Origin of the sequence: Seminibacterium arietis (assembly GCF_042675725.1) — a bacterium.
Classification (GTDB): domain Bacteria; phylum Pseudomonadota; class Gammaproteobacteria; order Enterobacterales; family Pasteurellaceae; genus Seminibacterium; species Seminibacterium arietis.
Genome location: NZ_JBHTJN010000027.1, coordinates 1 through 57,671, shown reverse-complemented (window position 1 = coordinate 57,671; position 57,671 = coordinate 1). Strand labels below are relative to the sequence as shown.

The window sequence follows — 57,671 nt, the reverse complement described above, 5'->3', positions numbered from 1 at the left end:
AGCTAAGTCGGCCCGTCGTAAACAAGTGAGGTGTATTATATGGAATTTTTTATCGGTGACAAGTTTTTTTTTGAAAAAAAACATTTTTTCTTTTCATTCGTCTATTTATCAAGCAAAAAGAAACAACATTTTAAAATAAGTGTCAAAATATATGCAAATTTACTAATCAAATTGTGATTTATCATGTATATTGCTGCTCATTATCTATAAATAGCGAAGGATTTACTGTGGAACTTTCAAATACTAATTTTTTTTCTGATCACATTACTCCATTTTTGAGTTTTAATCGAGATCAATGGGCCTCGTTGCGTAAATCTATTCCATTAAAGCTAACTGAACAGGATCTGAAACCATTATTAGGATTTAATGAAGAATTGTCTTTAGATGAAGTAAGAACGATTTATTTACCACTTACTCGATTAATTCATTGCTATATTGAAGAAAATTTGCGACGGCAAACTGCACTTAATCGTTTTTTGGGGGGATGCAATGCAAAAGTTCCTTATATTATAAGTATTGCTGGCAGTGTTGCTGCAGGAAAAAGTACTTCTGCACGGATTCTACAATCCTTGCTTTCTAACTGGCCGACTAGTCGCAAAGTTGATTTAATTACTACAGATGGTTTTTTACATACGTTGGAAAAGCTCAAAAAAGACAATATATTAGATAAAAAAGGTTTTCCAGTTTCTTACAATACGCCTAAACTGATTCGTTTTTTAGCTGATGTGAAATCTGGTCGTCCAAAAGTAAAAGCCCCTGTTTATTCCCATTTAACTTATGATATTGTTCCTGAGCAGTTTGATATTGTTGACCAACCTGACATTTTAATTTTAGAAGGACTAAATGTATTGCAAACAAGCAAAGATCATCAAGTTTTTGTCTCTGATTTTGTTGATTTTTCTATTTTCGTTGATGCGGAAGAAACTTTATTAAAACAATGGTATATCCATCGATTTTTAAAATTTCGTCTAAGTGCATTTACTGATCCACATTCCTATTTTAATCATTATGCTTCCTTATCAGAAAAAGAGGCTATCGAGGTCGCTAGTAAGATTTGGGATAATATCAATGGATTAAATTTAAGACAAAATATTTTACCTACCCGCGAGCGAGCAAACCTAATTTTAAAAAAAGGTTCAGATCATGCTGTTGAATTAGTAGTTCTAAGAAAATAAAAATACAACCGCACTTTTAAGATTAATAGTCCCTGTTTCTTCGGGGATTATTAAAAAATGATGATTTACTTAATTCCATTTTATCTAGTGGTAGCGTTATCATATTGTGAGACTTTATTATCACGATCAAAGAATCAATATTCTGTCTAATAGTTGTAAAAATGCAACAAATATTGACCGCACTCAAAAAACAAGGATCATTAAGAATGAAATTAAATACCCAACAATTACAAGCGGTAAAAAATGTCAAAGGTCCATGCTTAGTTCTAGCTGGAGCTGGGTCAGGTAAAACAAGGGTAATTATCAATAAAATTGCATATTTGATCGAAAAGTGCGGTTATTCACCAAAACAAATTGCTGCAGTTACGTTCACCAATAAAGCAGCGCGTGAAATGATCGAAAGAGTATCTCATTCCATTGGAAAAGAAAAAAGTCGAGGTTTAACAATTTCAACTTTTCACACTTTAGGATTCAATATTATCAAGCATGAATATAAAAAACTGGGGTTCAAAGAAAATATAACTTTGCTTGACGATCATGATCAATTTTCTCTATTAAAAGAATTAACTTCCGATTTATTGAAAGAAGATAAGGAAGTTTTACGAGAATTAATCTCAAAAATTTCGAACTGGAAAAGTGATTTAGTAATGCCGTCAAAGGCATTAATATTAGCAAAAGATAATAAAAGCCAACTCTTTGCAACATGCTATGAACGCTACGCTAATCAGATTCGTGCTTATAATGCTTTAGATTTTGATGATCTTATTATGCTTCCAACGTTACTGTTGAAACAAAATGCTGAAGTACAATTAAAATGGCAAGAAAAAATTCGTTACTTACTAGTGGACGAATATCAAGATACCAATACTAGTCAATATGAATTGATTAAATTATTAGTTGGTAAAAGAGCATGTTTTACTGTAGTAGGTGATGATGATCAATCTATTTATTCTTGGAGAGGAGCAAAACCACAAAATATGATAAGGTTGAAAAATGATTTTCCCCAGCTACAATTAATTAAGCTAGAGCAAAATTATCGTTCAACTCAACGCATCTTACATTGTGCAAATATCTTAATCGCTAATAATGAACACGTATTTGAGAAGAGTCTATTTTCTACTTTAAATGAAGGAGAGAAATTACAAATTATTGAAGCAAAGAATGAAGAAGATGAGGCCGAAAAAGTAGTTGGAGAATTAATTGCTCATCGTTTTATAAAAAAAACTAAATATCGTGACTATGCAATTTTATATCGAAATAACCACCAATCTCGCTTATTTGAAAAAGTATTAATGCAAAATCGCATTCCTTATAAAATTTCAGGGGGAACATCGTTTTTTTCTCGAATAGAAATTAAAGATATGATGGCATATTTAAGATTGCTAGTTAATCAAAATGATGACTCTGCATTGCTACGTATTATCAATATACCTAAACGAGAAATTGGTCCTGTGACACTAGAGAAGTTGGGTACTCTCGCTAAAGAAAAACAAATTAGTTTATTTGAAGCTATTTTTGACTTTGACTTAATTCATAGAGTTAATCCTAAGTCTTATAATTCATTACAAAAATTTGCTCATTGGATTGAAGAATTGAATAGAGAATTATTACATAGTAAAGCTGAAAATGCAGTAAGACGAATGTTAGCACAATTATACTATGAAGAATATTTATATGAACATGCTAACACTCCTAAAGTTGCTGAAATGCAAAGCAAAAATGTAGCAACTTTATTTCAATGGGTAAGTGAAATGCTAAAAGGCAACGAACTAAACGAACCAATGAGTTTAAATCAAGTCGTAACGCAATTAACATTACGAGATATGTTAGAGCGTGCCGAAAATGATGATGACAATGATCAAGTACAATTGATGACATTACATGCTTCTAAAGGATTAGAATTCCCTCACGTATTTTTAGTGGGAATGGAAGAGAATATATTACCCCACCAAACTAGCATTGATGAAGATAATGTAGAAGAAGAAAGAAGATTGGCTTACGTAGGAATCACTCGTGCCCAACAGAGTTTAACATTTTCTTTATGCAAAGAGCGGCGACAATTCGGTGAAATTTTCAAACCAGAACCAAGTCGTTTTTTACAAGAACTACCTGCCGATGATATTCAATGGGAAAAAGATATTCTTCCAATAACAAAAGAACAACAACAAAAAATAACTCAAGATCACATTGCCAATTTGAGAGCTATACTCAATAGAGGTTAAATTTTATTGCATTTTTGTAGATAAATCATTCAATTGATAAATGATTTCAGTGTTATTTAAAAAAATAAATTGACTTATGATGGGGCAATTCGTATCATACCGCCCACAAACCAATTATGGTGAGATGGCCGAGTCGGCTGAAGGCGCTCCCCTGCTAAGGGAGTATGGGGTCAAAAACTCCATCGAGGGTTCGAATCCCTCTCTCACCGCCATTTACTCACAGCACCCGTAGCTCAGCTGGATAGAGTACCCGGCTACGAACCGGGCGGTCAAAGGTTCGAATCCTTTCGGGTGCGCCATTTTATTGAACTCTACACTAAAATAGTGAGTGAATAAAAAAGTTTGTTAAAATTTCAAAAGCGCACCCGTAGCTCAGCTGGATAGAGTACTCGGCTACGAACCGAGCGGTCAAAGGTTCGAATCCTTTCGGGTGCGCCATTCCACTAATTCACATTAAATTAATTAATTTTTTTATAAAAAAATATCATTTTCTTTTGTGATCAAATTACAACTCCTTTAAAATAATTGAAATTTGGTGTAAAAGAGAACGATATGAAAAAAACAACAAAATTTACCGCACTTCTACTCAGTAGTATTATTTTAACAGGCTGTGCCACTGTTGATCCTAAAACAGGTGAACGTAAAGATCCGTTAGAGGGATTTAATCGTGCTATGTGGCACTTTAACTATGAGATTGCTGATCCTTATGTATTAAAACCCGTGGCTAAGGGATGGAAGAACTATGTACCAAAACCAATTAAAACGGGCTTGACTAACGTAGCAAATAACCTTGATGAACCTGCTAGTTTTGTTAATCGTCTCGTTCAAGGCAATTTCCAACAAGCTATGGTGCACTTTAATCGATTTTGGATTAATAGCATTTTTGGACTAGGTGGCTTAATTGATTGGGCAAGTTATAGCCCTTCTCTTTCTGTAGAAAATTACCGACGCTTTGGTGATACGCTTGGCTACTATGGAATAGAGACTGGTAGCTACATTATGTTACCGTTTTACGGTGCAGCTACACCACGCCAAGATCTTGGTAATTTAGTAGACAATGCCTATCCAGTTTATTCTTTATTAGGACCTTGGTCGATTTTAAAATGGGCAGTACAAAGCGTTGACCGCCGTGCAAGTGTATTAGATAAAGAAGCTTTATTGCATCAAGCTCAAGATCCTTATGTCACTTTCCGTGAGAGCTATTTTCAAAATTTAAATTACCGAATTAACAACGGCAAATTACAAGCTCCAGCACCCACACTTTCACAAGATATTTTAAACGAAATTGATTAAAAAGGACAAAAAACATGGAAATGACTGCTACTCAGCGATTAATTTTAGTGAATCAGTACAAATTAATGAGTTTATTAGATTCTAAAAATGCCCCTAAATACCAACGTCTTGAAGCTATTGTAAGAGGGGGATTTAGCTTGGAATTAAATGAACTTGATAAAGAATACTCAAATTTATCAGAACAAGAATGTCGCACTATTTTAGATACTTTAGAAATGTATCGTGCTTTGCAAGTTTCGTATCAAAAACTAGAAGATAAATCCACTGTCACGCCACACCGTTTACAATTTTCAGGCTATTGTGCAATTCGTGAAAAAAAATATCTAAATTACTTGCGTTTTATCACCACAGTTGAGGGGAAATATACTGAATTTATGCAGTGTGAACATGGATGTGATTCACAGGTCCCTATGTGGGATAAATATCTCAAAATGTTAAAAGAATGGCGATCTTGCCCACATGAATTTCACTTAAGCATGACGGAAATTAAAAAAATTCTAAATGCTTAAAATAAAATTAACCGCACTTAATGTAAAAAGTGCGGTTATAAAATCAAAAATTTAGTTAATCACCTAAAGTAGCTACCATAACAGCTTTGATCGTATGCATGCGATTCTCTGCTTCATCAAACACAATTGAAGCCTCAGATTCAAAAACTTCATCTGTTACTTCTAATCCATTCATACCGTATTTTCTTGCCATTTCCTTACCGACAGTAGTATTTTCATCATGGAATGCTGGTAAGCAGTGCATAAATTTAACATTTGGATTACTTGTTAATGCCAATAATTCAGTATTAACTTGATATGGTTTCATTAATTCAATCCGCTGTTCCCATGCCGATTCTGGCTCACCCATAGATACCCAAATATCCGTATAAATAAAATCCACATCTTTCACACCTTCAGTAACATTTTCGGTACAAGTAATTTTAGCACCGCTCTTTTTAGCAACTTCAGCAACTTCATCCAATAACTTTTGTTCAGGAAAAAACGCTTTAGGTCCAACTAAACGCAAGTCAAGTCCCATTAAAGCCGCACCTTCTACAAAAGAGTTACCCATATTGTTACGAGCATCTCCTAAGTACGCCATTTTGATCTGATTTAGTGGTTTATCACAATGTTCTAACATAGTTAAAAAATCAGCTAGAATTTGCGTTGGGTGAAATTCATCTGTTAATCCATTCCATACAGGTACACCTGAATACTGTGCTAAGGTTTCCACTAAATGTTGTCCATAACCACGATATTGAATACCGTCATACATACGCCCCAAAACTCTTGCCGTATCTTTCATTGATTCTTTATGCCCAATTTGAGAGCCTGAAGGACCTATATAAGTTACATTAGCACCTTGATCATAAGCTGCTACTTCAAAGGAACATCGAGTACGAGTAGAGGTTTTTTCAAAAATCAATGCAATATTTTTACCTTTTAATCTTGGTTGTTCAGTACCACAATATTTTGCCTTTTTTAATTCAGCAGCAAGCTGAATTAAATAAGTTATTTCTTTTGCAGTAAAATCCATTAAGCGTAAAAAATGGCGATTGCGTAAATTCAACGGCATAGTAAACCCCTCATATAATACTTAGTTAAACGTTTGCGGAGTGCTAATTCTACTCAACCTGATATTAAAAGGCAAATTTTGTGCAACAAGTCTCTTTGATGAATTCACGTTGAATACGATAAACTAATTTTAGTAAATGATTATCGGACAAATTGCTTAATACGCACATCAAAAACTTGCATACCTGCTGCAAGTCCTGCTTGTACGCCAAGATCTGCATCTTCAAACACAAGGCAATTTTTAGGATTTACTCCTATTAATTCCGCACATCGTAAGAATGTATCAGGTTCAGGTTTGTGATTTATAACATCTTCAGCGGTGACTACAGCATTGAGGTAGGAATTTAAATTAAATTTTTCTAATAATTTTAAAGTAATATCACGATGAGAGCCTGTCCCTAATGCTATTGGCTTTTTACCAGAAAAAGATTTAAGCACTTCTGCTGCAGGTAAAAGAGTAGCTTGTTCCATAATGATCTCTAGACCCAATTTTCTTTTTAAACGTAGTACTTGATCCAATAATTCTAAAGGCATACTACATTCTTTCATCATTTCCAATGCAATAGTCCGAACAGTAGCACCTCCGAGTTTATACATAATGTCTCCATTAAGGGAATACCCCATTGCTTCCCCTACTCTATCCCATGCTTTTCTGTGACAAGGCATTGTGTCAATTACTGTGCCATCCATATCAAAAATCAATCCATCGTATGATGAAAAATTACTACAATCCAATTTATTCCCCTTAATTTGTTTTAAAATTTATATATCAAAAACTAGCTATAAGCATAACATATCTTTCAATTACACTGTACTTTGTGAAAAAGTTCAGATTTTGCATTCTATACTCTATTTTTGCTAAAACTAAAAGTGCGGTGATTTTTACTCAAGTTTTACAGTATCATCATAAACTATTTATGACTTATTTCAGTTTCATTTCTTACAGCAAACAAACACCTTTCATTGTAAACATCTATGCCTTATCCCTTAGCTAACTAATTAGTTTAGAAAAAATATAATCAATATAGTAATAAAAAAGAAAACTGCCACTAAAAAGTGGCAGCATATTTAAGGTAATGGTCGATTAAGCTTTTTTATTTTTAAGATCAAATCGATCTGAAACAAAACCATATAATGTCCAACCAATAAAGGTAGCTATTGCACCGTAAGTCATCGCTTGTTCCCCTGCTGCATATAATGCATAAATACAGTAAACAGATCCGACAAATGCGACAACAGTTGTTACTTTCGCTTTATTGTATGGTACATTTTCCATTTTTTGTAACACGGCTAACGCTGCCATTGAAAGCAAATAAGGAATAATATTAGTAACAACAGCTAAATCAACCAAAACATTAAATTGTTTATTTAATGATGGACTAATTGTCATTAAAGATAATAGCGTTTGAATTGCTGTAATTGTTACCATACCAACGATAGGAGCTTCTTTACTTGTAACTTTCTTGAAGAATGCAGGGAAATAGCCTTCTTGAGCAGAAGAACGGAAAACCTGAGCAATGGTAAACTGCCAACCTAATAATGAACCAAAACAAGATAATACCATCAATCCCATCACTACTTTACCTGTTGTTTCATTAAACATATGAGCAAAAGCTAAACCAAAAGGAGCTGTTGAATTAGCTAAATCCATATTAGGAACAATACCTGCAATAACATTTGTAGATACAATATAAATTACTGCTGCACCTAACGTACCGCCTAGAACAGCAATAGGAACATTTTTCTCTGGATTTTCTACTACGTCAGTATTAGCACAAGCAGATTCCAGCCCTAAAAATGACCACAAAGTCATTGAAATAGACACACCAATAGCTTCAAATGTTGGCACATTATGTGGGTTCCATGAACTTACATACATATCGCCATCAAACCATTTCCAACCAATAAGACATATACCAACTACTGGAATGATCACGCCCCAAATAGTAAATGAACTAATATTTCCCGTAATTCTTGCCCCACCAAAATTTAATACCGTAGCAAGCCATAAAGTAAAGATTGTCCATAATGCAATCGATACTGGAGATAAAACTACACCTAGCAACTCAGAGCCATACCCTACTGCAGAAATCGCAATTGCCGTATTAGCTATTACTAATGACACACCATAAGTATAATTTGCCATGAAGTTCCCTGCTTTACCAAAGGAATATTCTGCATATCCTCCCATACCTCCTGATTTTTTACTAAACATACCGCATTGAGCGAAAGCATAAGCTAGAGCGGTAGAACCACCTGCTGTAACTAACCAAGAAATAATTGAAATGGTTCCGATCTCCGCCAATTTAGTTGGCAGCATAATGATTCCAGATCCCATCATATTAACCATAGTTAAAATGGTGAGTTGAAGTACACCTATTTTATTTGTTTTATTTGCACTCATTTTCATTACCTCACAAGTGCGGTATAAATCAACCGCACTTTTTTATATTATTGATAGAAACATGACTCTTAAGCCAATTCACGCCTAATACTCTGTTAATACATAACCGTAAGCACGGGTTCGACCATCAGGATCTTTTTGTAAATAAACCCCTTGAATTTCTGGTGCAAACCCAGGCAATAAGTTAATTCCTTCTTCTAACGCAAGGAAGTATTGTTGAGCAGTGACACTCCATTTCTCACCTGGTACTACACATAACACACCTGGTGGATACGGTAACGCACCTTCTGCTGCTACTCTGCCTAAAATTTCTGTCAAAGGCACAAGCTCTACGTTATTACGGATCAATTCAATATTTGCGTCATGTGGATTCATTGCGTATTCAGGTAATGTGGCTTTACGGAATAAATCTCCCTGTAATTTTTTGACATTACGACTGACATAAAGATCATGCATTTCTTGACACAATTGGCGAATACGATAACCACGATAACGATCTATATTATTTTGATAGACTGTAGGCAATACATCTTTGAGTAGCGAATTTTGTTTTATATGCTGTTCAAATAATGCAATTTGAGCAACTAGAGTTTGCATTTTCGTTAATGTTTCAGCAGGAGTTAACAAGAACAATATAGAATTCAAATCACATTTTTCTGGAATTATTCCATTCTCACGTAAATAGTTAGCGAGAATAGTTGCTGGAACACCAAAGTCTTCATATTCACCTGTTTCCAAATTAATACCTGGCGTAGTCAACATAAACTTACAAGGATCAACAAAGTACTGATTATCAACATAACCATCAAATTTATGCCATTTATCACTTGCATGGAATTTAAAGAACTCTAAATTATTAGCGATTTCTTCTGTATCATATTCTTGCCATTTTTTACCTTTTACATAAGGTGGAATAAACGGTTTAATTAGTTCACAGGAATTTAAAACTAATTTTCTAGCTTCAACCCCAACTTTCACACAATCATGCCATAAACGGCGTCCTGCGGCACTACCTTGAATTTTAGCATTCACATCAAGTGTAGCGAACATTGGATAAAATGGACTAGTTGATGCATGTAGCATAAAGGCATTATTAAAGCGTTTATGATTACAATATCTTGCCTGACCTTTAATGTGTTTATCTTTTTTATGGATTTGAGAAGTTTGTGAAAAACCTGCTTGTTGTTTATGTACAGATTGAGTCACAATAATTCCTGGGTCATTTTCATTTAACTCTAACAACAATGGTGAACAGTCTCGCATCATTGGAATAAATTGTTCATAACCAACCCAAGCAGAATCGAATAAAATGTAATCACAAAGATGACCAATCTTATCAACAACTTGACGAGCATTATAAATCGTTCCGTCATATGTACCCAATTGAATTACAGCTAAACGGAAAGGACGTTCAACATTTAACTTCTCAGGAGCAACTTCTTTAATTAAACTTTTCAAGTAGTTTTCATCGAAACAATGACTATCAATACCACCGATAAAACCAAAAGGATTACGAGCTGTTTCTAAATAAATTGGTGTTGCTCCAGCTTGAACTAAAGCACCATGATGAATAGATTTATGGTTATTACGGTCAAATAAAACTAGGTCACCAGGAGCCAATAATGCATTAGTAACTACTTTGTTTGATGAAGAAGTGCCATTTAACACAAAGTAAGTTTTATCTGCATTGAAAACTTGTGCAGCGTGTTTTTGTCCATCACAAGCAGCCCCTTCATGAATTAACAAGTCACCTAATTTCACATCCGCATTACAAATATCTGAACGGAAAATATTCTCTCCATAAAAATCATATAAGAAACGACCTGCTGGATGCTTACGGAAATATTGACCACCTTGATGCCCTGGACAATCAAAAGCAGAGTTTCCCATCTCAACGTATTCACTCAGCATTTTGAAAAATGGAGGTAACGTTTTTTCTTCGTAGCTACGAGCTGCCGTTTCAATTTGTCTGCTTAATAAGTTCACATCAAAATCGTTTAAATCTTGAATATGATAGACTTGAGAATAATGTTGAGGGTCTAATTTTTCACCTTCTTTTAATACTACAAAAACAGGAATATTAAATTCAGTGTTATTAATTTGCTCAATATATTCCACAACTTCTGGTACACTTAATACAATAGCCGCCACATCAGTAAAATCAGTTTTATTTAATAAAACCAATTTTCTTGTTGTGTGAAAATATTGTTGCACTAATGGACTACATGCAATTTTAAAGTTTAACATAATAAACTCCTTCTATAAAAAATAAGTTAAAAAGACACGTCCTATAGCGTAGATAATAAAATCATCGCCACATTAAAAATAACAAAAATTATCTTATTAAAATTAATACAATTCTAAAATTTTAAATATGAAAAACCTATTTTCTTAGAAAGAAAATAAATAACATCACAAACTAAATAAATTAGAATTAAATAAGACAAACTACCACAGTAAAAAACTGTGATAATTATTTATACTTGAAGATATTACGAATTAAAAGTTGAATAGGAAAAGCAGTCTCTACAACGAAGCATCATAATATGTCTTGTTCGACGGATATGAGCCATCAATGAGCGACCTTTTATAGGATTCAATTCCATGAGGATATTTTTTACTAGCTTCCATTCTATAAGAATATTATCACTAGACATAATTAACTACTCCAATCGTTGTCTTATAGACTACGGTTGAAAATTTACTCCTAGATATAAATTAAGTAAAGATAAATTTATTAAAAATGTGATCCATATCAAATAATTTTTATAGTAATAATAAATTTAAACTTGAATTAATATTTTATTATCATTTCTCTGCTTTTTATAATTTTAATATGTTTAAAAATTAACAATCCTTATTTATATAACACCCATCTTAATTCACAATTAAAAAATATTTACTTACAAAAATATAAATAAAAATCGCCTATTCCAATCAAGATAATCCAATATCTATTTCTAAATAAATGAAAATCTTCTTTACAAAATGATTATTTATGCTAAAAATATGAATAAATAATCATTTTGTGATGATTTGAATAATTACTTTAAGTTCATTATAATGGGAGTGTCCAGACACAATTTGATGTGAGTTAGTTTTTTTAGCTCAATAGTTAAATTGTGGTTAATGAACATTTGTAAGTGTTCAACCAATTACATTTTAAGGAGTAATCTATGTCTGAACCAGCAATTTTAATATTAGCTGACAGCAGCATTTTTCACGGCACTTCAATTGGTGTCAGTGGTTGCACTACTGGTGAAGTAGTATTCAACACATCTATGACAGGGTATCAAGAGATTCTAACTGATCCGTCTTATTTTCAACAAATTGTCACTTTAACTTATCCTCACGTTGGTAATACTGGTACAAATCCCGAAGATGCCGAAAGTGATGGTGTTTATGCGGCAGGGCTAATTATTCGTGATTTGCCATTATTACACAGTAATTTTCGGTCTAATCAAAGTTTGAGTGATTATTTAAAATCTAACAATATAGTCGCAATTACAGATATTGACACTCGTCGCTTAACTCGCCTCTTGCGTGATAAAGGATCATTAGCAGGTTGTATAATGTGTGGCGAAATTGATGAAAAAAAAGCCCTTGAATTGGCATTAAATTTTGGCTCAATGACTGGTAAAGATTTAGCTCAACAAGTAACTCACAAAGAAATTTATGCTTGGCTAGAAGGAGAATGGCAATTAGGGAAAGGCTATGAACAAATTCGAAACCCTGAATTCCATGTCGTTGCTTATGATTTTGGAATAAAACAAAATATTTTACGAATGCTAGCTCAGCGTGGTTGCCGACTAACTGTTGTACCTGCAAAAACTAGTGCTGATGTAGTCAAAGCACTGAATCCCGATGGTATTTTTCTTTCTAATGGACCTGGCGACCCCCAACCTTGTGATTACGCAATTAAATCGATCCGCACTTTGCTTGAAGATAAAAAACCTATTTTTGGGATTTGTTTAGGTCATCAATTATTGGGGCTAGCTGCAGGAGCAAAAACTAAAAAAATGCCTTTTGGTCACCATGGTGCCAATCACCCTGTGCAAGATTTAGACTCAGAAAAAGTGTTTATTAGTAGTCAAAATCATGGCTTTGAAATAGATGAAAAAAATTTACCACAAAATATTCGAATAACTCACCGCTCTTTATTTGATCGATCTGTGCAAGGTATAGAGTTTACTGATCGTCCTGCATTTTCTTTCCAAGGGCATCCTGAAGCCAGCCCAGGACCAAATGATATCGCTTACTTATTCGATAAATTCATTAATGAAATGCGTAAAAGTAAGCAGTCTATAGATTAAAGTAGCGTAATTTTAAACAAATTTAAGAGAATGTAAGATGCCAAAACGTAATGATATAAATACAATTCTAATTATCGGTGCTGGTCCAATTGTAATTGGGCAAGCGTGTGAATTCGACTATTCTGGTGTTCAAGCGTGCAAAGCCTTGCGAGAGGAAGGTTACAAAGTAGTGTTAGTAAACTCTAATCCAGCAACTATCATGACTGATCCTGAAATGGCAGATGTAACTTATATTGAACCAATTACTTGGCAAGCAGTAGAAAAAATTATCGAAAGAGAAAGACCTGATGCAATTTTACCTACAATGGGTGGCCAAACTGCACTTAATTGTGCTTTGGATTTGTCCAAACAGGGAATCTTGAAAAAATATAGCGTAGAATTAATTGGAGCAACAGAAGAGGCTATTGATAAAGCAGAAGATCGTGGACGCTTTAAACAAGCCATGGCTAAAATTGGATTAAATACACCAAAATCCTTTGTTTGTCATAGTATTGAAGAGGCATGGGTAGCACAAGCTAAAGTTGGCTTTCCAACGCTCATTCGTCCATCTTTTACAATGGGAGGCTCTGGTGGTGGTATCGCTTATAACCGTGAAGAGTTTCATGCTATCTGTGAACGTGGTTTTGATGCTTCTCCAACCCATGAATTATTAATTGAGCAATCAGTTCTCGGTTGGAAAGAATATGAAATGGAAGTGGTACGTGACAAAAATGATAACTGCATCATCGTTTGTTCTATTGAAAACTTTGATCCAATGGGAGTGCATACTGGAGATTCTATTACCGTTGCTCCAGCTCAAACGTTGACTGATAAAGAATATCAAATAATGCGTAATGCTTCGCTAGCCGTTTTACGTGAAATTGGTGTTGATACTGGCGGCTCAAATGTACAGTTTGCAATCAATCCTGAAAATGGAGAAATGATTGTAATTGAGATGAATCCACGAGTCAGTCGCTCTTCCGCTCTTGCGTCAAAAGCTACAGGATTCCCTATTGCTAAGGTAGCAGCTAAATTAGCTGTGGGCTACACTTTAAATGAGTTACATAATGACATTACAGGAGGAATAATCCCAGCCTCATTTGAACCTTCTATTGATTACGTCGTTACTAAAGTACCTCGTTTTACGTTTGAAAAATTTCCTCAAGCTGACGATCGCTTAACTACACAAATGAAATCAGTGGGTGAAGTAATGGCAATGGGACGGACTTTCCAAGAAAGTTTGCAAAAAGCATTGCGAGGATTAGAAACGGGTATTTGTGGCTTTAATTTGCTATCGGAAGAACCTGAAAAAATTCGTACTGAATTAGGTAACCCAGGACCTAATCGTATTTTATATGTTGCCGATGCATTTGGTGCGGGTTTTAGCATAGAGGAAGTGCATTACTATTCCAAAATAGACCCTTGGTTCTTAGTTCAAATTCAAGATTTAGTACAAGAAGAATTAGCATTAGAGAAACGCTCTCTTGATGAACTGAGTTTTTATGATTTACGACGTTTAAAACGCAAAGGTTTTTCCGATAAACGTATTAGTCAATTAACTAAAACAAATGAAAGTGCGGTCAGAAATAGAAGAAATGAGTTAAATCTCCATCCCGTCTATAAACGTGTTGATACTTGTGCTGGAGAATTTAAATCAAATACAGATTATTTATATTCAAGTTATGAAGAAGAATGTGAAAGCTGTCCAACTAATAATAAAAAAATTATCATCTTAGGTGGTGGTCCAAATCGAATTGGGCAAGGAATTGAATTTGATTACTGCTGTGTTCATGCGGCTCTCGCACTGCGTGAAAGTGGATTTGAAACAATCATGGTAAACTGCAACCCTGAAACAGTTTCTACAGATTTTGATACTTCAGATCGTTTATATTTTGAACCACTTACTTTAGAAGATGTATTAGAAATTATTCATGTAGAAAAACCCTATGGCGTAATTGTACATTATGGTGGACAAACGCCATTAAAGTTAGCAAATGCTTTACACGAGAATGGAGTAAACATTATAGGTACTTCTGCTGACAGTATTGATGCCGCCGAAGACCGTGAACGTTTCCAAAAAATTCTACAACAGCTTAATTTAAAGCAACCTAACAATCGTATAGCACGTAATGCAATAGAAGCCATCCAATTAGCCAAAGAAGTAGGATATCCATTAGTAGTACGTCCTTCTTATGTGCTGGGTGGTAGAGCCATGCAAATTGTTTATAATGTTGATGAACTTAACAAGTATATGCGTGAGGCTGTGCAAGTTTCTGAAGACACTCCAATTCTACTCGACCACTTTTTGAATAATGCTATTGAAGTGGACGTTGATTGCATTTGCGATGGAGAACAAGTGATTATCGGTGGCATCATGCAACATATCGAACAGGCTGGTATTCATAGTGGAGACTCTGCTTGCTCAATCCCACCTTACTCTCTCAGTCAAGAAATTCAAGATGAAATTCGCCGTCAAACTATCGCTATGGCAAAATCTCTAAATGTTATTGGTTTAATGAATGTACAATTTGCTGTGCAAGAAAATGTCATTTATGTGCTTGAAGTCAATCCACGTGCAAGCCGTACTGTGCCATTTGTAAGCAAAGCAACTAGTCGTCCTTTAGCAAAAATTGCTGCTCGTGTTATGGCTGGAATTAGTCTAAAACAGCAAGGAATTCAGACTGAAATTATACCGCACTTTTATTCAGTAAAAGAGGCTGTGTTCCCATTCATTAAATTCTCTGGAGTAGATACTATTTTAGGACCTGAAATGCGTTCTACTGGGGAGGTAATGGGCATAGGAAAAACATTTTCCGAAGCATTTTTAAAATCCCAACTTGCAACAAATGAAAAAATCCCTAAAACAGGAAAAATTTTCTTGTCTGTTGATAATAAAGATAAACCTCGCTTGCTAAATGTAGCTCGACGTTTACAAGAGCTAGGATATGGACTATGTGCCACTATGGGAACTGCAAGATTCCTACGTGAACATGGTCTGTTTGCTCAAGTGATCAACAAAGTAAGAGAAGGGAGACCGCACATTGTTGATGCAATCAAAAATGGTGAAATTGCAATAGTGATTAATACTGTCAGCAATTTAGCAGAAAGTGTTGCAGATAGTCACTCGATTCGTAGTAGTGCATTGCGACACAAAGTTCTCATTCAAACAACCATCGCGGGAGCCGAAGCACTTACTTCAGGTATAGAAAGTTTAGATAGTTGCCATGTTTATGAAATTCAGAATTTACATCAACAATTAACTCAATCATAATAGATAAAAAAAGCCCCAAAAATATTGGGGCAAATAACCAAAGGAACCAATTTGATTAAACAACTGCAGGTTGCTTGTACATAGTAAGACTATAGTCAATTTAAAAAGTTCATAAAAATTTAAATTTATTTCGAGAGAGAATTATGCCATTACTTGATAGCTTTAAAGTAGATCATACTAGAATGACCGCTCCCGCTGTAAGGATTGCCAAAATTATGCAAACGCCTAAAGGCGATACTATCACTGTTTTTGATTTACGTTTTTGCATTCCTAATAAAGAAATTTTATCTCCGAAAGGTATTCATACCTTAGAACACCTTTTTGCTGGTTTTATGCGGGATCACTTAAATAGAGATGATGTAGAAATTATTGATATTTCACCTATGGGATGTCGTACTGGGTTTTACATGTCATTGATTGGTTGCCCAAACGAACAGCAAGTCGCTACAGCTTGGCTTAGTTCAATGCAAAATATTTTAAATGTAAAAGAGCAGCATGACATCCCAGAATTAAATGAATACCAATGTGGAACTTATACTGAGCATTCTTTAACTGAAGCTCATCAAATTGCTCAAAACGTTATTGAGCGTGGAGTCAGTATTAATAAAAATGATGAACTTTTATTAGACGAGAGTTTTATTAGCTAAAAATAGGAATATTTTATGACAACAATTGGAACTGCTCTAACTTCTAGTGCAACTAAAGTAATGATGCTTGGCAGTGGAGAGCTAGGCAAAGAAGTCGTAATTGAATTGCAACGTCTTGGCGTAGAAGTAATCGCAGTTGACCGTTATGAAAACGCACCAGCACATCAGGTTGCTCATCGTGCTTATTGCATATCGATGCTTGATGGGAAAGCTCTTAGGGATTTAATTGAGAAAGAAAAACCAGACTATATCGTACCTGAGGTAGAAGCTATCTCCACTGACACATTGCTTGAGTTAGAACGAGATGGTTTTAATGTTGTTCCTACTGCCAAAGCAACTAAACTTACAATGAATAGAGAGGGTATTAGATGTTTAGCGGCAGAAGAATTAAAATTACCCACATCACCATTTTGTTTTGCCGATAACTTTAACCAGTTCAAAAGTGCGGTAGAAAAAATCGGTATTCCTTGTGTTGTTAAACCCATTATGTCCTCGTCTGGACACGGACAAAGTGTTCTGAAATCAATAACAGACTTAACGCAAGTTTGGGAGCACGCTCAACAAGGTGGCAGAGCAGGTAGCGGACGTGTAATTGTAGAAGGGTTTATTGAATTTGATTATGAAATTACTCTGCTTACAGTACGTCACATTAATGGTACAACCTTTTTACCTCCAATTGGGCATCATCAAAAAAATGGAGACTATCAAGAATCTTGGCAACCGCAGTCTATGTCCACGCAAGCATTAGAAAAAGCCCAAAAAATCGCAGAAAAAATTACTACTGCACTTGGTGGCTATGGAGTTTTCGGAGTCGAAATGTTCATTCATGGAGATGATGTCATTTTCAATGAAGTCTCACCTCGTCCACATGACACAGGAATGGTTACTTTAATTTCACAAGAGTTGTCTGAATTTGCATTGCATGCTAGAGCTATTTTAGGGTTGCCAATTCCTGATATAGGTTTTATTAGTCCTTCAGCCTCAAAAGCGATTGTAGTAGAGGGGAAATCTAATCAAGTTAAATTTGGTAATCTTGAGCAAGTTCTTGCAGAACCACAAACGTCTATTCGTTTATTCGGCAAAGCAGAAGTTAATGGTCATCGACGATTAGGCGTTATTTTAGCAAGAGATGATGATACAGAAAAAGCACTTGCTAAAGCCGAACGAGCTTATAAAAAATTAGAAATTTCTTTGTAGTCAAATGTACACTAAAAAAGTGCGGTGAAAATAACCGCACTTTTTATTTCAAATGAACCCTCAATATAACTTAAAAAGTTTATTAATTAAACGCAACAATAACGCTATTCTCGTTGAAGTGTTTTCTGTAAGTTACCTTGATTTTCTTTTAATAAATCTACCGCTCTTTGATACGTTTCTCCTGTTAAAAGCATTAAAATTGCAGTTTTTGCATGATAATTTGCTTGTTCTAAAGCTAATTCAGCTACTTTTTCAGTACAATCAGTTGCTTGCATAACAATGCTTATCGCTCGTGCAACTAACTTTTGATTTGATGCTTGAACATCGACCATAAGATTTTGGTAGCACTTCCCTATCAACACCATTGAAGCCGTCGTCAACATATTTAATACTAATTTTTGTGCTGTCCCTGATTTTAACCGACTCGAGCCAGTCAACACCTCAGCTCCAACTAAAGTAGTAATTTCTACATCTGCAATTTTAGCCATAGCCGACTCAGGGTTACTACTGATCGCAACTGTGAATGCACCGCACTTTTTAGCATATTTTAACCCACTTAACACATAAGGAGTTCGTCCACTAGCTGCAATACCTACCAGTACATCTGAATCACTCAAACTAATACGTTGCAAATCATCAATGGCAGCTTGCTGATTATCCTCTGCACCTTCCACAGGAGAACAAATTGCTTGCTTGCCACCTGCAATGATTCCCCTCACTATATCTGATGATACACCAAATGTCGGCGGGCATTCTGATGCATCTAATACGCCAAGTCTACCGCTTGTACCCGCACCAATATAAATTAATCTGCCACCATTCTGAAAAGCTATCGCAATTTTTTCCACCGCTAAAGCAATTTGAGGCAAACAACGTTCAATTGCTAGAGGGACTTTCTTATCTTCATCATTCATTAGACGTACAATTTGTAATGATGACATCTGATCTAAACTCATCGAGTCTAAATTACGTGATTCACTGACTAAATTTGATAATGTCAAAGTTAAATTTTCTTGTTTCATACATTTACTCTGCTGGATAAATAACCCCCAAACTGACCGCACTTTTAGCCCCTGTCACTGCTGGCATATTAGAAGGCAACTTGTGGACACGGCAGTAAGCTAACCAAGCAAATGCGGCTGCCTCTACATAGTCACTATGCAAACCATAATCAGTAGTAGTTGCAACTTGCCAGTCAGGCAAGTGAAATACCAATTTTTCCATTAATAATCTGTTTTTTGCACCTCCACCACAAACGAGCAACAAACTAGTCATTTCTCTTTTAATTAAATGCAACTGTTTAACTGTGCAAAGTACAGTAAACTCTGCCAAAGTTGCTTGAACGTCTTGTGGCAAAAGTGCGGTATATTTTTTAGTTTTTTGCTCAAGCCAAGATAGATTGAATAATTCACGCCCTGTACTTTTTGGTGGTTTTTTAAATAAATAAGGTTCATTCAAGAGATCTTGCAATAAGTTATGATCAATTTTTCCTGTTTTTGCCCATTCCCCATTTTTGTCATAAAGTAGCCCAAGATGCTTTTCTACCCATAAATCCATCAATATATTTCCAGTGCCTGTATCGTAACCTATGACAGAAAAATCAGGATAGAGAATAGAAATATTACTTATACCACCAATATTTAAAATAACCGTTAGCCTTGCTGGGTCTGCAAATATCGCTTGATGAAACGCTGGCACTAAAGGAGCTCCCTGCCCACCACTAGCCATATCTTTACGCCGAAAATCCGCAATCACACTAATTTTAGTTCGTGCTGCAATTAAGTTAGCATCACCAATTTGCATAGTAAATGGATACTTACCATGTGGAGCATGCCAAATAGTTTGTCCGTGACAGCCAATTGCTCTAATTTGATCGGATGTTAATTTTAATTTATTTAAAAACTGGTTAACACAATGGGAATACAGCAAACCTAACTGATGATCAACCTCTCCCAACTGTTGTAAACTAGTTTTACCTTGCAAAAGTGCGGTCAATTTTTCCTTTAGTTTCTTCGGCATAGGAGTAAAATCAGTATCCACTAATTCATTCTTTCCATTAGCAAAATCCATCAATACTAAGTCCACGCCGTCTAAACTAGTACCCGACATAATGCCTATGTAGTATTCAGTTTGAGGTTTCATTCAAGCAGTCTCTTCTAAAGAAGATTTTCATTTATCTCATTCTAATATAAAATTGAAGAGAATTTCGATAAAAATAGAGAATGATAATGACAAAACTTAGCGTAGTTATTTTAGCCGCAGGAAAAGGCACTCGCATGTATTCAGATTTACCTAAAGTGCTACATGAAATCGGCGGTAAGCCTATGGTAAAGCATGTAATAGATACTGCGAAGCAACTTGAAGCGGAACAAATTCATTTAATTTATGGTCATGGTGCAAATTTATTGCAACAACGTTTGAGCAATGAAGCTGTTAATTGGGTATTGCAAGAGCAACAACTTGGCACAGGACATGCAATGCAACAAGCGGCACCTTTTTTTGATGATGAAGAAAATATCCTAATGGTTTATGGTGATACCCCATTAATTAGCAAAAAAACGCTTCAAAATCTCATCGCTGCCAAACCTGCTCAAGGAATATCGCTCCTTACAGTGAATCTTGAAAATCCAACTGGTTATGGTCGTATTATTCGACAAAATAATCAAATTGTCGCTATTGTAGAACAAAAAGATGCCACGGCAGAACAACAATGTATTAAAGAAATCAATACTGGGGTTTTAGTAGCAAAGGGGGCGGATTTAAAAAGGTGGTTAAAATGCTTGGATAATAATAATGCACAGGGCGAATATTACATTACTGACATTATTGCTCTGGCAAATAAAGAAAACTATAAAGTTACCGCAGTTCATCCTGAAGATATGATGGAAGTTGAAGGAGTAAATAATCGTCTGCAACTTGCTAGACTAGAACGATATTATCAATATAAACAAGCTGAACAATTATTACTGAATGGAGTTACTATTATCGATCCGAAGCGTTTTGATCTACGTGGACAACTCACATGCGGTAAAGATGTTGAAATTGATATTAATGTAGTGTTTGAAGGTAATGTACAACTAGGCAATCGTGTTCGCATAGGTGCTGGGTGCGTATTAAAAAATTGTACTATCGCTGACGATGTAACGATTAAACCCTATTCAGTATTTGAAGATGCTTATATTGGAGAAAAATCCCAAGTTGGTCCATTTTCCCGTTTGCGTCCTGGTGCGATATTATCTGCCGAAACTCACGTGGGTAATTTTGTTGAAATCAAGCAAGCTAATATTGGCAAAGGGTCTAAAATAAACCATTTAACTTATGTAGGAAATGCTGAGATTGGCAGTTGCTGTAATATTGGAGCTGGTGTAATTACTTGCAATTATGATGGTGCAAATAAATTTAAAACTGAAATAGGAGACAATGTATTCGTCGGCTCAGATTGCCAACTTATTGCTCCAATTAACATTGCTAGTGGTTCAACAATAGGTGCAGGTACAACAGTAACTAAAAATGTAGGTGAAAATGAATTAGTTATTTCTCGTACTCCTCAGCGTCATATTAAAGACTGGCAACGCCCTACAAAGAAAAGCACTGATTAAAGTGCGGTAGTTTTTTAACAAATTCAGGGCTTTAAAAAACATGCTAAAGCTCTGAATGAATTTCACTTTTATACTAATCTATTTTCCTATATTAAAATTTATTGTTGTAAAATCCAAATCGCTATTGGAAAGTCAACTCTAATCCAACTTCTTGAAGCAGCTTTCTTTCTAAGATCAATTCATTTTTTATTAATGGATTGTTAGCTAAGTAATTGTCATTAAACTGCAATTTCCATTGCGTTAAAGTGCGGTCAAATTTTAACGTAATCTGACTAATTGGTTCTGTTGCTTGACGGCTCTTATTTAGAATAATAGCCAATCTGAATAAACGAATTAAACTTAGAATATCTTGTTCACAATAACGTGGAAATTTATATAATTCTGCCGTTTTAAGTTGGTTAATTTGATAACGAACTAAGATAGAAAGTAAACGTTGCTGCTCCTTATTAAAACCAGGTAACTCCATATTTTGCAAAATATAAGCAGAATGTTTTTGTAATCCTTTATGATTGATCACTAAACCTACTTCATGAAGTTGTGAAGCCCATAATAAAATATCTTTAATTTCATTACGATATTTATAGTTATGCCAATGAGTAACTTTTTCAAACAATAATAGTGCTGTTTCTTGAACCCGTTTTGCTTGTTTAAGATCCACATTAAACTGCTCAGCAAGAGCAAAAGCTGTACGTTGACGAATATTTTTTACTTGAAAATTCTTCTCCAAGCTATAAATGACACCTTCTCGCAATGCTCCATCAGAATAACGCATCTGTTGAATTCCAAAATTTTCAAAAACAGCCGTTAATATTGCTAACCCAGGTACAAAAACATCGGCACGATCTTCATTCAATCCACTCAAACGTAAACCATCAAAATGTTTAACTTGCAAGACTTTTTCTGTCAATCTAGACAAGCGTTCTTGAGTAATTATTCCATATGGATCAATATTTGAAGCTATCACTTGGTAAACAGTCTTTATCGTCCCTGATGAACCTAATACAGACTGCCATCCAAGAGTTCGATATTCAAAAGCTAAATCTTCAATTTTATCAGCCGCACTTTGCTTTGCTTGATAAAAATTTTCTGGCGAAATAATACCATGTGGGAAAAACTTCTTCGCAAAACTCACGCAACCCATGTGACGACTCTCAGCAACGATAGGAGTAAAGTCATCACCAATAATCATTTCTGTTGAACCACCACCAATATCAATAACAAATTTTCGTCCCATTTCTGGCTGAGTATGAGACACGCCAGCGTAAATAGTTTTTGCCTCAGTTTGTCCTGTAATAATATTAATCGGATAAGGAAATACCTGTTTCGCTTGACGCAAAAACTCTTCTTTATTGATAGCCCTTCGTAGGGTATAAGTTCCTACTACATTAACATTTTCAGCTTTAAATCCCTGTAATCTCTCTGCAAACAAAGCTAAACAATTTACACCTCGAACAATAGCTTCTTGACTCAACACATTGTTTTTGTCTAATCCTTCTGCTAGCTGTACTTTCTGTTTCAAACGAGACAATATTTGGATCGATCCATTTACAATTCGAGCAACAATCATATGAAAACTATTTGAACCTAAATCAATAGCAGCAATTTCTCTTACTTCACTTCGATGATGCACAGGTTCTGGTATATATGTAATCAATTCATTTTTGTCCATAAAGTTTCCCTAAAATTCAAATTGATAGAGCAGATCTACTGCCTGATTAACACCTGATACAGATTGTAAATAGAGCTGCGGTAATAATTTATAACGTAACGTAAATTCTGCTAAACCGTCAAATATACCAATACCATATTTTACTTGTAAACGAGAAGTAATATTACCGCTTACTACTACTTGAGATTTATCTCCAATTCCTTGCGTACCCAAGTTTAGATCCTGAATACCAAAACTTTCACCAATACTACCAACTAGTTTTCCACTTTTCGCCAAACCAATACTTAATAACGCTGCTCCAATAGAACCGCCAGAACTACCAGATTCCGAACCAATATTTTCTAATGAACGTCCCGTCAATAAATAAGATAGGGCTTGATCTTGCGACATTGCAGGCTCGCTAAATACCGTGACTTTTGGCGAAGTAGCGATACCGACTACCTTCACACCAGCAACAATATTACTATTTTCCATTGCTGTCGGATTCCGTATAGCTTCGACATTCAATAAAGGTTGCGACGGCAATCCAGAAAAATTAATTTGCCCTTTTCGAATAAGCAAATCTTGCCCAAAAGCATTATAACGTCCATTTTTCAAATTAATTTGTCCAAACAACCCTAACTTATTTTTTTCTTGTTTAACGGAAAGAACACCATTCAGATTAGTATTTAGTCCATAAGAATCGAGCTTAACGTCATTACCAACATTGATTTTTAAATCAGAACGAATTTCCATCCCACTCTTTGTTTTTGCTTCAAGTTGAGAATGATGAATTTTCGGTCTAGTTTTATCAGGTCCATCTAAAATAACTACATCACTGCTTGGACTCACTGCACTTTCAGGCATCTCATCAATCGCAATTCTTGCCCAAGGCACACCAATCTGCCCTGAAAGAGTTAGCAATTTAGGGGCTGCTTTAATTTCAATATCAGGGCTGACTTTAAGCTTAGCTACAGAGGGAATATTAATGTTAAATTCACTTGCTTTTGCGTATATCCTTGTATTCCAACGATTTAAATCTTGCCAATTAGCATCACCACCAATGTCTAAACGGCTATCTGCATTTTTAATATAACCTTGCAACGTTGAGTGATTTCCTTGAAATCCAATATTAATCTGACCTTTTTTAATATCAAAAGGTAGGTTTTTTACTACCGCACTTAATTCATTAATATTAACGCTACCATTTAACAAAGGTGCATTTAAACTGCCTCCTAATATTAAATTAGCATCAATATCACCCGAAATATTTTCTCCACTTGATAACAATTGATTAAACAAGCTTAAATTCAATCGATCAATATTTAATGCCCCTTTCAACATTCGTTTATTTAATAAATCTTGTAACTTTATATTTGCATTAATATTTCCTAAATTTCCTCGATTACTAACTTGAAGACTGGACTCTGCTACTAAAGTATTTTGTTGCAAAACAGTATTAAAATTAAATTTTGGTAATACTATTTGAAAAGAACGATAGCCTATTTTTTTTGATAGAGATAAATTATTACCCTCTGCTTTCAAGTTAAATTGTGGCGATTTATCAGTAAACCACTCAAATTTTCCAGTTGAACGCAATCTTCCAACAAATAAGTTTTGATCAATAAGTTTATTGACTAAATTCAAATCAACTTTTTTCAAATCAAATAAAATATCGCCACTTTTTCCTATTTTCATATGTTGCGGAAAACATAAATCAATATTTGAATTTTGCCAACAGTGCGGTGCAATTCTAATATGATTTTGTTTACTACTGTAACTTGTGTAAATATCTTGATTAGTTGTCCAATTTCCTACTGGCGAAGTAATATTTATGCTAGTTACCGTTCCTCGCCAATATAATTTATCACGGTCAAATTTACCACCCAAATACAAATTTACTGCCACAGGTTCACCTTGAGAACGCAAATGGAAACGGTGATTTTTTTCATCCCCCGCTATCGTCAATACTACTGATGGAATCTGAATCTTATTAAAATTTAATCCTTTCATGTTAAAGGCAATATTACCTTGCACTAATTCATCAGAAGTCATCTGCCCTTTCAAAGCAAATTGATTAACATTAATGTCTTGGAAACGAAAATTGTTTCCACGCAAATCCGCTTCTAACGTTGGCTGAATGAGATTACCACTAAATTTTAGTTTACCCAGCAATGATGCTGAAAAATGAGGTAATAAGCCACGTAAATCAGGTGCTGCTATATCTAGATTTAAGTCAGAGTTTTTGCCTAAATGTCCATTTAATTTAATTTTATTCTCGCCATAATTTATTAATAAACTTGAACTATTGAATAAATATTCATTATCTGAAGCCAAATCACCTTTTATCATTAAAGAACGTTTCGATAATGTACCTCTTAGATCTAATATTGGAACTGCAATCTGCCATTTTTTCCTATCTAATTGCCCGTTAAAAATAAACTTGCCAAATAATATAGACGGAATTTCAGAAAAATACTGAGTTAAATTAATATTGTTGAAATCTACCGCACTTTGCCATTTTAATCCCTGCTTCCAGTCCAAACTACCCTGTAAATTTGCTTTCCCTTTTAATAATTCAAGTTGTAATTTCTCAAAATTAATAGCTGATATTCCTCCATAAAATAAACTATTAATTTTCGTTTTAGGTACGTTGCTACCTCTAATGTCACCGCTAAACTCACCTTGATAAGTTAATAAGTCTCCGTCTAAATATAAATCTAATTCAGGTGTATAAAATAGATCTTTCTCGTTTGGATCGAAAGGATATTGAAAATTTTTGATATTCAATTTCAAATTTAATGGATTATTCTGTTGATTTAATCTAGCAGTAGCTTCTAGCACAATAGAAGCCATGCCGTCAGCATGAATAGAAAGAGTTGTTTTATCCATCAAATCGCCTATTAGATGCAAATTTGCTTCAGTAGTTGGCAATAATATTTTATTATTTTTAGTCTGTTGCTTAATATTTAATTGAATGTTAAGAGCTAACGGAAACTGCTCTTTAAGTAATAAACTACCCCGCCCATCAATATCAGCAAGAGAACTATTCACTTTTAATGTATTTAAAACAATATGTTCATCTATTCCCTCTGCTTGTAATTGAAAAAAAGAAATATCAATAGCGTTAACATCCTCATTTCTAATGTGGCGATATTGCCAATTTTTACCTTGTAAATCTTGAATCACAATATTGAAAGGTAACTTAAATTTTTGCAAATTAGAGGCTAATGGTGAGCGAAATAATGTTTCCAATTGATGCCAATCTAAGGGCTGATTTTTTTCTTCTTTTTTAGGTTGCTTTTCAAACAGTCGCAAATTAGATGAGAAGTCACTCTCAACAACAAGATGATTAATTTGTGTCGGAGCAAGAATCAAACCTTTTTCGTTATCTAGCCTAGCAGAAGTATTAAGTGTTTCTAAATAAATTTTATGATTATCAATCGATATAAATGCATTGTTTAGTGTAATATTATCAGCGAATATGGATACTGGAAATTGTATCTTATGCCATATGATTGGCGTATTTTCCTGTTCTTCCTCTACTTTCGATAATAACGAAGAATCAATTTGTATTTGAGGTTCAATTAATGTTAAATCTTTTAAACAAATATCTGCTTGCCATAAACAATTTAAATTCCAATGTAAGCGAGCTTGTTTGATGTCAGAAATGACTCCATCAGATTGAAACCGAACATCATGCAAAACTAAACCTTGTTGTAAGCCACCATCAACTTGACCTACAGAAAAACTATCCCATAAATGGTCTGTGAGGCGAATCGCTCCTCGTTGTCCTATATCAGTAAATAACATCCCAATCAAAGCGAAAACGGATAAGAAAATGACCGCACTTACTCCGAATAATAAATTTCGCAATGTTCTTTTTGAGGATAGCTTTTTCTTATCCTTTATTTCGGTTGAGGCACCCTTAGTTGTTGGATTTTCTGTATCTTGTTCTATTTGTTCTTCCATAATAAAACCTATCTCAAAGCTCAGTTCCTATACCGATATAAAACTGGATATTCTTACTCTTTTCTTTATCGCGAATCGGCGTAGCAATATCCAATTTAATCGCTCCAACAGGTGATGCCCAACGAACCCCCATACCAGCACCATAATGCAACGAATTAACATTAAAAGAATTATCTGCTAGCCCTATATCAGCAAAGGTAGCAAGCCACCACTCGTCATAAACTCGATATTGGTATTCCAATGTACTATTAAGCAAACGAGAAGCACCAATTAAGTTACCTTTACTATCTTTCGGTGAAATCTTTTTATATCCATATCCTCGAACACTACGATCCCCACCCGCAAAAAAACGAAGTGCAGGTGGAATTTTATCTATATCATTAGTCTTCAATAACCCAATCTCAGCCCTAGCCAAAGTTCGATGATTTTCTGCAAAAGTTCTAACCCATGCAGTCGAAGCTTGGATCTTAAAGAAACTAGCATCTGATAAGAAATTTTTATGACTAATATCCACTGTAATATGTTGAGAATCACCCCATGTAGGGAAAGCTCCGCCTTTTAAACGTGTACGACTAACTGATACCGTAGGGTAAATTAATACGGTTTTATCAGAAACGTCTCCTTGTAAAAAAGAATCATAACGAACACGAACACCTAAAGAATGCTGCCAACCCGTTACTCTATTCCAGTAACGTAATGCTACAAACGTAGCAGAAAGAGTATCTGTATCATTTTCTCGTTCTCGCTCGAAACCACCTGAAAACTCATAGTAATACCTTAATGGATTTTTTAATAATGGTATTTTATATACAGCTCCTAGCATCTGTTTTGGCGAAGAAAGATAAAGATTTGTGCTAAAGCTCTGCCCTCTACTATTAATCCAAGGTTTTAACCAACCAAGTTGTAATCGAGGTCCAACATCAGAAGAATAACCTACCCCAATATCCATTGCATTTTTCTTACGAGGATATAGCAAAACATCCACATCAACTTGTTTTTTTTCTTCATTAATATGTGGTTGCAATAAAACTGACTTAAACCAACCTGAAGAAGTATAATCATTCGTTAATAAAGATAAGTCATTGATAAAATAAGGATCTTTTTCTTTGATTTGCATAATATTACGCAAATAATCTTCTCGAATTTGCGAATACAAAAAAGAAAATTTACCAAAATGATAACGTTGTCCGCTGTTAAATATGATACGCCACCAAGCCTGATAAGTAGATGGCATAACTTCTAAACGAGATAGCTCAAAATCTGCATTAAAATAACCTCTTGCTTGAGCCAAAGACTGCAAACTACTTTTATAGTCCTCATAGTAGGAGTGATAAAGCATATCACCTTTTTTAGCTAATTTTTTATCATTAAGTGCAACAAATGCTTCATCATTTACAGCTTCACCAAGCAAACGAACATCTACACCTTCAATTAAAGTTTGTCTGCCAGCATTGACATCAGCAACTAGTGTAGGTCTCGTTTTTCCCGAACTCGGTTTCAATGAGAAATTAATTTTAATTGTGTAATAGCCGTAAACTTGCAATGCTTTATTGATCGCTTCACGAACTAAATATTTATGTCGTTCAGAACCATCAGATTCTTCTTTATCAATCATTGATGTATAAATTTCGACATTTTCTATCGCTTTTACACCTTTGACACCAATTACTTTCAAATCAACAGTGTGAGCAGCCCAAGCAGAAAAGCTCACAGCGAAAGCCGTTATAAACAAAACAATCGAGGTAAAAGATATTTTTTTATGATGGAATAATTTCATACATGCCTCTGATAAGATTACTCTTAGTTTACTTTCAAGCAAGTTCATTAGCAATGTAAAAATCACATCTATCTGATTTATTATAAATTTTTAATATAATTAATCCCATTTATAATAAATAACCCTACAACATTGATATGTTGTAGGGATTTTATTTTAATTTGATAGTTACATCTTTGAGCATTAATTTTGTGAAATTTTTTACATTTTCACCGCACTTTTTCTTGTCTAAGTTAAAACTAAAATAGCACTCTAGCTCGAATTGTACCATCAATTTGGCGTAATTTTTGTAATAACTCAGTGCTATCATCTGTCTCAACATCAACAACTACGTAACCTATTTGTGAATCTGTTTGTAAATATTGAGCGGCAATATTGATATTGGCTTCTACAAAAACTTGGTTAATTTTATTTAAAATACCTGGTCGATTTTCATGAATATGCAATAATCGTTTTGTATTACTGTGCTGTGGTAAAGAAACTTCAGGAAAATTGACCGCTGATAATGTCGAGCCATTATCTGAGTATTTGACAAATTTACTCGCAACTTCAGTACCAATATTTTCTTGTGCTTCTGCTGTTGAACCACCGATATGTGGTGTTAGAATGACATTGTCAAATTCACGCAATGGCGAAACAAATTCTTCATTAATAGAAGCTGGTTCTTTTGGAAATACATCAATAGCAGCACCACGAATTTTTTTCTCTTTCAAGGCATTGGCAAGTGCATCAATATCGACTACCGTACCACGTGCCGCATTAATTAAAATAGAACCTTGTTTTAACTGAGCGATTCGTTCTGCACTTATTAGATCTTTAGTAGATTCATTTTCTGGGACATGTAAAGAAATTACATCACAACTACTTAGTAATTCTTCTAAAGTGCCAACTTGTTGAGCATTTCCCAGTGGCAATTTAGTTTCTATGTCGTAGAAAAACACGATCATTCCTAAAGACTCAGCAATAATACTCAGTTGCGAGCCAATATGTCCATAACCAATAATACCTAATTTTTTGCCTCTAACTTCATGTGAGCCAATTGCAGATTTATTCCATAAACCACGATGTACTTCCGCATTAGCTTGAGGCACATTACGCATTAACAACAAAATTTCACCTAGTACTAATTCTGCTACTGAACGAGTATTAGAAAAAGGAGCGTTAAATACGGGAATACCTTTCAATTTTGCGGCTTCTAAATCAACTTGATTTGTACCTATACAAAAACAGCCCACTGCAATCAACTTATTAGCATGCTGTAACACTTCTGCTGTCAAATTAGTACGGGAACGTAATCCAACAAAATGAGCATCTTTAATTGCTTCTTTTAGCTCTGATGGTTCTAGTGCTTTCTTGTGATACTCAATATTAGTGTAACCTGCTTGATGTAATACATCTAGAGCATTTTGGTGTACACCCTCTAACAATAGAAATTTAATTTTTGACTTATCTAATGAAACTTTAGTCGTCATTTTAGCTCTCCGAAATGAAAATAACGTTGATTATTCAATAATTTTTGCACCATCAGGTGTGCCGATAATCACAATATCTGCACATCGTTGAGCAAAAATACCATTAGTGACTACACCCGCAATATTATTTAATTCTTTTTCCATTTCAATAGGTTGCATAATTTCAAAATTGTAAATATCTAAAATTACGTTACCATTGTCAGTTATGACTCCTTCACGGTATTCAGGTGAACCACCTAATGCTACTAATTTACGAGCCACTTGCGAACGTGCCATTGGAATTACTTCAATAGGTAAAGCAAAAGTTGAACCTAATACATCAACTTGTTTGCTAGTGTCTACAATACAAATAAATTTCTTTGCTAATGCGGCTACAATTTTTTCACGAGTCAATGCCGCACCACCACCTTTGATCATCATTTTTTGTGAGTTGATTTCATCAGCTCCATCAACGTATATATCTAATTGCGACACATCATTTGTAGTAAATACTTCTATTCCTTGTTTTTTAAGTAGTTCTTCAGAAGCTTTAGAGGCAGCCACAGCCCCTTTTATTTGATCTTTTATTGAACCTAGAGCTTCAATAAAACAGTTGACCGTTGAACCACTACCAACACCAACGATAGTATCAGGTTTTACATATTGTAATGCAGCTTGTGCAGCTATTTTTTTCATTGCTAGTTGATCCATAATTTGTCCTTTATTTCAAATTTTTCAGCGTATTATTGTGCTTATGTTAATTGTTATGAATAATCTAAGTAAACGTTTACTTTAATCTTATTCAAAATGATAAACAAGTTAATCAGGCAAAAAAATCTCCAGTAAATCATTCAAAAACAATTTTCCTTGTTCAGTCACTTGCCAATAATGCTCATTGTCTTCAATATATTTTTGCTTTAATCCCCACTCGATCTCTTTTTGAATTGAATTAATTGATAACCCTGTTAATTGTTCAAACTCTAATTTAGGCACAGGTTCAATAAGACGAAAACGATTCATAAAATATTCAAAAGCACGGTCTATATAATTAATTTTTTTTTCTTCATACAAGTAATTTCCATCTAAATACCCTTTAGGGTGTTTAGTTTTAGAAAAACGTAAAATATCACCATGTGGAAAACTTAATTTACCATGTGAACCGCACCCAATGGATAAATAATCACCGAATCGCCAATAATTTAAGTTATGACGACATTCATATCCTTTCTTAGCATAAGCTGAAGTTTCATATTGTTGGTAACCTGCATCAACGAGCAATTGATGACCTTGCTCAAAAATCGCCCAAAGCTCATCATCATTTGGTAATATAGGAGTACGGTAAGAAAACATCGTATTTGGTTCAATCGTTAATTGATACCAAGATAGGTGGGGTGGAGCAAGATCAATCGCTTGATTTAAATCATCAATTGCTTGTTCCACACTTTGGTTAAGTAGTCCATGCATCAAATCCAGATTAAAACTACTAACTCCCGAAATTTTAGCAAAATGAACCGCTCTTTTGGCCTCTGCTGAGTTGTGAATTCTCCCAAGTGCGGTCAGTTTTTGATCATTAAAACTTTGTATCCCCATAGAAATTCGATTTACCCCAGCGATCACATAACTATTAAAACGATCTGCTTCTACTGTGCCAGGATTCGCTTCTAGTGTAATTTCAATATCATCAGAAAAAGAAATCTGTTTTTTAATTTCTGTTAATAAAAAATTAATACTTTCTGCAGAAAACAAACTTGGCGTACCTCCACCAATAAAAATTGAATGTAACTTACGATCTCGAATGCTTTTCTGATAACGATTTAAATCTTGTGTTAAATCACAAAGTAAGTGATGAATATAGTCTCGCTCAGGAATTTCTGCTTTTAGAGTATGAGAATTAAAGTCACAATAAGGACATTTTTGTATGCACCAAGGAATGTGAATATACAAACTTAGTGGAGGTAAAACCAGCATTATTTTAACCGCTCTTTCAATACGTTTAGGGCATTTGCACGATGTGATATTTTTTTCTTTTCAACAATATCTAGTTCGGCAAATGTGCAGTTTTTGGGTGGGAAAAAAAACAAACTATCATACCCAAAACCATTTGAGCCTTTTTCTTCTAAATCAATAAACCCGTGACATTCCCCCTCAGCAATGACTGGGGATGGATCATTTTCATGTTGCAACATCACAATACAGCTAACAAATTTAGCTTGGCGTTTTTCTTTCGGTACATTCGCTAATTTTAACAGCAACTTTTTACGATTCTCATTATCTGCATTACTACCATCAATGCCAGCATAACGAGCGGAATAAAGTCCAGGTTCTCCATTTAAAGCTTGTACGACTAAACCACTGTCATCAGCAATAGCGGGTAATCCTGAAAGTTTAGCTGCATAACGGGCTTTTAATAACGCATTTTCTATAAAAGTTAGCCCTGTTTCTTCTGGACTTTCAATTCCTAAATCTGTTTGTGCTACTACATCAAAGCCAAAAGCAGACAATGCATCTGCCATTTCTTTCACTTTCCCTTTATTACTCGTTGCTAATACTACTTTTTGTTTCATATTTTTTCCTTATTATTTTTCAATTTTCTTATTCTACTTCATAAGCAGAGTTAAGGTTTAGTATTTTTGCTGATTTTTTGATGTAGAAGTGCAAAAGCCGACCATAATATACTTTATATTATGGTCGGTAAACGAACTTAGTAAAGTTCTATTTTGTAGTTATGGTTAGTACATTATTCCAGTGTAATACGATCTCTGTTTTTTTCTAAGGTCGCTTTACCAATACCTTGCACCTCAAGTAATTGTTCAAGTGTAGTGAAATTACCGTGTTTCTCACGATAATCGATTATAGCCTCAGCTTTTTTTGTACCAATACCAACCATCGCTTTTCGGATTTCACTTGCAGTAGCTGTATTGATGTTTACTTTATCAGAAATAATGACTGCATTTTTTGCTTTATCTGTTGTTGAGACTTGCTCAATTTGAGTTTGTGTCGTTTTAACTGATTCTGTTTTTGTTTCTGCCAAAATATTACCACTAAAAGCAATAGCAATTAAGGCGAGAAATGAAGTAAAAATAGAAGTTAATTTTTTCATATGATAATCCTTGATTTAAATTCGTTTAATAGTTGAATAATTTCAACATAGTTAATCTGAATTATTTATCAAACACTAACAATAAAATTGATGAAAGTTTGCGATCATGATCGCAAAAAGAAGAAAAAGAGCGGTAAAAATCCGCTCTATTTTATGGAAAATAATTAAGCATCATTGACATCCTCCCCTGCCTAAAGGCAGGGGATTCCTACTAGCTCCCACAGCAAACCGTGGGCTACTCTCGGTGGGTTCTTGTTGCTGACCGCTAATGCGGTTCACTTCACAAGCTCTACGGCGATGTCCTCGCCTGATTTTCTTTATGCTTGGACGATAGCTCGTCCACGTGCTAATACATTAATTGCACCAACTACATCAGCGTTTTCTCTGTAGCCACATTCCACACATTCAAAATGGGATTGCGTTTCACGGTTTTCTTTTGCAATATGCTCACAACAAGGGCAAGTTCGACTAGTATTCTGTGGTGGAACAGCAACCAAAAATCCGCCTAACCATTGTGTTTTGTAGTCTAATTGTCGTCTGAACTCAAACCAAGACTGGTCTAATATCGCACGGTTTAAGCCCGATTTTTGTTTCACATTTTTACCGTGTGCTTCTGCCGTACCTTTTGCCGAAGCAGACATATTTTGCACTTGCAAATCTTCAACATAGAGCATTGCGTGGTTTTTGCTGATTTGAGTTGAGACTTTGTGCAGAAAATCTTTTCGACAATTTGCGATTTTATGGTGTAATTTGCCAATTTTTTCTTTCAGCTTTTGCCAGTTGTTACTGAATTTTACTTTGTTTTTGAGCTGTTGTTGCAGTTTAGCTAGTTTGCCCTTGTAGGTCTTAAACGCATTCAACGGCTCAAAAAATTCGCCATTGGACAACGTCGCAAAGCGTGCAACGCCCATATCTATGCCAATTTCTCCCCCTTTATGTGTCGGAATTTCGTGTTCAAATTCGGTTTGAATACTCACAAAATATCGTCCGCACTTTTCGCTTACGGTGACATTTTTGATTTCACCTAACACTTCTCGACTATTGCGATAGCGAACCCAACCGATTTTCGGCAAATACAAGCGGTCATTTTGTGGCTGAATTTTACAACCTTACGGAAAACGAAAGCTCTCTTTTACGCCTTTTTTCTTGAATTTGGGGAAATCTGAACGTTTTTGAAAGAAGTTTTTAAACGCACTTTCTAGGTCTTTTAACGACTGTTGAAGCACTTGAGAATGACAATCTTTGAGCCAAGGTAGCTCTTTTTTCCATTGTGGAAGTAGATTAGCGATTTTGGTATAGCTGAATTTTAGATTATTATCTAGTTCGTATTGTTCATTTTGCCACGCTAACGCCTTATTGAACACAAAACGAGAACAACCGCAAAACTGCTTGATTTTACGGATTTGTTCGCCATTTGGTCTGATTTCAAATTTAAAGGCTTTGCGGATTAACATTACACAAAATAGAATACAGAATTTGTGTTTATTTTACTGTATATTATATCACCATTCAACCAACGCCAGATTGTTAGGTTTGAAACGGCTACGCCGTTTGTGCCTTATATCCACGCCCTAAAGGACGTGGTTTTGCGGCACGATCAGATAATAAAATTTTGATTCATCTCGAAGGAAGGTTTAAGTTCATTGTTTTTATTAATAATTTTAGCAGGCACCCCTGCAACAGTTGTATGTTCAGGGACCGATTGTAACACTACTGAATTAGCCCCAATTTTTGCATAACGTCCAATTTCAATATTACCTAGGATTTTTGCTCCAGCACCAATCATTACGCCTTCACGCACTTTAGGATGACGATCACCACTTTCTTTACCTGTGCCTCCTAGAGTAACTCCCTGTAAAATAGATACATCATTTTCGATCACGGAAGTTTCACCTACAACAATTCCCGTAGCATGATCAAACATAATTCCACAACCAATTTTAGCCGCTGGATGAATATCTACATCAAAAGCCACTGAAATCTGATTTTGTAAGTAAATAGCTAGAGATTTACGATTTTGTTGCCATAGATAGTGAGTAATTCGATAACTTTGCAGCGCATGAAATCCTTTTAAATAAAGTAATGGTGTTGTCCATAATTCTACTGCTGGATCACGTTGTCGCACTGCCCTAATATCATTTGCTGCACTTTGAATAATGCTTGGAGTCGCTTGATAGGCGTGTTCAATGATTTCTCGTAACATCATTGCTTGCATAATAGGGCTGGCAAGTTTATTAGCTAGAATGTAGCTTAAAGCATCACCTAAAGAACGGTGATTTAATATAGTAGTGTGGAAAAAACTTGCTAATACTGGCTCTTTTTCCACTAACATTTTAGCTTCTTTGAAAATTAAATTCCAAATTTGTGCCGACATCTTTACTCCTTCTTTCTTTCTCTTGAAAGTAAACTTACTGCAGCATCTTTAGCACTTTTTTCACAAAATAACATTTGATACATTTGTTCTGTGATTGGCATTTCAACACCCAGTTGCTGAGCTACTGTATAGGCTTCTTTTGTATTATAAAAACCTTCTACTACTTGCCCAATTTCCTTCATGGCTTGCTCTGTGCTGTAACCTTTACCCAGCATTAAACCAAAACGGCGATTACGAGATTGGTTATCAGTACAAGTTAAGACTAAATCACCTAAACCAGACATACCAGAGAAAGTGGCATAATTTGCACCTAACGCAACACCTAGACGTGTAATTTCTGCAATACCTCTTGTAATTAAAGCGGTACGTGCATTAGCACCAAACCCCATACCATCAGAAATGCCCGCACTAATAGCTATCACATTTTTTATTGCTCCACCTAATTGCACGCCAATCATATCTTTGTTGATATATACTCGAAAATGCTTACTACAGTGAATACGAGCCTGAAACTCAAGAGCAAATTGCTCGTTATTAGATGCGAGTGTAATTGCTGTTGGTAATCCAGCTGCAAGTTCTTTAGCAAAAGTTGGTCCAGAAAGTACTGCAAGAGGATATTGTTTGCCTATTTTTTCTTCAATAACAGTTTGTAATAAACGCCCTGTATGACGCTCTAAACCCTTTGTTGCCCATACAACACGATGTTCTGGCTGTAAGTGCGGTTGAATTTTATCAATAACTTCACTAAATACATGACTAGGCACAACTATTAATAAATCTTTTGATTTTTGTACCGCACTTTTAAGATCCAATTCTACTTGAAGCGAAGGAGGAAACGGTATTTCAGGTAAAAAGCGTTGGTTTTTCCGTTGCTCCGCCAACTGTTGCATGTGATCAGGGTTATGCCCCCAGAGATAGACAGGATAACTATTACGAGAGAACGCTATTGCTAACGCTGTGCCGTAAGAACCAGCTCCGATAATAGTAATTGGACCGTTAGATATAGTCATATTCATCTGTGCATTCTCCATTAAAATGGAAACAAGTACAATAACTTGAATGAAAAAGGCGGAAATTCTTCCGCCACTTTATTTACATGAGATTAATGTACTTCTTGTTTTTCATTATCTTGTTGCTCAGCTTGTTTTTGCTGACGTTCTAAATAATCCACAAACAGTGCATCAAAATTTACTGGAGAAAGGTTTAATGCAGGGAATGTACCACGATTTACTAAACTAGCGACTAATTCACGAGCGTAAGGGAATAGCATATTTGGACATTGAGATGTTAAGCAATGTGCCATTTGCATTTCTTCCAAGCCTGAAATAGCAAAAATACCTGCTTGTTTTACTTCACAAATGAAAGCTACATCATTGCTATCTTCTAAAGTAGTTTCAACTGATATATTTAAACAAACTTCATAAAGATTTTCACCAACTTGAGTAGTTTCAGTGCTTAAATCAAATTTTAAATTCGGTTTCCATTCTTGCTGAAAAATATGAGGTAGATTTGGGGCTTCAAAAGAAATATCTTTTGTATAAATACGTTGAATTTGTAGCATGGCTTCTTGTGCTGATTGCTCTTCTGTCGCTACTTCATTAGTGTTATTTTGTTCGTTCATTTGTGAGTCCTTAAGTAATTATTAATTAATGTTTTTTAACTAGTGGTAAATTTGAAGAACACCAACCTGTAATACCTTCTTTTAAGGCATAAACTTGAGTAAACCCTTGTTTTGCTAGTAGCTCTGCGGAGCTATTAGCATTCATACCAGTGGCACAAACTAATACTACAGGATGTTCTTTGTGATGTTCGATTTTACCAACGTTATTATTTTTAATCTCTGTTGGTAATAAATGAATGCTATTAATGATATGACCACGCTCAAATTCATCAACAGTACGTATATCAATCACTGTAGCGTCTTGACTATTAATAATTCGAACTAATTCCGTATTATCAATAGTTTTTACTTTAGTTGTAATTGATTTAAAGAAAGTATAAACAACCATAATAAATACAGCGATCCACGCTATTACCATCAAAGTATGATTTTTGGCAAATTCAATTGCCATCGGAAGGTACTCTTGCATTTTATTCTCAAATTATAGGGTTAAAAAAATAAGATCTAAGTATAACCGCACTTTCTTAATCTTTCAAAGGAAGTATTACAATTTAATTGATCTGTATTAAGGATATAAATAACATTTGATGCTATATTCATTAATTATACTGAATAGTATTAATAGAATTGTTGTCGTGTTTTATATTAACTCATACTATTATTAATTAAAAAGGAAGTAATTATGTTTTTTATTGAATTCGCTATTGTATTAGTGTGTATTCTTATTGGGGCAAGAATCGGTGGAATTGGATTAGGCGTAATGGGAGGACTTGGACTAACCATTCTTTCCTTCTGTTTTGGCTTGAAACCTGCAGGTTTACCCATCGATGTAATGTTTATGATCATGGCTGTAGTATCAGCAGCAGCTGCGATGCAAGCCGCAGGCGGGTTAGATTATATGATCAAAATTGCAACTGCGATTTTGCGTAAAAATCCGAAACATATCACTTTTATCGCCCCTGCAGTAACTTGGATTTTTACAGTATTTGCTGGAACTGGTCATGTTGCATATTCTGTCTTGCCAGTAATAGCCGAAGTTAGTCGCCATAATGGAATACGTCCTGAAAGACCTCTCTCTATGGCTGTTATAGCCTCACAATTTGCTATTGTTGCAAGTCCAATTGCTGCGGCAGTAGTAGCTGTTGTTGCATACCTAGAACCACAAGGAATCACTTTAGGTGATGTTTTAATAGTCACTATTCCATCTACTATATTAGGACTTGCACTAGCTTGTGTATTCGTTAATAAAATGGGAAAAGAATTACGAGATGATCCAAATTATCAACGTCTATTAGAAGATCCTGATTATGTAAAAGCTAATCATGCAAATGCTAATCCTGATGAGATTCAAATTACAAAAACAGCAAAACTTTCTGTAGGATTATTTTTACTCGGTGCATTGTTAGTAGTCGTACTAGGTGCGATACCATCCCTACGTCCAGTGTTTGATGGCAAGCCAATGGGAATGGCACATACTATTGAAATTGTAATGTTGAGTATTGGTGCATTAATTATTTTAACTTGTAAACCGAATGGCAACGCCATCACACAAGGATCTGTATTCCATGCAGGTATGCGAGCTGTAATTGCGATTTTCGGTATAGCATGGTTAGGTGATACTCTAATGCAAGCTCACATTACTGAAGTAAAAGAAAGTGTGAAAATGTTAGTTGAAACAGCACCTTGGGCATTTGCATTTGCTTTGTTTTTACTTTCAGTATTGGTGAACAGTCAAGGTGCAACAGTAGCAACACTATTCCCATTGGGGGTAGCTCTTGGCATTCCTGCTCCAATTTTGATTGGGGTATTTGTAGCTGTAAATGGTTATTTCTTTATTCCAAACTATGGACCAATTATCGCTTCTATCGATTTTGACACCACTGGTACAACACGAATCGGTAAATACATCTTCAATCACAGCTTCATGCTACCTGGATTGTTAAGCATGGCATTTAGTTTAGCCTTTGGACTACTATTTGCAAATTTATTCTTATAATTTTTGACTAAAAAGCACCGCTCTTTAATACAAAAGTGCAGTGCTTTTTAAGGCATTTATCATTTATAAAGTTAATCTCTAAAGTTATTAAATTGGAATGGTTGTCCGAGTTCGGCGTTTTTCACTAACTGAATTACACTTTGTAAATCATCTCTTGATTTACCTGTTACTCGCACTTGTTCACCCTGAATTTGAGTTTGAACTTTCAGCTTAGATTCTTTTATTAGCTTAGTAATTTTTTTCGCCATATCAGTTTCAATACCTTGCTTTAACTTAATTTCCTTGCTGAATGTTTTACCGCTATGTTCATACTCATTTGGAATATCTAGCGAAGCAGAATCAATACCGCGTTTAATACAGGCATTGCGTAAAATATCGATTAGTTGTTCAACCTGAAAATCAGACTCACTTGAAACTTTAATGGTTTCATTTTTTTCATTTAATTCAATCGAAGATTGCACATTGCGAAAATCCCAACGATTAGTCAATTCACGATTAGCGTTTTCTACTGCATTGCGAACTTCGTGCAAGGTGATTTCAGAAACAATATCAAATGAAGGCATAATTACTCCTATTCTTTAGCTATTCTATCATTCGCACTTAAAATACATAAAAGCGCGGTAAAGTTAGCAAAGTTTATCATAACTTGAGCTTGTTGTTGTACTTTTGGTTTAGCATGAAAAGCTACGCCTAAATTTGCAACTTTCATCATTGTTAAATCATTTGCTCCATCACCAATAGCAACAGTGTGTTCAATAGGAATATTAAATTGTTCAGCCAGTTTTAGCAATGTTTGAGCTTTATAAGCCGCATCAACAACATCACCTAGCACATTTCCTGTTAGTATACTATCAATGATTTCAAATTGATTAGACACTGCATAGTCTAGATTTAATAACGATTTTAAATAATCAGCAAAATAAGTAAAACCTCCTGAAGCAATAGCTATTTTCCAACCGTACTGTTGCAAATGTTGAACCGTTTCTTTTAACCCTGACATTAGAGGCAAATTTTCACGCACTTGTTGCAATAAACTTTCAGGCTGATTTTTAAGAGTAGACACTCGATGACGTAAACTCTGCTCAAAATCTAACTCTCCTTTCATCGCTCGATCAGTTATAGCGGAGACTAGCTCTCCCGTGCCAGCAAGCTTAGCAATTTCATCAATGCATTCCATTTCAATTATTGTGGAATCCATATCCATGACCAGCAAACCTCCTTTCTTTAAACTTGCTGAAAAATCTAATTTTGCAATGTCTAATTCTAGTTGGTGGGCATACTCCACCCATTCAGTAAGCCATTTTCCTTTTAGTAACACTACCTGATTCTCGAATAGTTGCCAGCAATCCAAAAGTTTGAAATTTTCACCGCACTTTTCTTGAAATGCTAACAGCTTATTTAAACTCAACTTATTAGCGTATAAAATAAAGCAAATGTTACCTTCTGATGATGGTCGATTTGGCAAAATCGTAGCTGGAAATTTTGAATATTTTTTTCTAATCGAATTAGAATTTTGTGCTTGCATAAAAAATCCTGTAAATTATGATTATCTCTGTATTCTAGCTTATTTAGCGAAATTTGGGGAAATAAGTTGCAAATTGTAAAAGAAAAATTGATTAAAGTGAGCATGGTATCCATCATTGTGATGCTTTGTGCAACTATTATGATGGTAATTTTGTTTGGCGTACAACAATTCAAAAGTGGATCTCAGTTAGCTAGTGTTAATCAAGTCGCAAACTTATCTCATTTACTAGTACGTCAGCAAGCAAATTTATTTTCAGTGTTATTAGTAAATGATGTAAAAACAGAAAAATTAATTGAAACGTTAGATAATTTTTCTAAAGAGGAATTTGTAGTAGATGCCTCGATTTATGCGAATAATGGAGGGTTACTAGCGAGTAGCTCTAATGCATCTACTTTACGCAATCAATTAGGTTTAACTGGTGAAACTGAAATAACAGAACTAAATACTCAGCAAATTGTTGAACCAATTTACTCACCAAATGGTATTGAAGGTTTTTTGAGAGTTACTTTCGATATGAAATATGGTCAAACAACTCAATCAAAAATTGATCAAATTTTTCATCAGCTATATGGTGAATTAATTATTGTCTTTCTAGCAGGAATTTTACTAGCAAGTTCATTACACTATTTTTTAAGTCATTATCGTAGAACTCACCGAAAGCAAAATGAATATAAACCAAAAATAAAAAAATTAAAGTTAAATAACGCAGTTAATTACCATCGTCGCCGAAAACGTTCAACAAAGTTCTATTGATCATTTATCAGGAGCTAACTATGTCTATTCAACTCTCTCGTCGTAATCTCTTACTTGGTATCAGTGGTATTGCAGCTTTTGCGGCTATTCCTAAAACTTCTAATGCACAAAAATTCACCATTAAAGGTGCGATAACAGAAATTCGCCCACCAAAACGAGCTTATAAACACTATTTTGCATTCGATCATGGTATTTATGCGGCTAATGTGAATAAAAACATTAAACTCAAAATCAACAAAGCGGTGAAAGATAACCATAATCCAATGTTTATTGATGGTTTGTTTGAAAAGCCAGTAAAATCTTGGGAGCCTCGTATTGATAACGGTTATCCTAATGTAATTTTAGATAATCAGGGTGTATACCATTGTTACTACACTCTGTTTACTAAACATCCTACTCAACACACACCAAGAGAAATTCGTGCCGACACACCTTATCCGAGCAAAGGTGAACGCAAAGTCGCATTAGCATATGCACGATCTCAAGATGGTATTGTATGGGAGAAACCAAACTTAGGAATTGTAGAATTTGATGGTAGCCGAGACAATAATCTATTAATGTTAGATGTAGCAGGTACAGGAGTATTGTATGAACCAAACGATCCTAATCCAAATCATCGTTTCAAATTAATTACTCGTAAAGAAAAAAGCAAAAAGTTGGCAGTAGCATTTTCACAAGATGGATTACATTTTTCCCCGCTCGTTGAGTGGGCTGAAAACAACACTAAATTTGGGGCAGATTGTCATAACTCGGTATTCCGAGATAGTCGTACAGGGATGTATATTTTAACGACCCGTTTGTGGGCGAATAATTTACGTGTAATAGCTCAATCTCGTAGTACAGATTTTTTGACTTGGTCACCGATGGAAGAAGTATTACGAGGTAATGGCTATGAAGATCAAGTTTATTCAATGACTGTGTTTGAATACAACGATATCTATTTTGGCTTTGCTTCGGTATATAAACAAGACGATGTAGGAGAAATAGATTTCGATACTCACACCTTACAACTCTATTGGAGTACTAATTTAACTGAATGGAATCGAGCCGTTCCAGAGGATAATGTACTCATTCCATTTGGAGCAGGGCGAGAAAAATTTTTAGCAGGCGAATTTGACAGTGCTTCACAATTTGCATCAGCAATGACCGCAGGTGATAATCGGATTTATTATATGGGAAGTCGTGGCAGACATCGACATTGGCGAGAAACAGGTTTAGGTTTAGCCTATTCTAATAAAAACAAATTTGTTGGTCTGATTGCTCGCTACCCTGATAAACCAATGTATTTTGCGTTAAATCCACTCAAATTTCATGGTGAAAAGTTAGAAATTTGGGCTGATATAGAAACAGGTGGAGTAATGGAAATTAGTCTAAAAGGTAAATCGGGGTTCGAGGCAACAAATGCTATCATCGAAAAACAACCTAACGGGGCCTATTTAGTTTCTTGGAAAGATAAATCATTAGTTGATGCTAGCAAAGACGAAAAACTGGGTGTTACTGTACAAATTCAAGGTGAAAAACTCACTTTTTGGGGATTTAGCGGTGAGTTTGAAATGGACGAACGACGTTATTGGCGTTCTTAGCGTTGTACATTATCTTGAAATAAAGTATTAAACAAGAAAGCTTACTTTCTCCTATTCTTTGTGATAATGACTCTCGTATTATCCAATAATGCCTTTGTTTTAAATTGAATACGATCATTCAGCAGAAAATAAATTTAACAATAAAAAACCGCACATCAAAGTGCGGTTTTATTTCATAAAATAATTCAAATTATGCTAGTTTTTTAATTTGAGCTGATAATTTGGATTTGTGGTTAGCGGCTTTGTTTGCATGAATTAAGCCTTTAGATGCCATACGATCTACCACTTTTTGCATTTCCACAAATGCAGTTTGTGCAGTTTCTTTTTCACCAGTACTGATTGCAGCATAAACTTTTTTGATGTAAGTACGCATCATAGAGCGTTGGCTTGCATTGTGTTTACGGCGTTTTTCAGATTGAACCGCACGTTTTTTAGCTGACTTGATATTCGCCAAGGTCAAACTCCTAAAAATTATGTTAATTATGAAATAAAATAAAAGGGTTAGAATATGCCCTTTTTCTATACAATTGTCAATAAACAATTATTAAAATTTAGTTGAAGATTCGGTGAGACACAACCGAAAGCTAGCATCGTTATCTAAAATGCAGCCTGCTTTATCTGCCCACCTAACGATGTGGACGGAATTTTAACAGTTTTTTCTTTGAGAATATAGCGAAAAAACAAAAATTCTATACAATTAAGTCAAATTTTCTAAAAGAGCGGTAAATATTTTGAGTAAACGACTATTAAAATCCAGCCTTGTTGTTAGCACAATGACGTTGTTATCACGTATTTTAGGATTACTGCGAGATATAATCACAGCCCACTTGTTAGGAGCTGGTGTTGCAGCTGATGTTTTTTTATTTGCTAACCGTATCCCTAATTTTTTACGCCGACTTTTTGCAGAAGGTGCCTTTTCACAAGCTTTTGTACCTGTTCTTGCGGAATATCAAAAAACAGGAGATTTGAATAAAACTCGTGAATTTGTCGGTAAAGTCTCAGGTACATTAGGTTGCTTAGTGAGCTTAGTGACTTTAGCTGCTATGATTTTTTCTCCTGTTGTTGTGGCATTATTTGGCACTGGTTGGTTTGTTGACTGGCTTCATGATTCACCAAATGGAGTGAAATTTGAACAAGCCTCTTTACTGTTGAAAATTACTTTTCCTTACTTATGGTTCATCACGTTTGTTGCATTATCAGGCGCTATATTAAATACCATTGGTAAATTCGGTGTGATGTCTTTTTCACCAGTACTATTGAATATTGCCATGATTTGCACCGCACTTTTATTGGCTCCACATTTACAAAGTCCAGATTTAGCATTAGCTATTGGTGTTTTTATTGGCGGATTACTACAATTTTTATTTCAGATTCCCTTTTTAAAACGGGCAGGACTGCTTACAAAACCAAAATGGGCATGGAATGATGAGGGAGTAAAAAAAATCCGCAATTTAATGATTCCAGCGTTATTTGGGGTATCTGTTAGTCAAATTAATTTGTTATTAGATACTTTCATTGCTAGTTTTCTAATGACTGGATCTATTAGTTGGCTGTATTATTCTGATCGCTTACTTGAGTTTCCACTTGGTTTATTTGGTATTGCTATCTCTACAGTTATTTTACCCACCCTTGCTCGTCATCATATAAACCGAACAGATAATGTAAAACAAAGTGCGGTGGATTTTAGCAATACAATGGATTGGGGAATACGAATGATTTTATTGCTCGGCATACCAGCTATGGTTGGTATTGCTGTTCTTGCTCGCCCAATGCTATTAGTATTATTCATGCGAGGAAGCTTTACTTTCTCTGATGTACAAGCTGCGACCTATTCTTTATGGGCATTTAATGCTGGACTGCTTAGTTTTATGTTGATTAAAATTTTAGCCAACGGCTATTATGCAAGACAAGATACAAAAACACCTGTAAAAATTGGTATCATTGCAATGATTGCTAATATGGGATTTAACTTGCTAGCTATTCCATTTAGTTATGTAGGATTAGCAATGGCTTCAGCAATGTCAGCAACGTTAAATGCTTATTTACTTTATCGTGGATTGGCTAAAACAGGCGTTTACTGTTTCAGTCGTCAAAGTGCGGTCTTTTTTATCAAAATTTTAGTTGCAGCTTTAATAATGGGGCTAGTTGTTTGGCACTACAATCCTACATTAGCCCAATGGAATAATATGACTTTTTTTGCTCGAATACATTGGTTGGCTTGGTTAATTGGCTTTGCAGCTGTTATTTACGTTGTTCTATTATTGCTTTTGGGCATAAGAAAAAAACATTTAGCTTATAGTTAGTTTGAATGTAAATTTTCATTATCATGCAACTAATATACAATACTGAATATTTGAAAAATCTCACTGTGCTTTATTTTCTTTTACCGCTTTAAATGGCTGTGGTAAACTCGTTGGCGTTTTTTAAAGTAAAAATTGTTAATTTATGAAAAAAATTATTGTACTATTTTTGGTTCTTGTAATTTTCTCTGCCGCTGGAGCGTTTTGGGGCTATCATCATATCTTACAATTCACAGATCAGCCTATAAAGACAAAAAATGACCAATTATTACATCTTGAACGTGGCACCACAGGTAAAAAATTAGCAAATTTATTAGAACAACAGCAAATTTTAGAAAATGCAACGTTGTTACCGTGGCTATTGAAATTTCAACCGCACTTAAATCAAATTAAAGCAGGCGTTTATCGTATAGATCAAGTAAAAACCGTTGGTGATTTACTCAATTTGCTTAATTCGGGCAAAGAAGCACAATTTAGCGTCCGCTTTATTGAAGGAGAAACTTTCAAAACATGGCGAAAAACGCTACAAAATGCACCGCACTTACAGCAAACTTTACAAGATAAAACAGATCAAGAAATTTTTAATTTATTAAATCTGGCTCATTATGGTAAAACTGCTAATCTGTGGAAAAATCTCGATGGTTTACTTTATCCTGACACTTATAGCTACACTGCAAATTCTACAGATTTAACACTGTTAAAAAGAGCATCTGAACGCATGCAAAAAACACTATCGCAGGCTTGGGAACAGCGGAATAAAAATTTACCACTAGCTAATCCTTACGAAATGTTAATTTTAGCTTCTATTGTCGAAAAAGAGACCGCACTTGATAGCGAGCGAGGTAAAGTGGCATCAGTCTTTATCAATCGGTTAAACAAGAAAATGCGATTACAAACCGATCCAACAGTTATTTATGGCATGGGTGATAATTACCAAGGCAATATCAGTCGCAAAGATCTGAATGAGCCAACACCTTATAATACTTATATAATTAATGGATTGCCCCCAACTCCAATAGCAATGCCAAGTGAAAAATCAATTTTCGCAGTAGCAAATCCTGAAAAAACTGACTATTTATATTTTGTTGCTGATGGCTCGGGCGGACATAAATTCAGCCAGACTCTCTCAGAACACAATCGTGCGGTACAAGATTATTTACGTTGGTATCGCAGTCAAAAAAATGGAAAATAAAATGAAAAAAGGCAAATTCATTGTTGTGGAAGGTTTAGAAGGTGCAGGCAAAAGCACTTCTCTAGAAACAATAATAAAAACTTTAAACATGCTGGGAATTTCTGATCCTGTACTCACTAGAGAACCAGGTGGAACGCCTTTAGCGGAAAAATTACGTTATTTAATCAAACACGAAACTGAAGAACCTGTCACTGACAAAGCAGAATTATTAATGTTATATGCTGCACGTATTCAATTAGTAGAAAATGTGATTAAACCAGCTCTGACGGAAGGGAAATGGGTAATTGGTGATCGCCACGATATGTCTTCACAAGCTTATCAGGGTGGAGGACGGCAAATTGATTCTAACTTAATAAATACGTTAAGAACAATAACGCTAGGTGATTTTGAACCTGATTTTACTTTATATCTAGACATTGATCCTGCTTTAGGATTAGCGAGAGCAAAAGGTCGTGGCAAGCTAGATCGTATAGAACAACAAAAATTAGATTTCTTCTATCGTACTCGGCAACGTTATTTAGAGTTAGTAAAAGACAATCCTAAAGCTGTTATTATTGATGCAACCCAAGAATTTGATCAAGTGCAAATAGCTGTTGAACAAGCAATTGAAAATTTTGTTAAACAGGTAAAATGAATGCAAACTTTATATCCTTGGCTTTTACTCTATTATCAACAAATTGTTACCGCACTTCTACAAGGGCATGGTCATCATGCTTTGCTGTTTAAAGCTGAACCAGATTTAGGTATAGAACAACTTGTTCAAGCAGTAGCTAATTTTTTGATTTGCCAACATCCAAATAAACATCAACCCTGTGGTAAATGTCACTCCTGCCATTTACAACAAGCTCAAAACCACCCTGACATCCACATTTTACAACCCTTAGAGAATAAAGACATTGGAATTGATCAAGTCCGTGAAATTAATGACAAAATAACACTCTATGCAAATCAGCAAGGAAATAAAGTGGTTCTAGTAAAAAGTGCTGATTGTCTAACTGAAGCAGCCGCTAATGCTCTACTAAAAACTTTAGAAGAACCTACCGCTAATACTTATTTTTTATTGCAATTGAACGACAGCAATACTCTACCTGCTACTATTTATAGCCGTTGTCAACAATGGCATATTGCAACCCCCTCTGTAGAAGACTCAATAAATTGGCTTAAAAATCAAATAAATGCAGAAATTAACGATATTCTTACCGCACTTCGAGTAAACTATAATCGTCCGTTAGCAACATTAAATATGTTACAGCAGAATTTATTAGAGCAACGAAAAATATTTTTACGCTATTTTTGGCTTTTTTATACTCGTCGTTCACCTTTGGAAATTTTACCTTATTTCAATAAAGAGAATATTTTTCAACAACTTGATTGGATAATCAGTTTTTTAGTAGATGGATTAAAAATTAAACTAGGTGTAACTATCAATTTAACTAATACTGATTTACAAAATGGAGTACTACAGTTTTCAGAAAAGCAAACTTCTCTTAACTTACTAAAAGCCTATGAAATTATGCAAAAAGTGCGGTTGGATCTAACTGAAATTAAAGGCGTAAATCAAGAACTCATTTTACTTGAAGGGCTCACTCGCCTTATTACGGATGTCTTTGAACAAAATTAATAAAAAAGGAATAATTATGTTTATTATTGACAGTCACTGTCATTTAGATGCATTAGATTATGAAAATTTACATAAAAATATTGCAGATGTTGTAGAAAAAGCCAAACAGCGTAACGTGAAACATATGCTAGCTGTTGGTGTGACCTTAAGTCGCTTTGAAAAGAGCTACATCGAATTATCACAATTTAAAGAAATCTCTCTAGCCTGTGGTGTTCATCCTTTGGATATTGATGATGAACCCTTTAATAGTGAGCGTTTATTACATTTAGCTTCATATCCGAAAGTAATCGCAATTGGTGAAATGGGACTAGATTATTACTACGGTGGAGAAAATAAAACTAAACAACAACATATTTTTGCTACACAAATACAAATAGCTAATCAATTAAGTAAACCAGTAATTATACATACACGATCTGCTCGTGAAGACACTATCCGTTTACTAAAAGAAAATCAGGCAGAAAAGTGCGGTGGCGTTTTACACTGTTTTACCGAAAATTGGGAAATGGCAAAACAAGCTTTAGACCTTGGATTTTATATTTCTATTTCTGGTATTATTACTTTTAAAAATGCAGAAGATCTACGAAGTGTTGTCAAAAAAATACCATTGGATCGTTTACTAATTGAAACAGATAGTCCTTACTTAGCGCCCGTACCTTATCGAGGCAAGCAAAATCAACCAGCTTATGTACACGAAGTATGTGAATATGTGGCTACTTTGAAAAAAGTATCCCCTGCAGAGTTGGCTCAATATACAACAGAAAATTTCGAACATTTGTTTAAAATTCAGGTACAATAACTAAAAATAAGCAAAAGGGAGAATGACCAATGCGAAAATATCTAAAATATTTCTTTTTTATGGTAGTTTTTTTAGTTCATCTTTTTTTATTTGCCTTTGTACATTATGTAACGCCACATTACGAAATAACACGAGTTACAGGTGTAGAAGTAAAACGAGTAGATAAAGATGGACCTATTACTAAATCGAATCCTGCGGATGGACCAACTAGGGATGTGTATTATATTTATACACAAAAACCCGATGACACTGGTGTAATGGTGTATCGTAATGAAGATACTCGTTGGGGATTTCCGTTTTACTTCAAATTTGGTTCAGCTGATTTACAAGCTAAAGCCCAAAGCTTTGCGGTGGAACATAAATTAGTACAAATGAAATATTATGGTTGGCGTTTAGTATTATTTGATGAATTTCGTAATGCTACTTCTATTACAGAAGTAACTTCAGATGATACTCCATCATTACCGATTTTATCTTATATTTTATACGCCATTTTACTACTTACTTTCTTTTTCTGTATCCAATTTATACGTGGTTGGTTTGATAGCGAAAATTAATATTTACTCTTAACAAATTAATTAATTTATTTCTAATTTTAAAATTTGGAGAGAAGAATGGTATTATTTGAAGCAATTGTTATTTTAGTTATTCTAATTTCAATTAGTGCGGTAGTTTCTTGTGCTGAAATTTCTTTAGCGGGAGCAAGAAAAATCAAGCTACAACAGTTAGCGAATGAAGGTAATGAGAGAGCAAAATTAGTATTGAGGTTGCAACAAAGCCCAGGTAGATTTTTCACTGTAGTACAAATTGGCTTAAATATGGTTGCAATCTTAGGTGGTATGATTGGCGAGAGTCTAGTCAATCCTTATTTACAAAACGTCGTTGAAAAATATTTTCACATTCAACATGCCGAACACATCTGTTCTTGGACTTCATTTGCCATAGTTACTGCTGCTTTTATTTTATTCGGAGATCTTATTCCAAAACGCTTAGCAATGAGCAATCCAGAAAAGGTTACTTTACGCACTGTTCGAGTCATGTATATCAGCACTATAGTACTCAAACCGCTGGTATGGATATTTGATTCTATTGCTAATGGTATTTTTCGCCTATTCAATATAAAAGCTGTACGAGAAGATAATCTCACTTCTGCAGATATTGTAGCAGTAGTAGATGCGGGAGCTGAAGTAGGTATATTAAAAGCTCAAGAACATTATCTGATTGAGAATATTTTCGATATGAAAGAGCGAACTGTTACCTCTACTATGACTCAACGTGAAAATATTGTATACCTAGAACGGACTTTTACTAGAGATAAAGTTATTTCTATAATTAAAGCAAATCCGCATTCTAAATTGCTAATTTGCAACAATGGATTAGATAAAATTCTAGGCTATGTTGAGTCTCACTCTTTGCTTACTTTATATTTACAAGAACAAGAAGTATCATTAACAGACCAACGAATTTTGCGTAAATTGCTGTTTATTCCTGATACGCTGTCTCTATACGAAGTATTAGAGTTATTTAAATCTTCAGGGGAAGATTTTGCTGTTATTGTCAATGAATACGCTTTAATAGTAGGTATTATTACTCTTAATGATGTAATGAGTATCGTCATGGGTGAGCTAGTTTATGAAGAAGAGCAAATAGTTCAGCGTGATGAAAGTTCATGGCTAATCGATGGTGCAACACCACTAGAAGACGTGATGAGAGTATTAGATATAGAAAAATTTCCAAATTCAGAAAATTACGAAACGATTGGCGGATTCATGATTTACATGTTGCGTAAAATTCCTAAAAAAACTGATTTTGTTATGTATGATCGATATAAATTTGAGATTATTGATACAGAAAGTTTCAAAATTGATCAACTAATGGTTTCATTGAGAACAGATGTAAATTAGATTTAGTTAAAAGCTTGTAATATACTTGCTTTGTACTGTGAAATTTTGAAGTTTGATACAACTGTCAAATTGAGGGCTATGTTCTATCTTTTATTAGAATCAGCCCTCTAATTTTGTTCAGTATTTTTAATATCATGATAATATTTGCCATAAGTAATGCCATAAAGCAGAGATTGGCATCGCTAAAAATAAAGCAGGGAGCATATTACCTAAGCGGAACATTTGGATATTACAAATTCTAAATCCCGTAGCAATCATTAACATTCCCCCTACAGCGGCAAAATCAGAAAGCATCTCAGGTACAACATAAGGTTTCATAAATACAGCAGAATAAGCTAGGATAAGTTGAAATGAAAGTTGTGGAATAACAATAGTAGCCACTGATATTCCTAAAGTAGTAGAGAAAATAATTGCAGTAAAAAAATCTAACAATGATTTGACAACCAAAATACTAGTATCGCCTGCAATTCCTTCATTCATTGCTCCAAATACTCCAGTTCCACTAAAAGAAAACATAATTACTAGTGCTACAAACTTTAGTAAAAATTCTTCTTGGGATAGTGATTTTTTAGTTTTTGGTTTACTTAGTTTCTCAATAAGCCCTTTGGCTGACATAGCTAAGCGATTTAATTTATTTTCTAAACGAAAAATCTCACCAATTATCGTACCTATTAATACTGATAGCACTATAACGGGCATTTGAAATACTTTAGAAATCATAACCACCCCCATTCCCATTGAACTTAATCCAAAGATCAATATCAAATTATTACGCAATGCTTCTGGAATACGCCCACCAATCATAGCTCCAATACTTGCACCTAAAAAAATTGCAGCCGAATTTATATAAGGACCAATTAATGTCATTTTATTTTCCTATATCAAATTTGTATGAATAATTTTCTGAAAAACGAATAGTTTTTATAAAGAAAGGAGAGAATAATAATTTACATAGTTATTATATCATAAAAAACCATTAATCATAAAATTAATTAGAAAGAAAAATCAATATAATGCGATGATGTAGTAAAATCATCAAAGATAATAACTAGATTATCTACACCTGCTTTTTTATACTAAAATTTCATTGGTAAATCCTAAAATAAAGCTTTGTTCTGCTGTTAAAACAAAAGTTGTATATTTATCATCGTATTCTATATTTTCGACAATACAGTATGGTAGTTGCTCATATTTTAAGACTCACCCTAACTTACTCTGTTCCCCCAGTTGTACTAAAAAGAACTAAAATAATAATTCTAACTCTTTAAAAAATTATCTCTTTTTTTATTTAATATCCTGTATTTCAATGTCAAAGCCTCCCCTTAAAATAAAATCACGAAGCAAATTATCAGCCTTAATCATAACTTTTGGTGGGATTATTTTGCCTCCCTCAATCTTTTCAAAATATTCTTTTGCTTTTACACTATCTATAGTCTTCTTTAACTCATCATATCTACCAAATTCATTCAAATTACTTTCAACAGGTTTTGAAATCATAATTGATTTCAATTTATTTTCATCCACCCCAAGACAAACGGAAAGCCGATAAATCTGATCATTCTTTGCACTTAATAAATAGTCATTGATATAGTCTTGCAATGTTTTTCCTGGAATAATCTTAACATCGCCCCTTTGAATTTCATGCAAAATTATATTTGCATATTTCTGTTCCTCTTGCGTCAGTGTGGCAAATGTTTTATGAAGCTCATTCTGAATCTTTTCAATATCTTCCTTACTCGATCCTTCTTCATTTAAAATTTTAATGTATTTATCAAAACGAGAATTCATATAATCTGCATCAATTAATCCAGTATCAATTTCTGTAATATAGCCAACCAAATCATATGGCAAATTATCGAGTTCAGCCCCAGGTCTTGGACTCATCAATTCTTTATAACGAAGAACTAGAATTAAATAAGTCTTTTCATCAATAATTACATTAATAAAACTTCCAGTTTTGTTATCCTTATAAGAAGATACATCCCACCTAAATCCTTGTATTTTTGCAGCTTCTAAAAAACCATTAAACTCATTGAATTCTTTTGCAAATTTTTTACATGCATCTTTATCTGAAGGCAATCTTTCAAAATCTGCAATTCCAGCATTTTTAAAAATATCCGCTATAATTTCAAAAAGACGATTCATGTTATTTAAATTTTGAATAAGAGGATTAGCAAATAGTCCAAGAGGCTTATCTCCTGAGTAAAGCTTTACAGCCGCCTCTATATTACGCTCCATAGTATGTGGTCTTCTATAATACCTAATTGTTCCAAAAGGCTTGTCTGGTCCAAATAATCTGTTTGTACGAGAAAATGCTTGAATAATATTTTCATATCGCATCACCTTATCCATGTATAAGGTATTAATCCACTTGGAGTCAAAACCTGTTAGCATTTGATCAACCACAATAAGCAAATCAATTTGCTTATCAGTTTCATTTTCAATTCTTTCATAAGGCTTTTTGTGTGCTAAACGTGAAGCAATGTCTTTTTTCATTTTTTGGAAAGTAGGAATTGAAAAATTCTGCCCATAACGCAAATTATAGTCCTCAATAATTTCTACAAGCCCATCCTCCTTAAACTGGAAGCCTTCATTATTATCAATATTTGGATCAAAAAGTGCGGTAATTTTAAGCTTAGGAAGTTCTCGTTTCATCAAGCGATAATAGTTAATCGCTTCAGGTATACTGCTCGTGGCAAATATAGCATGAAATTTACTATTTCTACTTAATGTCAGCCAATTATCAGCTATATCTTTGACAACGGTCTTAGTATGTTCCTCAGTGCGATACTGGCTATTAGGAATATAATCCTCTATACCTTTAATGTAGTCGCCTTTGGCATCAAAATACCCTACCATTTTTGTTTGACTAGAATTAATAAATTTATAATATATTTCCCTCTTAGCTGGATCTGAAATTGCTTCATCTTCTGTCTTTGCTTTTGCTTTTTCAAGTGCTACTACTTTACGTACATCTTTATCTTTAAAAGTTAAAATTTTATATGGATTAAAACCAAGTACATTTTTGTCCCTTATACCATCAGCTATGCTATACCTGTGTAATTCATCACCAAAAACTGTTGTTGTGGTATTTTTCTTTTTCTGATTTTCATTTTGGATAGGCGTACCAGTAAAGCCAAAGAACATAGCCTTTTGGAAAGTGTTTTTAATCGTAATAAGCATATCGCCAAATGTAGAGCGATGAGCTTCATCAACAATAAAAACAATACGTTTTCTTTTCATTAGTTCTATATCGTGGCTATTAAGCCCGCCCTCTTCATCTTTTATTTTACTCATTTTTTGAATAGAGGTAACAATAAGAGTATCAGAAGGATTGGTGCTTTTAAGCTTGCTAATAAGAATATGCGTATTTTCTGTGGCTTGTACTTCTTCGCTTTCATCAGCAAATCCACGATATTCTTTAAGAGATTGGGTGCCAAGTTCTATTCTATCCATTAAAAAAATGACTTTATCGGCATCTTTGGAACTGGCAATAAGCTGAGCAGACTTAAAACTTGTCATTGTCTTTCCTGAGCCTGTAGTATGCCATATATATCCGCCTAGTTGATTTTCTCCTTCCCATTTTGCTTTAGCAACTTTATCTGAAATAGCACTTGCTGCAAAATACTGATAGCTTCTCATTACTTTTAAAATGCCATCTGTATCATCTGCAACTGTGTAAAAACCTATTAACTGATGAGCCATAGGGATAGAAAGAAGGGTGGATGCAACCTTATCCCATTCATTAATTGGTTCATTATTCCTATCCGCCCAATGGAAATAATAATCCTTATTAAATTTGCCTTCGGGACCTGGATTAGCAAAATATACGGCTTCATTCGGTTCCATCGCAACAAAAATTTGTACAAGTGAAAATAATCCAGTAAAAATACCTTCGTGAGCATATTTTTCAATTTGATGAAAAGCTTGGCTTACTGGTATCCCGCTTCTTTTTAGTTCAATATGAATTACAGGCATACCATTTATAAGAAGGATTAAATCCCCTCGTCTATCATTTAATATTTTAGACTTTGTCGGAAATTTTGGTTGTCTTGCTATTTGATATCTGCTTTGTCCTGCTGCAATTTCCCTACGATCGTATATTTTTAGACTTATTTCTTTACCAAAATGTGCTTTGTCATCTGGATTATCTCTAACAATTGAAACGCTTTTACCATTTATAAATCCATTTAGTTTCAAAGGCGTTTTTAAAGCCCTAATCTGCTCTAGAATTTGCTGCATTTCAGTATCTGTCAAAGGGAAGTCGTTAAGTCTATCAATACCCCTATTATTTTCAAAAAGAATATTCGCCCAGTTTTTTAGCAAATCCTGCTCGGAATAATAATTTAAAACTTCTTTTTCCCAACCTTTTTCTGATAATAGCTTTATTAAAGCATCTTCAAATTCAGACTCTTTCTTAAAAACCATAAAACTTCCTCCTTATTTTAAATTTTGCTAAATTCCCTTAAACAAACATCTTCTCAAGGCAAGCTTTTTTGATATTTTTTAGCTTTTCTAACTTACGCTGATGAAGGGTGATAAGGTTGTTAAGGATTTGGAAATATGCTCCAACTCGCTCTTGTTCACTGATAGCTGGCAAAGGCATTTCAATTTCCATCATCTTATTTTTAGAAATGTTATATCTTGAAATTCCTTGAGCTAAAAAAGTTATCTTTTTTCTCATTGAAGTCGATCTAAACATATATGCAAGATACTGGTAATCAAGTTTTATAATTGGTCTATATCCAAAACAAAAGCTATTTAAGTAAGTATTCTCACTATTTTTAAGCCATACAGAAGACATTCCTACTTCCTCTGGAGTTTCTGAAGATGTAGTAAAAAGAACATCCCCAAAATTAACTTCATTTTGTTTACTGTCTATTTCTACCGCCTCGATCATATATAAAGAAGCTATTGGATTAGAAAAAACATTCATATATGTTATAAATCTACCTTTACCATGTCCAAAATCACCCTTTGTTTTTCCAGACAATCCAGTATATGTCGAGCCTACTTCACCCAACTTACGCTGTTCCCAAGCAAAAGTGAAAAAATCGATGTAGCCCCAAAACCACACTAAAAATTCTTTATAATTGAACATTTTTTTGAATGCAATTTCTATTCTATAAAATTTGATTTTATTTTTCCTATAATTTTTAATAACTCAAAAAATAAACTCTTTTCAATATTTATAATATCTTTATCTAAAAAGATAACTTTAGATAACTTTCAATTATCATTAATGAACTATCGACAATATGTGCCAAAAGCATCTTATGTAATGTAGTGATAGATATTTAGTTCTTTATAATTTTATCATATTAAGTTATGATATAATCAATTTGGCTTGTGATCTTATTAGTTTTAAAGTTGATTTAATTTCCAATGTGCTATGACGATTATTCCTTTTTCAAAACTTAAAATAAACTTCTTAGTTATTAGTGCTTTTAAATTATCTTCGTTTACTTCAATTATTCTTATTATCTTTTTGAAATTATCAATAAAGCCATCTCCATCTATTCACATTGATAGATGAAAATATAGGACCTGAGTAGATAGTGGCATATATAAAAATAGATCGCTATCTACTATTTCTAATGAGAATATTCTTCCATATTTTTTCCTTTCTTGTTTTGTATTTTTTAGCAGCTTTTGTTCCTTCCTCTCCATCATCAATAAAATGTTTGAAAAAGTGTTTGAAATAAAGGATTTTTGCGGTTCTTCTCTTTTTATCGTATCAACATGGGGTAGATTATAAATTTGATGACAAATCGTATGTTGCTGTGTATGGTGATTTTTACGAAAAAAAACAGTGAAAATGCAGGCATTAAATTAAGAGAAAATCAGAATACGCACGTTTCACGGCGTAATTTTTCCTGTGATTTTATAATGAGCGATAGCAATATTTTTGGTACTTAATTAAAGACATGGCAGGGGCGGAGAGGCTCGAACTCCCAACACCCGGTTTTGGAGACCGGTGCTCTACCAATTGAACTACGCCCCTAGAATATAATGGCGGAATGGACGGGACTCGAACCCGCGACCCCCTGCGTGACAGGCAGGTATTCTAACCAGCTGAACTACCACTCCGAAAAATTGATATTTAGCAGTGACCTACTCTCACATGGGGACTCCCCACACTACCATCGGCGTAACGGCGTTTCACTTCTGAGTTCGGCATGGGTTCAGGTGGTCCCACCGCACTATTGCTGCTAAAATTTATTTTGTTAATATACTAAAATTAATATACTAACAAAATAAATACTCGGCGGTGACCTACTCTCACATGGGGACTCCCCACACTACCATCGGCGTAACGGCGTTTCACTTCTGAGTTCGGCATGGGTTCAGGTGGTCCCACCGCACTATCGCCGCCGAAAAATTCGGTTT

At 34.5% G+C, this 57,671-nt stretch carries 44 protein-coding genes, 6 tRNA genes, 2 rRNA genes and 1 pseudogene (1 of these 53 running past the window's edge); 22 read left to right on the top strand and 31 right to left on the bottom strand.

Annotated elements, in window-relative coordinates:
* Positions 1 to 12: transfer RNA gene (locus tag ACFQ02_RS08930), tRNA-Thr, on the bottom strand; it reaches 64 nt to the left of the window's first position.
* A 215-nt stretch (positions 13 to 227) separates the two neighbouring features.
* Between ACFQ02_RS08930 and coaA the strand changes: the two genes are divergently transcribed.
* From coaA to ACFQ02_RS08895, 7 genes are all read left to right on the top strand, one after another.
* Complete coding sequence (gene coaA, locus ACFQ02_RS08925; RefSeq protein WP_380821989.1) at positions 228 to 1,175, top strand: type I pantothenate kinase; 948 nt, start codon at positions 228 to 230, stop codon at positions 1,173 to 1,175.
* 206 nt (positions 1,176 to 1,381) lie between these two features.
* Entirely contained in the window at positions 1,382 to 3,397 is a 2,016-nt protein-coding gene (rep, locus tag ACFQ02_RS08920; protein ID WP_380821986.1) for a DNA helicase Rep, read from the top strand.
* Positions 3,398 to 3,515: 118 nt separating this feature from the next.
* Positions 3,516 to 3,609 (top strand) — tRNA-Ser (locus ACFQ02_RS08915).
* A gap of 10 nt (positions 3,610 to 3,619) precedes the next feature.
* Positions 3,620 to 3,696 (top strand) — tRNA-Arg (locus ACFQ02_RS08910).
* A gap of 62 nt (positions 3,697 to 3,758) precedes the next feature.
* Positions 3,759 to 3,835: transfer RNA gene (locus ACFQ02_RS08905), tRNA-Arg, on the top strand.
* A 114-nt stretch (positions 3,836 to 3,949) separates the two neighbouring features.
* Entirely contained in the window at positions 3,950 to 4,690 is a 741-nt protein-coding gene (locus ACFQ02_RS08900) for an MlaA family lipoprotein (protein ID WP_380821983.1), read from the top strand.
* A 14-nt stretch (positions 4,691 to 4,704) separates the two neighbouring features.
* Entirely contained in the window at positions 4,705 to 5,199 is a 495-nt protein-coding gene (locus ACFQ02_RS08895; RefSeq protein WP_380821981.1) for a YfbU family protein, read from the top strand.
* Between the two features lie 55 nt (positions 5,200 to 5,254).
* On the opposite strand, the gene argF is transcribed toward ACFQ02_RS08895, so the two are convergent.
* The 5 genes from argF to speFL form a co-directional block, all read right to left on the bottom strand.
* The gene (gene argF / locus ACFQ02_RS08890) at positions 5,255 to 6,256 is read right to left on the bottom strand and encodes an ornithine carbamoyltransferase (protein ID WP_380821978.1); all 1,002 of its coding nucleotides are present in this window, start codon (positions 6,254 to 6,256) and stop codon (positions 5,255 to 5,257) included.
* A 140-nt stretch (positions 6,257 to 6,396) separates the two neighbouring features.
* A complete protein-coding gene (locus tag ACFQ02_RS08885; RefSeq protein WP_380821975.1) occupies positions 6,397 to 6,990 on the bottom strand; it encodes a beta-phosphoglucomutase family hydrolase in 594 nt (197 codons plus the stop codon).
* A gap of 349 nt (positions 6,991 to 7,339) precedes the next feature.
* Positions 7,340 to 8,659, bottom strand: coding sequence for a putrescine-ornithine antiporter (gene potE, locus ACFQ02_RS08880; protein WP_380821972.1), 1,320 nt, complete (start codon positions 8,657 to 8,659; stop codon positions 7,340 to 7,342).
* A gap of 84 nt (positions 8,660 to 8,743) precedes the next feature.
* On the bottom strand, positions 8,744 to 10,906 hold the full coding sequence (gene speF / locus ACFQ02_RS08875) for an ornithine decarboxylase SpeF (RefSeq protein ID WP_380821969.1): 2,163 nt from the start codon (positions 10,904 to 10,906) through the stop codon (positions 8,744 to 8,746).
* A 245-nt stretch (positions 10,907 to 11,151) separates the two neighbouring features.
* A complete protein-coding gene (gene speFL / locus ACFQ02_RS08870) occupies positions 11,152 to 11,265 on the bottom strand; it encodes a leader peptide SpeFL (RefSeq protein WP_380821992.1) in 114 nt (37 codons plus the stop codon).
* Positions 11,266 to 11,835: 570 nt separating this feature from the next.
* Here speFL and carA point away from each other — a divergent pair.
* From carA to purT, 4 genes are all read left to right on the top strand, one after another.
* Entirely contained in the window at positions 11,836 to 12,972 is a 1,137-nt protein-coding gene (carA, locus tag ACFQ02_RS08865) for a glutamine-hydrolyzing carbamoyl-phosphate synthase small subunit (RefSeq protein WP_380821966.1), read from the top strand.
* A 37-nt stretch (positions 12,973 to 13,009) separates the two neighbouring features.
* Positions 13,010 to 16,222 (top strand): carbamoyl-phosphate synthase large subunit, encoded by a 3,213-nt coding sequence (gene carB, locus ACFQ02_RS08860; RefSeq protein WP_380821964.1) that lies wholly within the window; start codon positions 13,010 to 13,012, stop codon positions 16,220 to 16,222.
* Between the two features lie 143 nt (positions 16,223 to 16,365).
* Entirely contained in the window at positions 16,366 to 16,869 is a 504-nt protein-coding gene (gene luxS, locus ACFQ02_RS08855; RefSeq protein WP_380821960.1) for an S-ribosylhomocysteine lyase, read from the top strand.
* 15 nt (positions 16,870 to 16,884) lie between these two features.
* Complete coding sequence (gene purT / locus ACFQ02_RS08850; RefSeq protein ID WP_380821956.1) at positions 16,885 to 18,066, top strand: formate-dependent phosphoribosylglycinamide formyltransferase; 1,182 nt, start codon at positions 16,885 to 16,887, stop codon at positions 18,064 to 18,066.
* Positions 18,067 to 18,170: 104 nt separating this feature from the next.
* Here the strand turns inward: purT and murQ are convergent, their stop codons facing one another.
* Positions 18,171 to 19,088, bottom strand: a complete 918-nt coding sequence (gene murQ / locus ACFQ02_RS08845) for an N-acetylmuramic acid 6-phosphate etherase (RefSeq protein ID WP_380821953.1) — start codon at positions 19,086 to 19,088, stop codon at positions 18,171 to 18,173.
* 4 nt (positions 19,089 to 19,092) lie between these two features.
* A complete protein-coding gene (locus ACFQ02_RS08840) occupies positions 19,093 to 20,208 on the bottom strand; it encodes an anhydro-N-acetylmuramic acid kinase (RefSeq protein WP_380821951.1) in 1,116 nt (371 codons plus the stop codon).
* A gap of 86 nt (positions 20,209 to 20,294) precedes the next feature.
* Here ACFQ02_RS08840 and glmU point away from each other — a divergent pair, with 86 nt between their 5' ends.
* Positions 20,295 to 21,665 carry a bifunctional UDP-N-acetylglucosamine diphosphorylase/glucosamine-1-phosphate N-acetyltransferase GlmU gene (gene glmU / locus ACFQ02_RS08835; protein ID WP_380821948.1) on the top strand — a complete coding sequence of 457 codons (1,371 nt, stop codon included), beginning with the start codon at positions 20,295 to 20,297 and terminating at the stop codon, positions 21,663 to 21,665.
* Between the two features lie 121 nt (positions 21,666 to 21,786).
* Here glmU and ppx read toward each other — a convergent pair whose 3' ends face one another.
* The 13 genes and pseudogenes from ppx to ACFQ02_RS08770 all read right to left on the bottom strand — a co-directional run bounded on the left by ppx (position 21,787) and on the right by ACFQ02_RS08770 (position 38,077).
* Entirely contained in the window at positions 21,787 to 23,334 is a 1,548-nt protein-coding gene (ppx, locus tag ACFQ02_RS08830; RefSeq protein ID WP_380821945.1) for an exopolyphosphatase, read from the bottom strand.
* Positions 23,335 to 23,343: 9 nt separating this feature from the next.
* Complete coding sequence (gene tamB / locus ACFQ02_RS08825) at positions 23,344 to 27,285, bottom strand: autotransporter assembly complex protein TamB (protein ID WP_380821942.1); 3,942 nt, start codon at positions 27,283 to 27,285, stop codon at positions 23,344 to 23,346.
* Between the two features lie 13 nt (positions 27,286 to 27,298).
* Positions 27,299 to 29,062 carry an autotransporter assembly complex protein TamA gene (gene tamA / locus ACFQ02_RS08820; RefSeq protein ID WP_380821939.1) on the bottom strand — a complete coding sequence of 588 codons (1,764 nt, stop codon included), beginning with the start codon at positions 29,060 to 29,062 and terminating at the stop codon, positions 27,299 to 27,301.
* Positions 29,063 to 29,301: 239 nt separating this feature from the next.
* Positions 29,302 to 30,534 (bottom strand): phosphoglycerate dehydrogenase, encoded by a 1,233-nt coding sequence (gene serA, locus ACFQ02_RS08815; protein ID WP_380821936.1) that lies wholly within the window; start codon positions 30,532 to 30,534, stop codon positions 29,302 to 29,304.
* A gap of 30 nt (positions 30,535 to 30,564) precedes the next feature.
* On the bottom strand, positions 30,565 to 31,224 hold the full coding sequence (gene rpiA / locus ACFQ02_RS08810) for a ribose-5-phosphate isomerase RpiA (RefSeq protein WP_380821933.1): 660 nt from the start codon (positions 31,222 to 31,224) through the stop codon (positions 30,565 to 30,567).
* A gap of 108 nt (positions 31,225 to 31,332) precedes the next feature.
* Entirely contained in the window at positions 31,333 to 32,481 is a 1,149-nt protein-coding gene (gene hemW, locus ACFQ02_RS08805; protein ID WP_380821930.1) for a radical SAM family heme chaperone HemW, read from the bottom strand.
* A complete protein-coding gene (rdgB, locus tag ACFQ02_RS08800; protein WP_380821927.1) occupies positions 32,481 to 33,077 on the bottom strand; it encodes an RdgB/HAM1 family non-canonical purine NTP pyrophosphatase in 597 nt (198 codons plus the stop codon). The genes hemW and rdgB overlap by 1 nt, the downstream gene beginning before the upstream one ends.
* A gap of 173 nt (positions 33,078 to 33,250) precedes the next feature.
* Positions 33,251 to 33,613, bottom strand: coding sequence for a ComEA family DNA-binding protein (locus tag ACFQ02_RS08795; protein WP_380821924.1), 363 nt, complete (start codon positions 33,611 to 33,613; stop codon positions 33,251 to 33,253).
* 317 nt (positions 33,614 to 33,930) lie between these two features.
* Positions 33,931 to 35,067, bottom strand: a pseudogene (locus tag ACFQ02_RS08790) (RNA-guided endonuclease InsQ/TnpB family protein).
* Positions 35,068 to 35,210: 143 nt separating this feature from the next.
* Entirely contained in the window at positions 35,211 to 35,987 is a 777-nt protein-coding gene (cysE, locus tag ACFQ02_RS08785; RefSeq protein ID WP_380821921.1) for a serine O-acetyltransferase, read from the bottom strand.
* A gap of 2 nt (positions 35,988 to 35,989) precedes the next feature.
* Entirely contained in the window at positions 35,990 to 37,003 is a 1,014-nt protein-coding gene (gene gpsA / locus ACFQ02_RS08780) for an NAD(P)H-dependent glycerol-3-phosphate dehydrogenase (RefSeq protein WP_380821917.1), read from the bottom strand.
* Between the two features lie 86 nt (positions 37,004 to 37,089).
* Positions 37,090 to 37,608 carry a protein-export chaperone SecB gene (gene secB / locus ACFQ02_RS08775; RefSeq protein ID WP_380821912.1) on the bottom strand — a complete coding sequence of 173 codons (519 nt, stop codon included), beginning with the start codon at positions 37,606 to 37,608 and terminating at the stop codon, positions 37,090 to 37,092.
* 25 nt (positions 37,609 to 37,633) lie between these two features.
* Entirely contained in the window at positions 37,634 to 38,077 is a 444-nt protein-coding gene (locus tag ACFQ02_RS08770; protein WP_380821909.1) for a rhodanese-like domain-containing protein, read from the bottom strand.
* Between the two features lie 213 nt (positions 38,078 to 38,290).
* Between ACFQ02_RS08770 and ACFQ02_RS08765 the strand changes: the two genes are divergently transcribed.
* Positions 38,291 to 39,604, top strand: a complete 1,314-nt coding sequence (locus ACFQ02_RS08765) for an anaerobic C4-dicarboxylate transporter (protein WP_380821906.1) — start codon at positions 38,291 to 38,293, stop codon at positions 39,602 to 39,604.
* Between the two features lie 71 nt (positions 39,605 to 39,675).
* Here the strand turns inward: ACFQ02_RS08765 and ACFQ02_RS08760 are convergent, their stop codons facing one another.
* Positions 39,676 to 40,167, bottom strand: coding sequence for a YajQ family cyclic di-GMP-binding protein (locus tag ACFQ02_RS08760; protein ID WP_380821903.1), 492 nt, complete (start codon positions 40,165 to 40,167; stop codon positions 39,676 to 39,678).
* Between the two features lie 8 nt (positions 40,168 to 40,175).
* Positions 40,176 to 41,129, bottom strand: coding sequence for a phosphoserine phosphatase (gene serB / locus ACFQ02_RS08755; protein ID WP_380821900.1), 954 nt, complete (start codon positions 41,127 to 41,129; stop codon positions 40,176 to 40,178).
* A gap of 66 nt (positions 41,130 to 41,195) precedes the next feature.
* Between serB and ACFQ02_RS08750 the strand changes: the two genes are divergently transcribed.
* Together ACFQ02_RS08750 and ACFQ02_RS08745 are read left to right on the top strand one after the other, a co-directional pair.
* The gene (locus tag ACFQ02_RS08750) at positions 41,196 to 41,882 is read left to right on the top strand and encodes a YtjB family periplasmic protein (RefSeq protein WP_380821897.1); all 687 of its coding nucleotides are present in this window, start codon (positions 41,196 to 41,198) and stop codon (positions 41,880 to 41,882) included.
* 20 nt (positions 41,883 to 41,902) lie between these two features.
* Positions 41,903 to 43,465, top strand: a complete 1,563-nt coding sequence (locus tag ACFQ02_RS08745; RefSeq protein ID WP_380821894.1) for a hypothetical protein — start codon at positions 41,903 to 41,905, stop codon at positions 43,463 to 43,465.
* A 190-nt stretch (positions 43,466 to 43,655) separates the two neighbouring features.
* Here ACFQ02_RS08745 and rpsT read toward each other — a convergent pair whose 3' ends face one another.
* Positions 43,656 to 43,919 (bottom strand): 30S ribosomal protein S20, encoded by a 264-nt coding sequence (rpsT, locus tag ACFQ02_RS08740; RefSeq protein WP_380821891.1) that lies wholly within the window; start codon positions 43,917 to 43,919, stop codon positions 43,656 to 43,658.
* A gap of 277 nt (positions 43,920 to 44,196) precedes the next feature.
* On the opposite strand from rpsT, the gene murJ reads away from it, so the two are divergent.
* From murJ to ACFQ02_RS08705, 7 genes are all read left to right on the top strand, one after another.
* Positions 44,197 to 45,768 (top strand): murein biosynthesis integral membrane protein MurJ, encoded by a 1,572-nt coding sequence (murJ, locus tag ACFQ02_RS08735; RefSeq protein WP_380821888.1) that lies wholly within the window; start codon positions 44,197 to 44,199, stop codon positions 45,766 to 45,768.
* A gap of 142 nt (positions 45,769 to 45,910) precedes the next feature.
* Positions 45,911 to 46,957 (top strand): endolytic transglycosylase MltG, encoded by a 1,047-nt coding sequence (mltG, locus tag ACFQ02_RS08730; protein WP_380821885.1) that lies wholly within the window; start codon positions 45,911 to 45,913, stop codon positions 46,955 to 46,957.
* Between the two features lies 1 nt (position 46,958).
* Complete coding sequence (gene tmk, locus ACFQ02_RS08725; protein ID WP_380821883.1) at positions 46,959 to 47,591, top strand: dTMP kinase; 633 nt, start codon at positions 46,959 to 46,961, stop codon at positions 47,589 to 47,591.
* Entirely contained in the window at positions 47,592 to 48,578 is a 987-nt protein-coding gene (locus tag ACFQ02_RS08720; RefSeq protein WP_380821880.1) for a DNA polymerase III subunit delta', read from the top strand.
* 16 nt (positions 48,579 to 48,594) lie between these two features.
* A complete protein-coding gene (locus ACFQ02_RS08715) occupies positions 48,595 to 49,377 on the top strand; it encodes a TatD family hydrolase (RefSeq protein ID WP_380821877.1) in 783 nt (260 codons plus the stop codon).
* Between the two features lie 29 nt (positions 49,378 to 49,406).
* Positions 49,407 to 49,934: a DUF1523 family protein gene (locus ACFQ02_RS08710; protein ID WP_380821874.1), complete on the top strand. Its 528-nt coding sequence runs from the start codon at positions 49,407 to 49,409 to the stop codon at positions 49,932 to 49,934.
* Between the two features lie 57 nt (positions 49,935 to 49,991).
* Positions 49,992 to 51,281, top strand: coding sequence for a hemolysin family protein (locus ACFQ02_RS08705; RefSeq protein WP_380821872.1), 1,290 nt, complete (start codon positions 49,992 to 49,994; stop codon positions 51,279 to 51,281).
* Positions 51,282 to 51,413: 132 nt separating this feature from the next.
* On the opposite strand, the gene ACFQ02_RS08700 is transcribed toward ACFQ02_RS08705, so the two are convergent.
* From ACFQ02_RS08700 to rrf (ACFQ02_RS08670), 7 genes are all read right to left on the bottom strand, one after another.
* A complete protein-coding gene (locus ACFQ02_RS08700) occupies positions 51,414 to 52,148 on the bottom strand; it encodes a DUF554 domain-containing protein (RefSeq protein ID WP_380821870.1) in 735 nt (244 codons plus the stop codon).
* A gap of 417 nt (positions 52,149 to 52,565) precedes the next feature.
* Positions 52,566 to 55,709 (bottom strand): type I restriction endonuclease subunit R, encoded by a 3,144-nt coding sequence (locus ACFQ02_RS08695; RefSeq protein WP_380821867.1) that lies wholly within the window; start codon positions 55,707 to 55,709, stop codon positions 52,566 to 52,568.
* A 37-nt stretch (positions 55,710 to 55,746) separates the two neighbouring features.
* A complete protein-coding gene (locus ACFQ02_RS08690; RefSeq protein ID WP_380821864.1) occupies positions 55,747 to 56,358 on the bottom strand; it encodes a restriction endonuclease subunit S in 612 nt (203 codons plus the stop codon).
* A gap of 851 nt (positions 56,359 to 57,209) precedes the next feature.
* Positions 57,210 to 57,285, bottom strand: a tRNA-Trp gene (locus ACFQ02_RS08685).
* A 9-nt stretch (positions 57,286 to 57,294) separates the two neighbouring features.
* A tRNA-Asp gene (locus ACFQ02_RS08680) sits at positions 57,295 to 57,371 on the bottom strand.
* A gap of 11 nt (positions 57,372 to 57,382) precedes the next feature.
* Positions 57,383 to 57,498 (bottom strand): 5S ribosomal RNA (gene rrf / locus ACFQ02_RS08675).
* A gap of 46 nt (positions 57,499 to 57,544) precedes the next feature.
* Positions 57,545 to 57,660: ribosomal RNA gene (rrf, locus tag ACFQ02_RS08670) — 5S ribosomal RNA — on the bottom strand.
* Positions 57,661 to 57,671: the final 11 nt, after the last annotated feature.

Excerpts from the sequence above, each read along its gene's own strand:
- rep (WP_380821986.1), top strand. The coding sequence starts at position 1,382 with ATGAAATTAAATACCCAACAATTACAAGCGGTAAAAAATGTCAAAGGT.
- ACFQ02_RS08900 (WP_380821983.1), top strand. The coding sequence starts at position 3,950 with ATGAAAAAAACAACAAAATTTACCGCACTTCTACTCAGTAGTATTATT.
- ACFQ02_RS08895 (WP_380821981.1), top strand. The coding sequence starts at position 4,705 with ATGGAAATGACTGCTACTCAGCGATTAATTTTAGTGAATCAGTACAAA.
- argF (WP_380821978.1), bottom strand. The coding sequence starts at position 6,256 with ATGCCGTTGAATTTACGCAATCGCCATTTTTTACGCTTAATGGATTTT.
- potE (WP_380821972.1), bottom strand. The coding sequence starts at position 8,659 with ATGAGTGCAAATAAAACAAATAAAATAGGTGTACTTCAACTCACCATT.
- speF (WP_380821969.1), bottom strand. The coding sequence starts at position 10,906 with ATGTTAAACTTTAAAATTGCATGTAGTCCATTAGTGCAACAATATTTT.
- speFL (WP_380821992.1), bottom strand. The coding sequence starts at position 11,265 with ATGGAATTGAATCCTATAAAAGGTCGCTCATTGATGGCTCATATCCGT.
- carA (WP_380821966.1), top strand. The coding sequence starts at position 11,836 with ATGTCTGAACCAGCAATTTTAATATTAGCTGACAGCAGCATTTTTCAC.
- carB (WP_380821964.1), top strand. The coding sequence starts at position 13,010 with ATGCCAAAACGTAATGATATAAATACAATTCTAATTATCGGTGCTGGT.
- luxS (WP_380821960.1), top strand. The coding sequence starts at position 16,366 with ATGCCATTACTTGATAGCTTTAAAGTAGATCATACTAGAATGACCGCT.
- purT (WP_380821956.1), top strand. The coding sequence starts at position 16,885 with ATGACAACAATTGGAACTGCTCTAACTTCTAGTGCAACTAAAGTAATG.
- murQ (WP_380821953.1), bottom strand. The coding sequence starts at position 19,088 with ATGAAACAAGAAAATTTAACTTTGACATTATCAAATTTAGTCAGTGAA.
- ACFQ02_RS08840 (WP_380821951.1), bottom strand. The coding sequence starts at position 20,208 with ATGAAACCTCAAACTGAATACTACATAGGCATTATGTCGGGTACTAGT.
- glmU (WP_380821948.1), top strand. The coding sequence starts at position 20,295 with ATGACAAAACTTAGCGTAGTTATTTTAGCCGCAGGAAAAGGCACTCGC.
- ppx (WP_380821945.1), bottom strand. The coding sequence starts at position 23,334 with ATGGACAAAAATGAATTGATTACATATATACCAGAACCTGTGCATCAT.
- tamB (WP_380821942.1), bottom strand. The coding sequence starts at position 27,285 with ATGGAAGAACAAATAGAACAAGATACAGAAAATCCAACAACTAAGGGT.
- tamA (WP_380821939.1), bottom strand. The coding sequence starts at position 29,062 with ATGAAATTATTCCATCATAAAAAAATATCTTTTACCTCGATTGTTTTG.
- serA (WP_380821936.1), bottom strand. The coding sequence starts at position 30,534 with ATGACGACTAAAGTTTCATTAGATAAGTCAAAAATTAAATTTCTATTG.
- rpiA (WP_380821933.1), bottom strand. The coding sequence starts at position 31,224 with ATGGATCAACTAGCAATGAAAAAAATAGCTGCACAAGCTGCATTACAA.
- hemW (WP_380821930.1), bottom strand. The coding sequence starts at position 32,481 with ATGCTGGTTTTACCTCCACTAAGTTTGTATATTCACATTCCTTGGTGC.
- rdgB (WP_380821927.1), bottom strand. The coding sequence starts at position 33,077 with ATGAAACAAAAAGTAGTATTAGCAACGAGTAATAAAGGGAAAGTGAAA.
- ACFQ02_RS08795 (WP_380821924.1), bottom strand. The coding sequence starts at position 33,613 with ATGAAAAAATTAACTTCTATTTTTACTTCATTTCTCGCCTTAATTGCT.
- cysE (WP_380821921.1), bottom strand. The coding sequence starts at position 35,987 with ATGTCGGCACAAATTTGGAATTTAATTTTCAAAGAAGCTAAAATGTTA.
- gpsA (WP_380821917.1), bottom strand. The coding sequence starts at position 37,003 with ATGAATATGACTATATCTAACGGTCCAATTACTATTATCGGAGCTGGT.
- secB (WP_380821912.1), bottom strand. The coding sequence starts at position 37,608 with ATGAACGAACAAAATAACACTAATGAAGTAGCGACAGAAGAGCAATCA.
- ACFQ02_RS08770 (WP_380821909.1), bottom strand. The coding sequence starts at position 38,077 with ATGCAAGAGTACCTTCCGATGGCAATTGAATTTGCCAAAAATCATACT.
- ACFQ02_RS08765 (WP_380821906.1), top strand. The coding sequence starts at position 38,291 with ATGTTTTTTATTGAATTCGCTATTGTATTAGTGTGTATTCTTATTGGG.
- ACFQ02_RS08760 (WP_380821903.1), bottom strand. The coding sequence starts at position 40,167 with ATGCCTTCATTTGATATTGTTTCTGAAATCACCTTGCACGAAGTTCGC.
- serB (WP_380821900.1), bottom strand. The coding sequence starts at position 41,129 with ATGCAAGCACAAAATTCTAATTCGATTAGAAAAAAATATTCAAAATTT.
- ACFQ02_RS08745 (WP_380821894.1), top strand. The coding sequence starts at position 41,903 with ATGTCTATTCAACTCTCTCGTCGTAATCTCTTACTTGGTATCAGTGGT.
- mltG (WP_380821885.1), top strand. The coding sequence starts at position 45,911 with ATGAAAAAAATTATTGTACTATTTTTGGTTCTTGTAATTTTCTCTGCC.
- tmk (WP_380821883.1), top strand. The coding sequence starts at position 46,959 with ATGAAAAAAGGCAAATTCATTGTTGTGGAAGGTTTAGAAGGTGCAGGC.
- ACFQ02_RS08720 (WP_380821880.1), top strand. The coding sequence starts at position 47,592 with ATGCAAACTTTATATCCTTGGCTTTTACTCTATTATCAACAAATTGTT.
- ACFQ02_RS08715 (WP_380821877.1), top strand. The coding sequence starts at position 48,595 with ATGTTTATTATTGACAGTCACTGTCATTTAGATGCATTAGATTATGAA.
- ACFQ02_RS08710 (WP_380821874.1), top strand. The coding sequence starts at position 49,407 with ATGCGAAAATATCTAAAATATTTCTTTTTTATGGTAGTTTTTTTAGTT.
- ACFQ02_RS08705 (WP_380821872.1), top strand. The coding sequence starts at position 49,992 with ATGGTATTATTTGAAGCAATTGTTATTTTAGTTATTCTAATTTCAATT.
- ACFQ02_RS08700 (WP_380821870.1), bottom strand. The coding sequence starts at position 52,148 with ATGACATTAATTGGTCCTTATATAAATTCGGCTGCAATTTTTTTAGGT.
- ACFQ02_RS08695 (WP_380821867.1), bottom strand. The coding sequence starts at position 55,709 with ATGGTTTTTAAGAAAGAGTCTGAATTTGAAGATGCTTTAATAAAGCTA.